This window comes from Streptosporangium sp. NPDC006013 (assembly GCF_040614275.1).
Lineage (GTDB): Bacteria > Actinomycetota > Actinomycetes > Streptosporangiales > Streptosporangiaceae > Streptosporangium.
The window spans coordinates 1-42,278 of record NZ_JBEXUE010000025.1 but is presented as its reverse complement, the minus strand read 5'-3'; the positions used below and the strand labels follow the sequence as shown (position 1 = coordinate 42,278).

General features: G+C 67.3%; 35 protein-coding genes and 3 pseudogenes. 20 read left to right on the top strand and 18 right to left on the bottom strand.

Going from position 1 to position 42,278, the window contains the following annotated elements; translation table 11 throughout:
• Positions 1–145 precede the first annotated feature (145 nt).
• Together ABZ260_RS06620 and ABZ260_RS06615 are read right to left on the bottom strand one after the other, a co-directional pair.
• A complete protein-coding gene (locus tag ABZ260_RS06620) occupies positions 146–802 on the bottom strand; it encodes an HNH endonuclease family protein (RefSeq protein ID WP_355613680.1) in 657 nt (218 codons plus the stop codon).
• Positions 803–911: 109 nt separating this feature from the next.
• Entirely contained in the window at positions 912–2,429 is a 1,518-nt protein-coding gene (locus ABZ260_RS06615; protein ID WP_355613678.1) for a serine/threonine-protein kinase, read from the bottom strand.
• Positions 2,430–2,905: 476 nt separating this feature from the next.
• On the opposite strand from ABZ260_RS06615, the gene ABZ260_RS06610 reads away from it, so the two are divergent.
• Both ABZ260_RS06610 and ABZ260_RS06605 read left to right on the top strand, forming a co-directional pair.
• Positions 2,906–3,280 carry a hypothetical protein gene (locus tag ABZ260_RS06610; protein WP_355613676.1) on the top strand — a complete coding sequence of 125 codons (375 nt, stop codon included), beginning with the start codon at positions 2,906–2,908 and terminating at the stop codon, positions 3,278–3,280.
• Positions 3,281–3,465: 185 nt separating this feature from the next.
• Positions 3,466–4,701 (top strand): IS1380 family transposase, encoded by a 1,236-nt coding sequence (locus ABZ260_RS06605; RefSeq protein WP_355613674.1) that lies wholly within the window; start codon positions 3,466–3,468, stop codon positions 4,699–4,701.
• Here ABZ260_RS06605 and ABZ260_RS06600 read toward each other — a convergent pair.
• Positions 4,655–6,145 carry an IS4 family transposase gene (locus ABZ260_RS06600; RefSeq protein WP_355613672.1) on the bottom strand — a complete coding sequence of 497 codons (1,491 nt, stop codon included), beginning with the start codon at positions 6,143–6,145 and terminating at the stop codon, positions 4,655–4,657. The two genes, ABZ260_RS06605 and ABZ260_RS06600, sit on opposite strands and share 47 nt — an antisense overlap.
• A 202-nt stretch (positions 6,146–6,347) precedes the next feature.
• Positions 6,348–7,067, bottom strand: a pseudogene (locus tag ABZ260_RS06595) (transposase family protein); the annotation flags it as partial.
• A 147-nt stretch (positions 7,068–7,214) separates the two neighbouring features.
• Between ABZ260_RS06595 and ABZ260_RS06590 the strand changes: the two are divergent.
• The 9 genes and pseudogenes from ABZ260_RS06590 to ABZ260_RS06550 form a co-directional block, all read left to right on the top strand.
• Positions 7,215–8,497: pseudogene (locus ABZ260_RS06590) on the top strand (transposase domain-containing protein); the annotation flags it as partial.
• Between the two features lie 233 nt (positions 8,498–8,730).
• Positions 8,731–9,000, top strand: coding sequence for an arginine deiminase-related protein (locus tag ABZ260_RS06585; RefSeq protein ID WP_355613670.1), 270 nt, complete (start codon positions 8,731–8,733; stop codon positions 8,998–9,000).
• A 103-nt stretch (positions 9,001–9,103) separates the two neighbouring features.
• Complete coding sequence (locus ABZ260_RS06580) at positions 9,104–10,708, top strand: class I adenylate-forming enzyme family protein (protein WP_355613668.1); 1,605 nt, start codon at positions 9,104–9,106, stop codon at positions 10,706–10,708.
• On the top strand, positions 10,705–11,136 hold the full coding sequence (locus tag ABZ260_RS06575; RefSeq protein WP_355613666.1) for a PaaI family thioesterase: 432 nt from the start codon (positions 10,705–10,707) through the stop codon (positions 11,134–11,136). Before ABZ260_RS06580 ends, ABZ260_RS06575 begins: the two co-directional genes overlap by 4 nt.
• A 49-nt stretch (positions 11,137–11,185) precedes the next feature.
• Positions 11,186–12,196, top strand: coding sequence for a zinc-binding dehydrogenase (locus ABZ260_RS06570; RefSeq protein ID WP_355613664.1), 1,011 nt, complete (start codon positions 11,186–11,188; stop codon positions 12,194–12,196).
• A 32-nt stretch (positions 12,197–12,228) separates the two neighbouring features.
• Positions 12,229–12,930, top strand: coding sequence for a VOC family protein (locus tag ABZ260_RS06565; protein WP_355613689.1), 702 nt, complete (start codon positions 12,229–12,231; stop codon positions 12,928–12,930).
• A complete protein-coding gene (locus tag ABZ260_RS06560) occupies positions 12,899–13,987 on the top strand; it encodes a PLP-dependent cysteine synthase family protein (protein ID WP_355613687.1) in 1,089 nt (362 codons plus the stop codon). The genes ABZ260_RS06565 and ABZ260_RS06560 overlap by 32 nt, the downstream gene beginning before the upstream one ends.
• A gap of 76 nt (positions 13,988–14,063) precedes the next feature.
• Entirely contained in the window at positions 14,064–14,360 is a 297-nt protein-coding gene (locus ABZ260_RS06555; RefSeq protein ID WP_355613662.1) for a hypothetical protein, read from the top strand.
• 1,102 nt (positions 14,361–15,462) lie between these two features.
• The gene (locus ABZ260_RS06550; protein ID WP_355613660.1) at positions 15,463–15,726 is read left to right on the top strand and encodes a hypothetical protein; all 264 of its coding nucleotides are present in this window, start codon (positions 15,463–15,465) and stop codon (positions 15,724–15,726) included.
• A 195-nt stretch (positions 15,727–15,921) separates the two neighbouring features.
• Here ABZ260_RS06550 and ABZ260_RS06545 read toward each other — a convergent pair whose 3' ends face one another.
• The 4 genes from ABZ260_RS06545 to ABZ260_RS06530 all read right to left on the bottom strand — a co-directional run bounded on the left by ABZ260_RS06545 (position 15,922) and on the right by ABZ260_RS06530 (position 21,203).
• On the bottom strand, positions 15,922–17,358 hold the full coding sequence (locus tag ABZ260_RS06545) for an ABC transporter substrate-binding protein (protein ID WP_355613659.1): 1,437 nt from the start codon (positions 17,356–17,358) through the stop codon (positions 15,922–15,924).
• Positions 17,359–17,504: 146 nt separating this feature from the next.
• Positions 17,505–19,367: an ABC transporter ATP-binding protein gene (locus ABZ260_RS06540; RefSeq protein ID WP_355613657.1), complete on the bottom strand. Its 1,863-nt coding sequence runs from the start codon at positions 19,365–19,367 to the stop codon at positions 17,505–17,507.
• Complete coding sequence (locus tag ABZ260_RS06535; protein ID WP_355613655.1) at positions 19,360–20,241, bottom strand: ABC transporter permease; 882 nt, start codon at positions 20,239–20,241, stop codon at positions 19,360–19,362. Before ABZ260_RS06535 ends, ABZ260_RS06540 begins: the two co-directional genes overlap by 8 nt.
• Positions 20,238–21,203 (bottom strand): ABC transporter permease, encoded by a 966-nt coding sequence (locus ABZ260_RS06530; protein WP_355613653.1) that lies wholly within the window; start codon positions 21,201–21,203, stop codon positions 20,238–20,240. The genes ABZ260_RS06535 and ABZ260_RS06530 overlap by 4 nt, the downstream gene beginning before the upstream one ends.
• A gap of 535 nt (positions 21,204–21,738) precedes the next feature.
• On the opposite strand from ABZ260_RS06530, the gene ABZ260_RS06525 reads away from it, so the two are divergent.
• Complete coding sequence (locus ABZ260_RS06525) at positions 21,739–22,959, top strand: ISAs1 family transposase (protein WP_355613686.1); 1,221 nt, start codon at positions 21,739–21,741, stop codon at positions 22,957–22,959.
• Here ABZ260_RS06525 and ABZ260_RS06520 read toward each other — a convergent pair.
• The 4 genes from ABZ260_RS06520 to ABZ260_RS06505 form a co-directional block, all read right to left on the bottom strand.
• Complete coding sequence (locus tag ABZ260_RS06520) at positions 22,864–23,691, bottom strand: GntR family transcriptional regulator (RefSeq protein ID WP_355613651.1); 828 nt, start codon at positions 23,689–23,691, stop codon at positions 22,864–22,866. The genes ABZ260_RS06525 and ABZ260_RS06520 overlap by 96 nt on opposite strands.
• Before the next feature lie 85 nt (positions 23,692–23,776).
• Entirely contained in the window at positions 23,777–25,027 is a 1,251-nt protein-coding gene (locus ABZ260_RS06515) for an acyl-CoA thioester hydrolase/BAAT C-terminal domain-containing protein (protein ID WP_355613649.1), read from the bottom strand.
• A complete protein-coding gene (locus ABZ260_RS06510) occupies positions 25,024–26,970 on the bottom strand; it encodes a S9 family peptidase (RefSeq protein WP_355613647.1) in 1,947 nt (648 codons plus the stop codon). Before ABZ260_RS06510 ends, ABZ260_RS06515 begins: the two co-directional genes overlap by 4 nt.
• A 161-nt stretch (positions 26,971–27,131) precedes the next feature.
• Complete coding sequence (locus ABZ260_RS06505; RefSeq protein WP_355613684.1) at positions 27,132–28,304, bottom strand: aminotransferase class I/II-fold pyridoxal phosphate-dependent enzyme; 1,173 nt, start codon at positions 28,302–28,304, stop codon at positions 27,132–27,134.
• Positions 28,305–28,419: 115 nt separating this feature from the next.
• On the opposite strand from ABZ260_RS06505, the gene ABZ260_RS06500 reads away from it, so the two are divergent.
• On the top strand, positions 28,420–28,902 hold the full coding sequence (locus ABZ260_RS06500) for an Lrp/AsnC family transcriptional regulator (protein ID WP_355613645.1): 483 nt from the start codon (positions 28,420–28,422) through the stop codon (positions 28,900–28,902).
• A gap of 9 nt (positions 28,903–28,911) precedes the next feature.
• On the opposite strand, the gene ABZ260_RS06495 is transcribed toward ABZ260_RS06500, so the two are convergent.
• Genes ABZ260_RS06495 through ABZ260_RS06485 form a run of 3 tightly spaced genes read right to left on the bottom strand, consistent with a single transcriptional unit; the run spans position 28,912 to position 32,920 of the window.
• Complete coding sequence (locus ABZ260_RS06495; protein ID WP_355613642.1) at positions 28,912–30,321, bottom strand: carboxyl transferase domain-containing protein; 1,410 nt, start codon at positions 30,319–30,321, stop codon at positions 28,912–28,914.
• The gene (locus ABZ260_RS06490; RefSeq protein ID WP_355613640.1) at positions 30,318–31,526 is read right to left on the bottom strand and encodes a CoA transferase; all 1,209 of its coding nucleotides are present in this window, start codon (positions 31,524–31,526) and stop codon (positions 30,318–30,320) included. The genes ABZ260_RS06495 and ABZ260_RS06490 overlap by 4 nt, the downstream gene beginning before the upstream one ends.
• Positions 31,523–32,920 carry a M20 family metallopeptidase gene (locus ABZ260_RS06485; RefSeq protein WP_355613638.1) on the bottom strand — a complete coding sequence of 466 codons (1,398 nt, stop codon included), beginning with the start codon at positions 32,918–32,920 and terminating at the stop codon, positions 31,523–31,525. The genes ABZ260_RS06490 and ABZ260_RS06485 overlap by 4 nt, the downstream gene beginning before the upstream one ends.
• A 173-nt stretch (positions 32,921–33,093) precedes the next feature.
• Between ABZ260_RS06485 and ABZ260_RS06480 the strand changes: the two genes are divergently transcribed.
• From ABZ260_RS06480 to ABZ260_RS06470, 3 genes and pseudogenes are all read left to right on the top strand, one after another.
• Complete coding sequence (locus tag ABZ260_RS06480) at positions 33,094–33,999, top strand: LysR family transcriptional regulator (protein WP_355613636.1); 906 nt, start codon at positions 33,094–33,096, stop codon at positions 33,997–33,999.
• 208 nt (positions 34,000–34,207) lie between these two features.
• A pseudogene (locus ABZ260_RS06475) lies at positions 34,208–34,273 on the top strand (hypothetical protein); the annotation flags it as partial.
• 345 nt (positions 34,274–34,618) lie between these two features.
• The gene (locus ABZ260_RS06470; RefSeq protein WP_355613634.1) at positions 34,619–35,998 is read left to right on the top strand and encodes an IS1380 family transposase; all 1,380 of its coding nucleotides are present in this window, start codon (positions 34,619–34,621) and stop codon (positions 35,996–35,998) included.
• Between the two features lie 316 nt (positions 35,999–36,314).
• On the opposite strand, the gene ABZ260_RS06465 is transcribed toward ABZ260_RS06470, so the two are convergent.
• Both ABZ260_RS06465 and ABZ260_RS06460 read right to left on the bottom strand, forming a co-directional pair.
• Positions 36,315–37,403, bottom strand: coding sequence for a hypothetical protein (locus ABZ260_RS06465; protein WP_355613632.1), 1,089 nt, complete (start codon positions 37,401–37,403; stop codon positions 36,315–36,317).
• 132 nt (positions 37,404–37,535) lie between these two features.
• Positions 37,536–37,772: a winged helix-turn-helix domain-containing protein gene (locus tag ABZ260_RS06460; RefSeq protein WP_355613630.1), complete on the bottom strand. Its 237-nt coding sequence runs from the start codon at positions 37,770–37,772 to the stop codon at positions 37,536–37,538.
• 259 nt (positions 37,773–38,031) lie between these two features.
• Between ABZ260_RS06460 and ABZ260_RS06455 the strand changes: the two genes are divergently transcribed.
• The 3 genes from ABZ260_RS06455 (at position 38,032) to ABZ260_RS06445 (ending at position 39,221) form a co-directional block, all read left to right on the top strand.
• Entirely contained in the window at positions 38,032–38,358 is a 327-nt protein-coding gene (locus ABZ260_RS06455) for a hypothetical protein (protein ID WP_355613628.1), read from the top strand.
• Complete coding sequence (locus ABZ260_RS06450) at positions 38,355–38,546, top strand: hypothetical protein (protein WP_355613626.1); 192 nt, start codon at positions 38,355–38,357, stop codon at positions 38,544–38,546. Before ABZ260_RS06455 ends, ABZ260_RS06450 begins: the two co-directional genes overlap by 4 nt.
• A 264-nt stretch (positions 38,547–38,810) precedes the next feature.
• Positions 38,811–39,221, top strand: a complete 411-nt coding sequence (locus ABZ260_RS06445) for a hypothetical protein (protein ID WP_355613624.1) — start codon at positions 38,811–38,813, stop codon at positions 39,219–39,221.
• A gap of 322 nt (positions 39,222–39,543) precedes the next feature.
• On the opposite strand, the gene ABZ260_RS06440 is transcribed toward ABZ260_RS06445, so the two are convergent.
• Entirely contained in the window at positions 39,544–40,707 is a 1,164-nt protein-coding gene (locus ABZ260_RS06440; RefSeq protein ID WP_350911906.1) for an acyl-CoA dehydrogenase family protein, read from the bottom strand.
• Between the two features lie 163 nt (positions 40,708–40,870).
• Here ABZ260_RS06440 and ABZ260_RS06435 point away from each other — a divergent pair, with 163 nt between their 5' ends.
• Entirely contained in the window at positions 40,871–42,172 is a 1,302-nt protein-coding gene (locus tag ABZ260_RS06435) for a UDP-glucose/GDP-mannose dehydrogenase family protein (protein ID WP_355613682.1), read from the top strand.
• The last annotated feature ends 106 nt before the right edge of the window (positions 42,173–42,278 follow it).

Genomic DNA, 42,278 nt, shown 5'->3' with positions numbered 1-42,278 from the left:
GTTCACTGTAGGGAGGAAACCTTGGTCGTACGCCTACGGCACCCGCGACGGCGGCCGCATGGTCGCGATCAACGTCAACGGCGACCGGGCAGGTGCCGGCTGGCAGGACCCCATCGGCATCTTCACCGAAGTGCTCCAGGGAGGATCACCGGCAGGTGCGGAGCATGTTGAGCAAGGCCACCTTCTCCTTGCGGGTCACGAAGAGCCGGTAGTGGTGCTTCACGGTGATCCATGAGGTCGCGTACCGGCACCAGTGGGCGCGGCGCTGCGGGCGCCAGCCCTGCGGGCCTCTGCCGCCTTTGGCGATGTTGGCGGAGTGGCTGACGGTGAGCAGTTCGGGGCGGATCAGGTCGTTGGCGAAGGCGCGCCGCTTGGCCTGGCTCCATCGTTTGGCACCCGAGCGCCAGGCATAGGCGAGCGGCACCAGGTGGTCGACGTCCACGTACTTCTCGCTCTTCAGCCACTTGCCGTCGTACGGGCTGTACCAGAGCCCCTTGACCGGGTGGCAGGCCGCGTTGCGGCGTACGCTCCGCCCGTCGCGGGCCAGGACCATCTCCCGCGTGCTGCACCTGCCCTTGCGGTGCGCCGATCGGGGCTGGAACCGCTCGCGGTTGTAGCCCCGGATGGACAGGGGCCTGGCGACCTTGAGCTGAGCCAGCATGCGCCGGGCGAGGGCCGTGGCCTCTGCCTGTGATCTCTTGCGCGGTTCGGCCGCCGCCTGCGGGGTGGTGAGGGCAGAGGTGATCGGGATGAGCACGAGGGTGAGTACGGCGACGTGGGTTGCCCGCCTCAGGAAGATCATGACTTTACCTATACCCAACGACAGCCCCGACCCTGGCAGCCGTCAGGAACGGCCGGAGCCGGTGATCGCGCCACTACCCGCGCAAGCCGTACGGGCCAGAAAGCGGTCTTCAGCCGCGCCCGCGACCTGATGTTCTTCTGCTCTGTACGGCCCGCAGCGTGAGCATGCCGCCCAGCAGCACGAGCCAGGCACCGAGCGTGAACCTGGTGAGCAGGAGGACCACGATCATCAGGGCCTCGAAGGTACGCCCCGGCGACCCCGGCATCAGGTCCACGAAGTGACCGACGGTCTCCACCGACATCAGCAGGCCGCCGATCCCGCCGAGCACCGCGATGAAGGCGTTCAGCCGCCACAGCAGGAGTGCGGCCGCCGTGATCACCACGCCCAGCAGGACGGCGGGGACGATCGCGAGCAGCACCTCGGGCAGGTCGTCCTCGGTGCCCAGGACGAGCCCCCAGAACAGGAAGACCAGGGCCAGCGGGATCACGAGCGCCATGCTGATCGCCGAGGCCACACTGTGGCGCCACACCGCCACGCAGAAGGCGGGAACCACCGGGATCAGGCAGCCCATGCTGATCATGATCCAGACGGGCAGGCTCAGGAGGTACCTATGCCCCTCGAAGACCCACCCCGCGAGGAAGTCCAACCCCTGGGCGAACAGGGTCAGCGCGAGCAGGACCATCAAGACCAGCGCCACCACGGAGGCGACCGACTGCGGGGCATGAGCGTGAGCCCGGCTCCCCGGCGCCTGCGATCCCGGGTCGGGCAGCAGCAACGTCCCGGACGGCGGGGGCGCCGGGCGGTCCGGCACAGGCCGCGATCCGGCCGCAGCCCCCGGCTCCTGCCTTGTCAGCAGACCCAGCAGTTCCTCGGTGCCGGGCCGTGCCTCCGGGTCCTTGGCCAGGCAGCGCGCGAGCAGTGGCCGCAACCCCTCCGGCACCCCGGACAGATCCGGTTCGGTGGTCAGGATGGCGTGCATCAGGGCGGGCATCGTGTCCCCTTTGAACGCCTGCTGCCCGGTAGCCGCGAACACCATCGTGCTGGCCCAGCTGAACAGGTCCGCCGCCGGCCCGACCATCCCGCCCGCGAACTGCTCGGGCGCCATGAACGCGGGCGTTCCCATCACACTGCTGGTGGCGGTCTGATCCAGCGCCCTGGCGATCCCGAAGTCGATCACGACCGGCCCCTCGGCCCCCATGATCACATTGCTCGGCTTGAAGTCCCGGTGCACGATCCCGGCCCGGTGGATGGCGGCCAGCGCGGTCAAGGTGGTCACCGCCAGCCGTTCCAGCCCGCTACCGAACCGCACCCCCTCGCCTCTCACCAGCCGATCCAACGAGGGCCCGGTGATGAACTCGCTCACGATGTACGGCCGACCGTCGGCGACCCCGAAGTCCAGCACCCGGGCCGTGCAGAACGGCGCCACCCGCCGCGCCGCCTCCACCTCCCGCATGAACCACCGGTGCGTCTCCGCATCCTCCATCTGCGCGTGCAGCACCTTCACCGCGACCTTCGCCCCCGCGGCGTCCTGCCCCAGATACACCGACCCCTGCCCGCCTCGGCCGAGTACACCGCTCAGCCGGAAGGCGTTGATCTGACCCGGATCTGCAGACGCGAGAGGCAGCACGAAATGACCTTAGTGTGCCTTACACTCCCCCACCAGCGCCGCCGGCAAGGCGCCGTCATGGGCGGGATCATGCCTAAAATCAGCCGCAGGAGCGCTGTGCCGGCCGGGCACTCCCGGCGCGCCGGCGCTCTTCATCGACGAGCGCACGTTCCGGCCGCGCGCCGTCTCTCCCGGAACAGTGATCGTTCAGCGTCGAAGCCGGGAGACAGCGAACCCCGCCCCCCCCCCGAAGAGATGGGGGCGGGGTTCGTGCACTTCAGGGGTTACTTGAGGAGCTGCCTGGCCATCACCAGGCGCTGGATCTGGTTGGTGCCCTCGTAGCTCTGGGTGATCTCCGATCCCGGATCCGGCCATCTGCGAAAACGACTCGATCGCGCGCCTGAGCAGGGGTTACGCTTGCGGGCGTCTCGCGTCACTTGTCACTGGTTTCGGCTCTCCCACGGAACAGCGACGGAACAGAGCAGGAGGCCGTCTCCATGTCGATCCCCAAAAAGGGCTCACGGCTCATCACAGTCGACGACATCGCCTACCGCTGGCGGATCCGCCGCAAGCCCACGTACTGCCAAGCGAACAGCTGGGGACCGCTGATCTTCGCGGTGGAGCCGGCCAACGGGCCAGGACGCATCCTCCTGGTGTCGCTCCCCTGCTCCCGACCAGACGCCTGGTACGGGGAACGAGCGATGGCCGTACGACCTGCACTCGTGTCGGCGACCATCCGCAGGGCCCTTGACCACGGCTGGGATCCGCACCGAACAGGCAACGCCCTCACTCTCCGCCTGACCGAGGATGACCTGACGGACGCGATGAACGGCCAACCCCCCTCCTACGTGGTCCCCTTCATGCGGAGATAACCGATTCGAAAGACACCCGCTTCAGGAGAGCGTGGATTCCTCTGTCCCAAGTACGGCCTTGAGCTGGCCTCGGCTATTCAGCGAAGGTGGCCGGGTCTGGTCGTTGAATGAGAAAAGGTGCATCTGGCCTGCAAGGATGTGATTGCTGATGTCATATCCACCGCAGGATCGGATGCACCTTTCTGGTGAACAACACTATCGGCTGGAACCACGGACTGTCGGTGTCCGCGACCGGAAAGAACCTCATCGGACACGCGGGAGCAGTACTGCTGCGCGGCTGCGCCGACCACACCGGGCTGACCACCGCCCTGAGCAAGGTGTTCACCAGCCCGGCGAAGCTCTGGGATCGCGGGATAGTGCTGATCTCGGTCGCGATGACGATCGCGTTGGGCGCCCGATGCATGTCCGACATCGAGCTGCTGACCCACCAGCAGGGCGTGTGGGGGCAACCGCCCTCGGACTCCACGGTGCGCCGGGCTCTGGCAACCACTGGCGACCGGGCCACGCTGAGAAAGATCGCACGCGCCCGGGCGCGGGTCCGCAAGCACGTGTGGGAGTTGATCGCCGCGACCGGCAACGGCTTTCCCTGGTTGTGCGTCGCGGGCAAGGTACTGACCGGCTGGGTCGTCATCGACATCGACGCCACCATCATCGGCGCGCATTCGGCCAAGCAGGGCGCCGCCGCCACGTTCAAGAAAACCTTCGGGTTCCATCCGCTCGGCGCCTGGTGTGCCAACACCGCCGAGTCCCTGACCATGCTGCTGCGCAGCGGGAACGCCGGCTCCAATACCGTGGCCGACCACGTTCAGGTGCTGACCGAGGCGATCAGGCAGATCCCGGCCGACTTCCGCGCCAAGATCCTGATCCGGATCGACGGCGCGGGCGCCACCCACGAACTGCTGGACGCGATCGGGGCGCTGAACACCACCCGGCGCACCGTGCGCTTCCTCGTCGGCTGGAAGATCACCGACGCCGACGAGGTGGCCATCGCGGCCCTGCCCGCCACCGCCTGGGAAGATGCCCTGCACCAAGACGGCACCGTCAACAGCGCCTGTCAGGTCGCCGAGCTCACCGGCCTGAACACCCGCACCGGCTGGCCGAGGCGGATGCGCCTGCTGGTGCGCCGCACCCGGCCCTCCCGCCGCCAGCTGGCCAAACTCACAGCCTTGGAGAAGAAAACCGGCTGGCGCTATGTCATCATCGCCACCGACATCGGCCGCATGCGCGGTGTTGTCGGCTCCCACCACCCGCAGTGGCTCGACACTCTGGCCCGCCACCACGCCGGCGTCGAAGACCAGGTCCGCATCGGCAAGGCCATGGGCCTTTCCAACCTGCCCTCAGCGGACTGGACGGTCAACAACCAATGCCGCGTAGTTAACGTGATCGCCTCGTCGTCAAGAGTTCGTAGCTTCCGTGACTGATCCGGCGCAGAATGCCGGAGCGCGTCAGGCGATAGAGACACTTGTGGATTTGGTTCTCAGTCGTCCCGACCAGCCGTTTCAGCAGGTCGGGCGCGTGCCAGGCAAGGATGCACGGTTCGGCGCGCATGACGTTGAGGACTCGTTCCGAAATGCCCGGTGGTCGGATGACGAGGGGTTCGACCTCACCCGTGGGGGCGTCCACGAGTGTGCGGATGAGCCGCACCCGGGTGCTGCGGGTAGGGCGACCGTCATCTTTGCGCTCGTGGTAGCGGCTGATCGGGCTCTTGACTTTGCGCGTACTCAATCGAGGACGCCGAGGCGGCATGATCGCGGCTCGGAGGGCATAAGCGAACGCAGTGTCGGTCCATGGGGTCTGGTCGAGGACTCCCTCCGCGCCTCCCACACTCTCCTGGGCGCAGCGCAGCGCCACGGTGAAGCTGAGCCGGTCGGGATCGAGCCGTTGCCCGGCGGGGACGGAATCGACCATGGCACGTCGCAGTACCTGGCAGGCGCACAAGATGGCCCACAGCTCTTGCTCCAGGCCGTTGGGCGTGGTCGAGCGCAGGACCCGGCCCTGCATGAGCGTATGGCGCAGCGCGAGGAACGCCGATTCGATCTCCCAGCGTTCGTGGTAGAGGCGCACCAGCCGTGCGGCCGGGTCGCGGCGGTGATCGAGCAGGGTGGTCGCCAGACGGTAGGTGCCGCCGACAACGCGGCCATCCGCCAGAAGGGCATGCGTGCGTGCCTCGATCACGCGCACCCGCAGGCCGTCGAATTCCGTGAGGTAGCTGCCATCCGGCAGTTTGGCGCGAATGGGCGGGCGACGCTTGGACTGCAGGCGTACCAGCAGATGGGCGCCGGTGGCGGCTGTTCGCGTCAGGAAGTCGTTGGCGTCGAAGGCGCGGTCGAGCAGCACCAGCATGCCGGGGCCGAGGTGCCGCAGGAGGCGGCAGGCCCATGCGGTCTCCCCGGTTATGCGCGTACCGAAGACCGCCCCGAGCAGCCCACGGGTCCCGGTCTCCACCAGTGCCACGATCATCACCGTGGGGTAGCCGGCCCAGCCGACCTTGTGGAGGATCTTTCCCAGCCAGGACGTGTTGTCCTCGTTGTCCGGCACCTTGGTGGAGGCGCAGCCGTCGAAAGCGACGGTGCGCAGCCCGCGGTAGCCCACGCCGATCGTGTGCGGCGGAGCCAGGGGTCCGGCGAGGGCGTCGAACAGCTCTCGCATCGGGCCGGTCCCGATGCGAGCGCGGAGATCACGCAGTGCCTTCTCGGAGGGGCGCCGCTGGCTGAAGGACACGCCGCGGGTTAGCTTCTGCCAGATCCCCAGGGCACCGACTCCCGCGAACAGGGCCTGAGCCAGGAGGAAATACACGCCGACTCGGGCGGGTAACAGGCGCGGGGCGCGATGTTGCACGCGATGCCGCGCAAGGATGTCATCCACCAGCTCGAACGGGATAAACGAGGTGAGCGCTCCCAGATGGCCTGGGACCAGAAGGCCGGCAGTTACACGGCCGCATCGCTCAATGGCAGACTCGTGACTCATCGGGACTCCGGAGGAACAGGTGGTCGTGGCAGACCATCGTTTACCGGAGTCCCGACCTGTGTGCGCCCGGTTGAGTCCAATGAGGTGATCTCAGCGACTTTCATTTCAAGTAGCCGTGTTCGAAATGGGTGAGAACGAGCGCGGCTTTGACGATGTCGCCGATTCGGCTGGGGCTGGCGGTGATGCGCTGGAGGGTGCGCCAGCGCTGTGTGAGCAGGGCGAAGCCTCGTTCTCCCAGGCAGCGCAGGGCGCGCAGGAGCGCGTTGCGGGTGCGGGTGTCGAGGTCGAGGGGCCGGCCGCCGGAGGGCTGTTTGACCGGAGTGAGAATGCCGATGCCGGCGCCGTCGTAGCCGGAGTCGGCCAGGGTGGGAAGCCCGTCGGCGGCGGCCTTGTACAGCGCTCCCAGGACGTGTGCGCGGGCGGCGGTCAGGTCGTGCACCGATCCGGGTTCGACCTCGGAGACCCACAGCGGCAGGCCGCAGGGCGCGGACAGCGCCTGGATGTTACCGCCGTGGTGGTGGGCCTTTCCGGAGTACCACAGGTCGATGGGTTCGCCTTTGACGCTGATGGTCTTTTCGGCGCAGCGGTCGGTGGCGATGACCGTGCCGTCCAAGATCAGGTGGGTGAGGCCCTCGTCGCTGGCGCGCCGCAAGACTTGGTGCAGGTCGGGCGCCTGGTCGGCCAGGACGTCGATGACCTCGTCGATGTAGCGGTAGGCGGTGGCGCGGGAGACGCCGTGGTCGCGGCCGAGAGCGCCCCGGTCGGTGCGGTCGCGAAACCAGCGCAGTCCCATCACCGCCTGCTCAAAACACAAAGCCGCGTAGTTAAGGATCTCGGGCGCTTGGCAAGCTGTTCGTGAGTACGGCAGGGACCCTGGTGTGAAGAGGAACGGGACCTCTGGTACACCAGGCGATCGACCAAGATCCACCCGAGCCCCGAGGTCCCGTTGCGTACCGATTCTGCCACCATGACCCTCACCCGCACCATCACGCTCGCCAGCGGCGTCTTCGCCCCCGGCCATCTGGGAGAGCTGACCCAGCACCTGCCGTTCGAGCTGGTTGACGCGGTCCTGGAGGACACCGGCAAGACCCAGCAGCGGCTGCGGAACCTGCCCTCACGGGTCGGGGTCTACTTCGTGCTGGCCTTGGGCCTGTTCCCGGAGCTGGGCTACCTGGGCGTGTGGGGCAAGCTGGTGGCCGCATTCAGGCAGCTCGCGGTGCCGCGTCCCTGCGAGAAGGCGTTGCGAGATCTCCGGCGCCGGGTGGGGGCGGCCCCGCTGCGGGAACTGTTCGAGATCCTGGCCGGTCCGTTGGCGCAGCCGCACACACCAGGAACGCGCTATCGGCGCTGGCGCACCGTCGCCTTGACGGCTGCAGCTCGATCAAGGTGCCCGACTGCGAGCGGAACCGTTCCTGGCTGACGAAGATCAAACATCGGCTGGCCTGGGCGGGCTATCCAACCGTGATGCTCATGACCCTGGTGGAGACCGGCACCCGCGGCCTGCTCGGCGCGGTGTTCGGGTCGATCACCACCGGCGAGACACGCTACGCGCGGCGGCTTTGCGGGCTGCTCGGCCCGGACATGCTGGTCCTGGCCGATCGCGCCTTCGACGGCAACCAGGTGCTGGGCGCGGTGGCCGGGAGCGGCGCGCAGTTCCTGGTCCGGCTCAAAAGCACCCGCCGCCCGCCGATGGCCGCCCGGTTGTGCGACGGCTCGTTCCTGTCCCGGATCGGCGAGATGGTCGTGCGGATCATCGACGCCGACATCACCGTGATCTGCGCCGATGGCACCAAGGTCGCCGGCCGCTATCGGTTGGCCACGACCTTGCTCGACCCGCGCCGTGACAGCGCCGCAGCGCTGATCCGGCTCTACCACGAGCGGCGGGAGATCGAATCGGCCTACCTGGCGTTACGGCACACGCTGCTGGGCGGGCGGGTACTGCGCTCGGGCGACCCGATCGGGCTGGAGCAGGAGCTGTGGGCGCTGCTGACCGTCTATCAGGCGTTGCGGATGGCCATGGTCGCCGCCGCCGAGTCGGTGCCCGGCACCGATCCGGACCGGGCCTGCTTCAAGACCGCCGCACAGGCCGCTCGTGACCAGGTCATCATCGCCTCGGGCGTCCTTCCCGCTGACCCGGCTGCCCCTCTCGACCTGGTCGGCGTTATCGGCCGCGCGGTCTTGGACGGCCTGCTGCCACCACGCCGCCCGCGCATCAGCGTCCGCAAGGTGAAATCTCCCATCTCTCGCTACCACGCCCGCCCTCACAGTGATGAACGCCCACTGACCAGCCAGAACGTCACCGACGTTCTGGTCGTCGTCCACGAGGGGCAGACCGTCCCGCCCCCACCACCGCCATCCGAGCAGGAGCAGGAGCAGGAGCAGGAGCAGGAGCAGGAGCAGGAGCAGGAGCAGGAGCAGGAGCAGGAGCAGGAGCAGCCAGAGGATATGCAGCCGGCCTCGCCGAGCTCCGCCACGAGTGCTCGGTGACGGCTTCCGGGCACGCGGTCGTCCCCTTGACGTTGGCGCAGATCGACGAGTTCGCCGGCAATGCGATCGAGGTCGAGGGAACCGACGGGCGTTACCTGGTGATGTCGACCCGTGCTCGCAACAGCTTGACGGAGTCGCAACGTAGCGCCGTCGCCGAGCACCTGACGATTCTGGACGTCGAGGTGCCGACGATCGAGCTGGCCGGAGGGTCGATCCGGTGCATGATCGCTGGCATCCACCTGCCTCGCCCCGAGGCTCGGGCGTAGGCGGGTGCGGTCGCCACGCAGTGGACTGGCACAGCAGTTTCGCGGTAACATTTTATTAAACATGTTTATTGCGTCCATGGGGACGTCGTACGGAGGAGGGCTTATGGAGCCGACGCTCGACGCCCAGCTTCGAAAGGGAACGAGGCGCAGCAGCCCCCGGGCGGGGCTGGCCCTCGCGAACGTCGCCAACCTCGGCGATCTCGCCGGGGTGCACGGAGCATCGACGGACCGGCTCGCGGTCCTGGATTTGCGCGTCCCCGGTGTTCCAGTCGGGTACACGTACCCCGAGCTCAGCAGGCTGGTCACGGCGCTCGCTGCCGAGCTGGTCGCCAGCTCGTACGCCAGCGGAGACCGCATCGGGATCATGTCGGCCAACCGGGTCGAGTACGTGGTGGCGTACCTCGGCATCATGAAGGCCGGCCTGGTGGCGGTCCCGATCAACGTGCGGTCCGGCGGTGACGTTCTCGACCATGTCATCGAGGACGCCGGGGTGGTGCTGACCTTCGTCGACGCCGCAGGGCGGGAAGCGCTGGCCGAGCGAACTCCCAGTATCGACTTCGACGATCCTCAGACCCCGTTCCTCCAGGATCTGGCCACCACCTGCCAGGACTCGGCCGGTGAGGCCCTCGCCGGGATCGAGCCGCCGTCGGACGGGCTTGCCGAGATCCTCTACACCTCCGGATCCAGCGGCCTGCCGAAAGGCGTCCCGCTCACGCATGCGGGTCAGCTGTGGGCGCTTCGCACGTTGTCCTCGGAGCCTCCTCGGCGGATCGAGACCCAGATCATCGCCCAGCCGCTGTTCCACATGAACGGCTTGGTGACCCTGTGCCGGGGCCTCGCGCTCGGATTCACGACGGTGATCTGCCCGCGATTCGACGCCTCCGCCTATGTCGACGCGATCGAGCGCTACGGAGTGACCAGTGTCGCCGCGGTGCCCACGATGTGGATCCGCGTCCTGGGCGAGGTTGCCGACGACACATCACGTCTCAGGTCCGTCAGGTCGCTGTCGCTCGGCTCCGCTCCGATCACCCAGGAGCAGGTCGCCAGGATCGCCGACGCGATCCCTGACGCCGACGTGGTCGTGTCCTACGGCACGACGGAGACCGGTCCGGCGATCTTCGGAGCGCATCCGGACGGGATCGCCAGGCCGCCGCTCGCGCTCGGCTACCCGCTGCCCGGGTCGGAGGTCAGGCTCGTCGACGGTCCCGACGACACCCACGGCGTGCTCACGATGCGCAACCCCGCTGTGACCGATGGCTACCGCGGTCTGCCGCACCTCAATGCGACGTCGTTCGGAGACGGGTGGTACTACAGCGGCGACGTGATGCGTCGCGATGACAACGGGTTCTTCTACTTCGTGGGCCGAGCCGACGACATGTTCGTCTGCGGAGGGGAGAACATCTATCCGGGCGAGCTCGAGACGATCCTCGAGCGGCACCCCGCCATCGGACAGGCGGCGGTGGTCTCCCTCCCTGACGACGAACGCGGACGCATCCCGGTCGCCTTCATCGTGATGAGCGCGGGAGCGCACCTGACCGCTGGAGCGGTGAAGTCCTTCGTGATCGAGCAGGCGCCTGCCTACCTGCATCCACGGCGCATCGCGACCGTCGACGAGCTGCCCCTTGCAGGAACCAACAAGATCGACAAACGGAAGCTTCACGAGATCGCGATGCAGCTGGAGACGAGCAACGAAGGATGGTTGGCATGACGGACAACGAGGATCTGGACACGAGCCCGGCCGGGCTGAACGCGCTGCTCAGCACCTCGCCGTACAACGAGTTCCTGGGACTCCGGTGCACGGCCACGGACGCGGAGGCGGGCAGTCTCGTGCTGGAGATGCCCTTACGTCCGGAGCTGGAGCGCATCGGCGGCGAACCGCAGTTCCACGGCGGCCCTGTCGCGTCGTTGATCGACACCGCGGCGGTGTTCGCGACGATCCTGTCGACCGGTGTCGTGCCGCCCACGGTGAACCTGCGGGTCGACTACCTGAGGCCCTCCAGCGGCACCAGGCTGACCGCGACGGCGACGATGCGGCGGGCGGGCAGGAGCGTGGGCGTCGCGGACGTCAACGTCACCGACGATCAGGGCAGGTTGACCGCGATCGGTCGAGCCACGTTGAGCACCGCCTTCGGATAGCTCGAGCGCACCACCACGGCATCTGCCACATCCACGGAAAGGAAGCAGCGTGAGGGCTGCAGTCATCAGTGAGCACGGCCATTCGGAGCTCATCACGGTCCACGACGATTGGCCCGACCCCGTCGCCGGGGCCGGTGAGGTCGTCGTCGACGTCAGGGCTTGCGCGCTGAACTACCACGACCTGTTCACCCTGCGTGGGATGCCCGGCATCACCATCCCGTTCCCGATCATCATGGGCATCGACATCGCTGGCGAGATCGCCGAGGTCGGCGCCGAGGTCGAGGGCTGGCACGTCGGTGATCGGGTCCTGATCGATCCCTGGGACGCGGTCGAGAACAAGCTGGTGGGCGAGACGATGGATGGTGGACTGGCCGAGCGCGTCGCCGTCAACGCCAGGACATTGATCCGGTTGCCGCACGACGTCTCGTTCACCGACGCCGCAGCGCTGCCGGTGGCCTACGGGACGGCGTACCGCATGATGGTCACCCGCGGCGAGGTCGGCCCCGGCGATAAGGTGCTGGTCCTCGGCGCGTCCGGAGGGGTCGGAACGGGTTGTGTCCAGCTCGCCAGCCTGGCCGGAGCGCACGTCATCGCTGCCGCGTCGACCGACGCCAAGCTCGAACAGCTTGCCGCGCTCGGCGCCGACGAAGGCATCAACTATCGAGACGACGACTTCATGAAGGCCGTGCACGAGCGTCATGGCAAGCCCCGGGTCTCGGGGGCGGGCGGTCTCGACGTGGTGGTCAACTTCACCGGCGGCGACACCTGGGCCCCCTCGTTGCGCTCCCTGCGGAAGGGAGGGCGCCTGCTCAACTGCGGAGCAACCGCCGGCTACGCGGTCGAGACCGACCTCCGCTACGTCTGGTCGTACGAGCTGGACATCCGGGGCTCGGACGGGTGGCTCCGATCGGACCTGGAGTCCTTGATCGAGCTCGTCCGCGTCGGCAAGCTGCGTCCCCCCATCGATCGGGTGCTGCCCCTGTCCGACGTCCGCACCGCCTTCGACCTTCTTGAGCAGCGTCAGGTCCTCGGCAAGATCGTCGTGGCCCCGGACCGTTGAGAGACACAGAGCCCACTGGTGGGCAGAGCAAGGTGGACCATGTCGTCGTGTCGGTGCGCGGACTCGACGAGGCAATCGCTCGATGGAGCCGGGCAGGGCTCACGGCGGTTCCTGGCGGCAGCCATCCGACCGGTACGACGAACGCGCTCGTTCGCGGCCCGAGGGACGCGTATCTGGAGCTGATCGACGCAGTCGAGGAGTCGTCCCACGCCACGGCCCGAGCGGTTCGTTCGCGGGTGGGACCGCTGACCTGGGCCATCAGCGTCCCCGAGCTCGACGCCTGCCGCCGGCGGCTCCTGGACTACGGTGTGGAAACGGGCGACCCGGTCGAGAGCAGCCGGGTCGCTCCTGACGGCGAGACCTACGTCTGGGAGACCTGCGAGATAGCCGGGCACGTCCTGCACCCGTTCGTCCCGTTCCTGATCCGATGGAAGTCGGGGATGCCGAGGGGGCCAGTACGCGGTCCGGCGATCAGCTCGTTGGACTTGGAGGTACCGGATCCGGCCTGGTTGCAGGGCCTCCTCGTCTGCTGCGGCCTGTCGCCCGACGACGCCGAACCGGGGACACCGGCGGTGACCGACGGTGACCTCACGGTCCGGCTGCGTGAAGGGAGTGCTGGAGTCGTCGCCGTCGACTGGGCGATCGCTCCTCCTGAACCTCACGTGCTCCTCGACGGCCTCGTGTGCAACGTTCGCTGGCACGCTGATCCGGTGGGCTCGGTACCCCGTGCCTAGGACGACCAGTGAGCAGCGTGCCTGGATTGCCGAGGCGATCCGGCGGCTCGATGCCGACGCGAACCGGAGTGCCGACACTCATCTGCATGTCGTACCGCTGTCGGTCGAGGGCATCGACCTGTACCTCAAGGACGAGTCGGTCCATCCGACCGGCAGTCTGAAGCACCGGCTGGCGCGATCGCTGTTCCTGTACGCGCTGTGCAACGGGTGGATCGGTCGCGGCAGCACCATCATCGAGGCGTCCAGCGGCTCGACGGCCGTGAGCGAGGCTTACTTCGCGCGGTTGATCGGCCTGCCCTTCGTCGCGGTCATGCCGAAGTCGACCAGCCCCGAGAAGATCTCCTTGATCGAGTTCTACGGCGGTCAGTGCCACCTGGTCGACGACGCCGTTGCCGTGTACGACGAGGCGCGCCGGCTCGAGGCCGAGACCGGCGGCCACTACCTGGACCAGTTCACCTACGCCGAACGTGCGACCGACTGGCGCGGCAACAACAATATCGCTGAGTCGATCTTCGAGCAGCTGCGCTCCGAGCGGCATCCGTGTCCGTCGTGGATCGTGGTGGGGGCGGGCACGGGCGGCACGTCAGCGACCATCGGACGGTTCGTCCGGTACCGCCGGTTCGACACCCAGGTCCTGGTGGCCGATCCGGAGAACTCGGCGTTCCTGGACGGTTGGGAGCAGGACACGTCGGGCGCCACGACCTCGGCTCCCTCACGGATCGAGGGTATCGGTCGGATGCGTGTCGAGCCGTCGTTCGTCGGTGGCGTGGTCGACGACATGATCCGGGTGCCCGACGCCGCATCCATCGCCGCGGCCCGCTGGGTCTCCGGGGTTCTGGGTCGTACCGTCGGCGGGTCCACCGGCACCAACATCTGGGCGAGCCTGAAAGTGGTCGAGCGCATGCGCGACGCGGGACAGACCGGAAGCATCGTCACGCTGCTCTGCGACGGCGGCGAACGCTACGCCCACACCTACTACAACGACGCCTGGCTCCTCGACCAGGGCCTCGACCTCGAGCCCTACCGCGGGTTCCTGGAGAGGTTTGACGTGCGTTGAGTGCAGCGCCGACGACCTAGGTGTCGCGCCAGGTCAAGAAGTCGTCGCATGGGATCAAGACGACTCCGATGGCGCCTTGGCACGCTTCGAGGATTCTGCCCTCACCCCGGGCCGGTTCCGGCCCGACGAAAGGATCCCGATGCGCCGCACGAAGCCTCGCCGGCTCGCGCCCCTGGGCGCCACCGTTCTGCTGGCAGCACTGCTCGGTGGAGCGTTCACCGATCCGGCCGTCGCCGACGACGCGTCGTACCGGCGCGGCTACCAGCTGGGCCTGGAGGCCTACCGCTACGGCCTGCCGCTGGTGACGACCGAGAAGACCTTGCAACCAGACCAGCATCGAGGTGTGTGGCAGTTCTCCTTTCGAGCGCAGTGAGGCGACTTCTTCGCGGTCGCTGTCCAGTGGCGGGTCTGTGAGGTGCTTGTCGGCACTGATAAATCGCGGATCGGAGGAACTGATGTGTAGCGAAACGACGAAGGCGCTGAGAGCTCGACAACGCGAAGCGTCGACGCGAGTCGATCAGCTGATCGCGGAAGCCGACGAGCGCACCCCGTTCGGTTCCGCGCGGCGGGCTCGGATCAACGCGGCGGTGCGTGAGGACCGCCGGGCGCTCACTGCGCTCGGTTCCACCGAGGGTGCAGTTGCGGTCGCTGAGGCAAGGGCTGGGGCTGCGCTCTCGCGGCTCATCGAGGACGGATTATCGCGCAATGAGGTCTACGAATCGCTCGGCGTCAGCCGGGCAGCTGGGCGACGACTCATCAGTCTGTGCGTCTCTACGCGGCGCGCTCCCGATGGTCTGTCCACAGGCACCGCCCGGGGTGGTCCTCAGCCGGGCTGCGACACCGGTGCTCTCACCGAGGTAGTAGTCATCCGCACGGGATCGATCGGCCTCGACATAGGCCCGTACTGCTGCCGCTGCGCCGCGGTAGAACTTCACACCGCCATGCACCCAGACCACCTCGGATCACCCGTCCAACGCGTCCGTCGATAACAAACGGACCCTCAGAAATGCGTCGTGGGCCGCCCGATCACGGGCGACCCATCTACGGTCCTTTGGAGTTGACCCGGTTTGGTGGACACCTGATTTCTGGGGAACCCTGGTTCTCGAAAGAAGGAGTTCACTGTGCCGAACAACTATCCGCCGGAGTTCCGCCGGCAGATGGTGGAATTGGTGCGCGCGGGACGGTCACTGTCCGACGGTGGATTCCAAAGCGCGCGCCGAGCTCCGTCGTGGTCGCGCCGGCCTCGTAGGCGATCACCAACTCGGCGACCTGGGTGGGCGTGAGAAAGGTTTGAACCTTCCCAACTGCCCCCACGATCGGCCCTCGAGAGTCCCGAACAGGGGGTTGAACCACCCTCACCTGGGTCCGGTAGTACCCTTTTGACCAGCGGGAATGCACTGTTTTGTGGGCTTGGTAGGGGTTCTCAAAGTCTCTACGGAGGTCCACCATTTGGTCGAAGTTCTAAGCCTGCCCCCGTGATCGGTGGGCAGGGTTTCTTCGTGCCGGCCCAGGTGGATGTCGGGGTGGAGCTGGCCGGTGCGCTGCCAGAGCTCGGCGTGGAGCCGGTTGGTGGGGTTGAGGATGGTCTCGTAGACGCCGGTGAACTCAGAGCGCACGTCGAGGTCTTCGGTGAGGGTGATCTTGGTGAAAAACACCTGGTTGCACAGCCGCTTGTGTGCCTCGTCGCAGGCGAGGTAGAAGATGTGGGCGTTGTGCCCCCGGGTCCATCCAGGGATTGATGGAGTAGAGCACGTCGAAGTACTGCGGAGGACACATCAGGACGTGCTTGGCGCGAGCGCGGCGCTCGGTGGACGGCAGTACGGATGCGGACAGAATCGATGACACAGCAGATCTCTATCTGATGAGGAATGGGGCCACGAGCACCGACGTCGACACCCGCCGACAGGTCGTGGTCCGGCGCGGCTGCGGGCTCTCTACTTCAGGTAGAGCGGGTACGGCGATCCCATCGCGTACTGCGAGAAGTTCTCGAACGAGATCTTGGGATCGTGCGCGAAGACGGCCTGCTGCGTGTAGACCGGGATGTACCCGACCTCCGCCGCGTTGGCCTTCAACGCACCGACGACGGCGTCGAGCTGCTCCTTGCTCTGCGCTCCCGCAGAGCTTGCGGTTCGAATGAAGCCGTCAAGACCGGGGACGTCGAGGTTGGCGTAGTTCGATCCGCCTGCCGGCAACCCGTCGGCACGCATCAGGGTGTTCGGGTAGAAGTTCGGGTCCGGTGACAGACTCGAGTACGTCGACATGGTCAGCTCGATCTTGTGATCGCTCGAGTTGGTCAACCACTCAGCCCCAGGCTCTCCCTTGATCGTGATCGTGAGACCGATCTTGGCAGCCTCCTCCTTGAGGATCTCGGTCGCCCGCACGAAGGACGGGTAGGTCGAGATGACCTCGGCCACGATCGTCGCGCCGTCGGCGTACGCCGATTGCTCCAGCTCCCGCTTCGCGGCGTCGAGATCGTAGTCGTACGACGCGATCTGGTCGTACGCCGTCGCGACGTCCTCCTTCGGAAGCTCCGTCCACACCCGCTGCGACGTCATGTAGGGCGCCGGGTCTCCGAATCCCCTCAACGCCGACTTGATGATCGCCTCGCGGTCCACGAGGTGGGCGATGGCCCGTCGAACGTGCACATCGGCCAAGGGGCCCTTGTCGGTCAGGAGGGTGATGTAGCCGAGCGTCTCGGTGGGCGCCTTCGTGAGCTCCGAGCTCGATCCGGCGAACGCCGTTCCGTCACCACCGACGACACCGTCCACGTCGCCTGCTCGAAGTGCGGCTGCTCCCGGGACGGGCGCGGCGAAGACCAGCTTGACCGTCTTCCACGACTCCTTGAAGTCGTCCCCGGTCTCGGCAGCGCCCCACCACCCGTCGTTCTTGACAAAGGTCATGCCGGCGCTGGAGTTGAAGTCCTTCGGCTTCCACGGCCCGGTGCCCATCGTCAGCACACCAGGTCCACCGAGATCCTTCTCGTGAGCCTCGGCGAACTTCTTCTCGACGATCTGCCCGGCGTACGCCGGGGTGTACTGCCACGCCGAGTCGGGCTGCTTGAGCTTGACGGTGACTTCCATCGGGCCCGTGGCCGTGATCGTGTCAACGGACTTGTACTTGCTCGCGGTCTGCGCGGTCTGGTCCTGGTACCGGCGCAAGGAGTACACGACGTCATCGGGAGTGACTTCGGCGTCGTTCCAGAACTTGACGCCTTCGCGCAGGGTGTAGACGTAGGTAAGAGGATCTGGGTTGTCTACCTTGGTGGCGAGCGCAGGCTGCACCTTGCCGGTGTTGTCGAGCTTGATCAGGCCTTCGAGCGCGAGCCCGTTGACCCAGAGCGCCGGCTGATCGTACTGACGAGCAGGGTCCATGCTGCGAATACCGCTGGTGGCGATAGTCAGGGTCCCGGTCGACCGGTCTTCGCCGGCGCCGTCGTCCGAGGACGAACTACACGCACCTGCGACCAACAGAACTCCCAGGGCAGCGATGCCCATGCGAAGCCTGCGGACGGATCTGTTCATACCTGACCCATCTGTGAGTGCTTCCCCAGCCAGTCGGATGACGTTCTGGGCACTGCTTCAAGCAGCTGTTTCGTGTACCCCGAGTTCGGAGAATCCATAATTTCTGCGGTGCCCGCCTCCACGACCCGGCCCTTCTCGAGCACGTAGACGGTGTCCGCGACCTGGCGCACCACGGCCAGGTCGTGCGTGATGAAGAGGAGGGCGATGCCCGTCTCCCGACGGATGTCGTTGAGAAGGTTCAGGACCTGTGCTTGGACCGAGACGTCCAGAGCGGACACGGGCTCGTCACAGATCAGCAGCTCCGGATTGAGCGCCAGGGCCCGCCCGATCGCGATCCGCTGCCGCTCGCCACCGGAGAGCGCCGCAGGCCGACGTGCGGCGTAGTGCGGTCGGAGCCCGACGCGCTCGAGCACCTCGGCCACCGTCAAGACCCGGGGATCGCCGGACAGTGCCGCCTGGCGGCCGGCTTCCGCCAGGGTTTGACCGACGGTCATCCGCGGATTGAGCGAGGAGTACGGGTCCTGGAAGACGTACTGCACCTTCGAGCGCCAGGTTCGGAGGTCCGAGCGCGACATCCGGGACCCCTGGGTGATGTCGATCCCGAAGACCTCGGCGGCGCCACTGGTGATGGACTCCAGCCCGACCAGGCAACGACCCAGGGTCGTCTTGCCAGAACCCGATTCGCCGACGAGCGCGACGGCTTGCCCTTGGCGGACCGTCAGCGAGACCTCCTTGAGGGCGGCCACCGCCTTGTTGCCGTGGCCGTACTCCTTGGAGACACCCTCGAGCGAGACGACGACCGGCGCCGACACGTCCTGCGGCGCAGCCAGCTGCTCGCCCTCCTCGACGATCTCGAACCTGGCATCCAGGTCACGCCGGATCTCGTCGACGCGGATGCAGGCCGACGCACGGTCGTCGTCGATCTGCACCAGCTGAACTCGCTGCCGCGAGCAGTCCGGAGTGGCCCACTCGCACCGTTCGGCGAATCGACACCCGATCCGCCGTTCACGGACGTGCGGCAGCTCTCCCTTGATGACAGGAAGCCGGGCGAGCCGACGGCCCAGCGGTGGCTCCGAGGCAAGCAGGCCCAGCGTGTACGGATGTCTCGGCGACCTGGACAGCTCGTCCGACGGGCCGGCTTCCATCATGGCGCCGGCGTACATAACGTAGACGCGGTCGCAGGCCGCGAACGCGACGCGCAGGTCGTGGGTGATCATGATCATCGACATCCGTCGCTGCCGCTGGATCGAGATCAGGAGCTTGAGGATCTCCTGCTGCGTCACGGTGTCCAGCGCCGTCGTCGGCTCGTCGGCGATGATCATGTCGGGGTCCGTCGCCAGCGTGGCGGCGATGCCCACCCGTTGACGCATGCCACCCGAGAGCTGGAACGGGTACCGGCGCGAGACGGCGGGGTCCGTGATCCCGACCTCTTCCAACCGCCGCTGCACCTCGGCGCGACGTTCAGCCTTCGACATCGCGCGGTACTGCGGCTTCTCGCGCAGCACCTCTTCGAGGTGGTGCCCGACCCGCATCAGCGGGTTCAGCATCGTGAACGGGTCCTGAAGGATCATGCTGGCCTGCCGACCGCGCACTCGGCGCATGTCGCGCTCCGATGCGGTCAGCACGTTGATGCCACCGAGCTGCGCAGAGCCCGTGGTGTTGAACCCTGCCGGGAGCAGCTGGAGAAGGGACCGGACCGACAGCGACTTGCCGCTCCCGGACTCGCCGACGATACCGATCGTCTCGCCGAGATCGACGTGAAGGTCGACGCCGTCGACGAGTATCCGTTCTTCTCCGCCGACGCTGTGGCCGATCGTCAGGTCATCTACGTCGAGGAGCCTAGAAGCGTGCTCAGGCATTGCGGCCTTCCTTCGTGGACAGCCGGTCGAAGACGAAGTCGCCCAGGGCGTTCACGCTCACGGCGGCGAAGATGATCGCGAGCGCAGGGCCGACCGCGGTGAGAGGGTTGTCGAGCAGGATCGCCTGGCTCTCGGCCAGCATGGTGCCCCAGTCGGCGCTGCCCGGTGTCGATCCGAGACCGAGGAACGAGAGAGCCGACAGGTTGATGAGTGCGAATGCGAAGCTCAGGAACGCTTGCGAGACGGCCAGCGGCAGGACGTTCGGCCACAGGTGCCGGAACATGACGCGTGTTCGCGACATGCCGAGCGTTCGAGCAGCTTCGACGTACGGTCGCGACTTCTGCTCGATGGTGGCCGCACGAACCAGTCGGGTGTCATAGGGCGCGGACAGGAACATGATCACCGCGACGGCGACCCAGTAGCCACCTCCAAGCACGCCGATGGCGACGATGGCGACCAGGACGCCAGGGAGCGCGTACATCAGGTCGACCCACCGCATGATGATCCCGCCCGGAATCCCGCCGACGTAGCCGGCGATCAACCCCAGCACGGAGCCGATGACGAAGGCTCCGAGCGCGATGAGAAGCGGGCCGTACAGCGCCGTCCGCGCACCGAGCACGACCCGCCCGAAGATGTCGCGCCCCAAGTCGTCGGTACCCAGCCAGTGGTCACCGGAGATCCCTTGCAACCCGTTGCTCAAGGACTGCACGTTCGCGTTCGGCACCAGCATGGAGCCGAACAGGCCGGCGACGACGATGCACGACAGGTAGCCGATGCACAGCATCACGCTGATCGACGGAATCCGGCGGCGAGCGCGTCGGTCGGTTGCTGCGTCCGCCGGCGCCTCGACGCCGGTGGTCGGTTCGATGCTCATCGGCTGTCCCCACTCAGGGCGATTCGCGGATCCACCGCGAGGTAGGCAAGGTCGGTCACCAGGTTGATGAGGAACACGGTCGCTGCCATCACCAACGTCACCCCTTGGACGACCGGGAGGTCCTTCTGCTGGACCGCGCTGATCAGGAGACTGCCCAGGCCCGGAAGGGCGAAGGTCGCCTCGACCACGACGGCTCCGACCATCACGAAGCTCAGGACGACGCCGGCAGCGGTGATGACCGGGACCAGGGAGTTCCGCAGGACGTAGTTGAACAGCAGGCGGGACGGCTTCACCCCTCGAGCCCTCGCGGCGATGATGTAGTCCTGGCCCGCGACCTCGATGACGGCTGTCCTCGTGTAACGGACGACCAGAGCAATGGTCGCTGTGCTAAGAGCCACCGCCGGCAGGATCAGGTGCCGCAGCCGATCGACTCCGCCCTCACCTGCACCGATCGCAGGCAACCAGTTGAGCTGACCGGCGAGCACGATGATCAGCAGGATTCCGATCGCGAACGACGGCGCGCTCACCGAGATCATCGAGATCTGGGAGACGAACCGGTCCACGAACCTGCCTCGCTTCAGGCCGGCCAGCATCCCGAGCGGAATACCCAGGGCCATCGTGATCAAGAAGGTCAGGGTTCCCAGCTGCACGGTGACGCCGCCGCGCTCCAGGATCGCGGACGAGACTCCCTGGCCGGTGAGGACCGACTGGCCCAGGTCGAAGTGCAGGGCGTCGGTCAGCCAGTTCCAGTACTGGACCAGGAACGGGTCGTCCAGGTTGTAGCGCGCGCGAATCGCTTCCATCGTGTCCGGGGTCGCGGGCAGGGTGCCCAGCAGCAACCGCACCGGATCGCCGGGCGCCAGTGCCAGCAACGAGTAGATCCCGAACGAGTAGACGACCAGCAGGATGGCCGCTCCAGCGAGACGTCCGAGGACGTATCGAAGTGTGGAGCGCAATGTCATGGGTCGATCGCTCATTTCGGTAGACGGAGTAGCGAGTATCGCCGGTAACAGCCTTGTCGGACCGTACTCGCGTGTTAATAAACATGTCAACAGATTCGACGATGGTTTTCCCATCGAATTGGGGACGGACGAGGGCACGACGACACCCACGACCGATGCCGCCGCTCGTCGCGGTGCCCGGGACTCAGACGTCTCGCAACCGGCAGGGCGCATCGGGGTAGCGCACCTGCGACCACGTGCGGTGGGAAAGTCGATCGCAGTCGACCCGGGTCGTGTTGCCGGTGCCCGCGTTCGCCGTCAGGCGGGTGCCGGGCCGAACGCACAGGTCATGCCTGCGCGCCCTAATCGCTCTTGGCCGTGGACGAGAGCCACCGCGGGTCGTCCAGGGCCGACGGAGTTCTCGAATGCTGAGACGGCTGGGTGAGGCGGCAGGTCACAGGTCGATCGCGTACGGCGTGGCGAAGTCCTGATATGCAACAAGGCCCCGTAGAACGGCGGTTTCCACACCAAGCCGACCAACGGAGCCTCGTTGTCCGTGCAGTTTGCCATGCCGCCCGTGCTGTCCGCCATCACCACCGCTGTCGACGACGCTGGACAGTGTGAACATCCGGATTCCAGCGGCGAGGCCGTGGACATGGCCGATCTTCGCCATGTGTGGGCGCAGATCCCCGATCCGCGTGATCCTCACGGGCGACGACACCGGCTGGTCGTCATCCTCGCGCTGGTCCAGGCGGCGATCACCTCCGGCGCGACCTCCTACGCGGCGATCCGGCACTGGATCGCCAGATGCCCTCAGCATGTCCTGGAGCAGATCGGAGCCCGGCGCGATCGGCGGACCGGCCGCTACCAGGCTCCGCATCCCGACACGGTGTGCCGCACGATCGCGCGGGTCAACGCGGCGCATGTGGACGCCGCCTACGCCGCGCACCGGGCCGGACAACTGCGGGAGCTGTACGACGACCCCGGCGAGTTGATCCCTATGACCGTCGACGGCAAGACCCAACGCGGCACCGCCACCCCCGGCACACCCGCCCGACATCGACTCGGCGCACAGTTGGCCGACGACGCCCTCATGGTCGCGACGATCGACGTCAGCTCCAAATCCAACAAGATCACTGCCTTCGCCCCGCTGCTGGACCAGATCGGCTGCCTGAAGAACGTCGTGATCAGCGCCGACAGGCTCCATACGCAGCAGGAGCACGCCCGCTACCTGCACCGGCGCGAAGCGTTCTACGTCTTCCCGGTCGGCGGCAACCAGCCGGGCTTGTTCGATCAGCTCGACGCCCTGGCCTGGAAGGACGTGCCGATCGGATGGACCACCTACGACCGCGGCCACGGCCGCACCGAGGTCCCCATCCAGGTGATGCCCGCCCCGCCCGGAACCCGCTTCCCGCACGTCAAACAGGTCTTCCTCCTCGAACGGTACGTCTATGACCTGCGCTGGAAGCCGTTGTCGAGCGTCGCGGTGCTGGGCGTCACCCACCTGCCCGCGACGCTGGCCACTCCACGTCGCCTGGCCGAGCTGGTGCGCGGCGAATGGTCGATCGAAAACAAAGATCATTACGTGAGAGACGTCACGCTCGGGGAGGACCGGTGCAGGGTCCGTACCGCCTTGGCACCGTCGATCCTGGCCACCATGCGCAGCTACGCGATCGGCGCGCTACGCCTGCTCGGCTTCACCAACATCGCCGACGGCACCCGATGGGCGCGCGACGACTTCCGTAACCCGCTGATCGCCCTGGGTCTCACGATGTGAGAACTCCTTCAGCCCTGGCAGGTCGATCGGCTCTCCGGACGGCGGCTCGTCCGGGAACAGCGCGTCGAACAAGGTGCGCAAGTTGTCACGGAGGTGCCGCACGACCGAGGCGCGTGCCCGGTCGGCGTCCTTGGCAGCGATCGCGTCGAACGTCTCCTGGTGCTCGGGGTCGTTGAAGAAGACGTAGGACTGGCTAAGGTACCCCGGCACCAGGGCCCAGAATCGTTGCATCTCGTCCTGGAGCGTGCCGATCATCGCTGTCAGGCGCCCGTTCCCCGAGATGCCCGCGATCATCTGGTGAAACTGACGGTGCAGCCCGCTCATCGTCTCGACGACCTCCGGGTCGTTCGGTGAGCGTCCTTCCAGGCGCTGCACCTCCGACATCGCGTTGGCGTGAGCGAGCTCGAACGCCGACGCGTGCGCCGGCGTGAAAGCGGCGGCTGCCAGTTCCGCAGCCAGGCACTCGAGCCGAATTCGAATCTGGAACAGGTCACGAATCTCGTCGAGGTTGATGGGCGTGACCGTGTAGCCGACTCGCGGCTGAGCGACGAGGTAGCCCTCGGCGACAAGACGCTTCAGCGCCTCGTGGGCAGGCGTCCGGCTGACCTCCATCTCCTGCGCGATCTGATGGGCCGCCAGCACGTGCCCCGGCCGAGCCTGGCCGGTCAGGATCCGAGCCTTGATGTTGGTGTAGACCATGGCGGCCAGGCCACCGTGCGCGGCGTCCTTCATCGTGCCTTCTCCTACGATTTCTGACGTTCGTGTTCCGACCGAACCAACCTGCAACTGGACGGAGGATGGCGTCGCAGCCCGCCCATCATGACAGCGACTCCTCCAGGAAGTCGATCAATGCCGCCCAGGCGGCGACGCGCGCCTGAGCCGTCCCCCGGCGTGTCCCGCCGTACGCGTACGCCACACCGTTGACCGGATGGACCGTGGTCGTCACGACCGGCGTGAACGGCAGACCCAGGTTGTGGCCGGCGCCGGGGAACACCAGTCGACGGGTCGCAGCCGGCGCACCCGCGGCTCGCCTGCGACTCAGCAGAACGTCGCTGAGCTCCACCGAGTCCCACATCAGGTCGTCGCCCCCGCAGAGGAGGAGCACTGGCCCGTCGAACTGCTCGATCGGGATCGCCGCCTTCTCGAGGTCGTTCTCACCCGTCGACTCGATCGCTGCACGGAATCCCGGCGCCGCGGCGATGCCGCCCGCCGTCTCGACGGAGCGACCAGGCACGAGACCCTCCCCCAGGACCGCTGGCAATGGCCTACCGGCCAGCGTCCAGGCGGCGCCGTCCCGGCCGTCCGAGGTGAAGGAACCCCAGACGTAGCCGGTGGGGACGACCGCGGCCACGGCCTTGACGCCCGGAACGTGCGCCCCGACCAGCAGACTAAGCTCGGCTCCCCGCGACTGACCCTTGACGGCGATCGCTCCCGGCCGGACCTCGTCGAGAGCGGCCAGCCACTCAACGGCCGTCGCGACGTACTCGATCGGCAGCTCGAACAGGTCGTCGGGTCGGCCGGGGTAGTTGAAGCAGGCCAGGGCCAGGCACACGAACCCCCGACTGGCGAGCAGCTCTGCTTCCTCCTCGTTGATCCCACCCCCCGATCCGGACAGGGTGATGACCGCGGGTCTCGGTCCGGGATCCGCCGGGACGAACAGTCGCCCGGCCAGCGGCGCCTCCAGCTCGCGCGAGGTCACCCCTTGACGCCGGAACTCGCGGACGTAGCGAGCCTCGGCCGAGCGATCGCCCTGCTCCACCTGGAGGGTCCAGGCGAACTCGTCGTTCGCCGGCGCTGGCCCGGTGGCGGTGCCCGGACGTGCCTCCAGCGACCACAGGAGCGCGGTGGGATCCGGCTCCTCGAATCCGTCGAGAGCGGTCGTTCCGAGGTCCACGACTCCGTGTTCGTCGGCCACCGCCGTGAACCTGCCGACCCAATCAGCGCCCTGGAATCCGGGCAGGTTGACGAGGAAGGTGACCGGGTCGTGAGGAACGGCACCGGTGACGCGCACCTCGAACGGCGTGTCCGCGAGCGACCTGGTCGCCGGACCCTCGATCCTGAAGCTCATCCGGGGTTGCTCATGTCTTGGCCTCGCGACTTCATGGTGCCGTCGAACCAATCGATGATGGCATCGAGACGCAGCTCCCGGTGACGGGGCGACCCGCTGTCGTGGAACATGTGGCTCGCTCCCGGGAACGACAACAGCTCGGTGTGCTGGCCAGCACGTTTCAGCGCCGAGAAGAACCGGCGGCCCTGGCTCGGGGGGCAGCGCAGGTCCTGCTCGGCCACCATCACCAGGACGGGGATCGAGACGTCCTCGGCAAAGGTCAGCGGAGACTTGATCCGCTGCGTCTCAGGATCGGCTCCGATGTAGAGGTGCGTGTAGTCCACGTCGTCATCGATGTCGGAGTCGCACCAGTCCACGGTGGCTCGGTCGACGATCGCCGAAGCGAACCGGTCGGACGTCGCCGCCAGCCACGCTGCCATGAATCCGCCGTACGACGCCCCGATGACGCCCACCCGATCGGGATCGCCGCCGAAGTCGTCGACAGCGATGTCGACGAGCGCCATCAGGTCCTGGACGTCGACGTCACCGAACGCATGACGCACCGCTCGGCCGTGCTCGGCCCCGTAACCTGCCGAGCCACGCGGATTGCCCATGACGACCACGTAGCCGGCGTCAACACACGCCTGAGCCTGGTCGAGCAGCCGCCACCCGAAGTACCGGTGAGGTCCGCCGTGCACCGCGAGGATCACCGGGAAGGGGCCGGCGCCCAAGGGGCGGAGGATCCACCCGTGCACCGGGTGGCCGTCGGCAGCGGTTCCGGCCACCTCGCGCATCGGCGCCACCGGTGCCGCGGCCGACAACGTCGCACCGAACGCCGTGAGGCGCCGCACTCCGGTCGGCGTGACGCAGCTGAGCTCGCCAGCCTCCGTGTCGCTCGCCACCGCGGCCACGACCAGCCCGCCGACCGCGTCGTACCCCAGCACTTGAGTCGGCCCGGAGATCACGTCAACGACGTCGCCGCCTGCCTCCACACGCACGAGGTCGACGGCGCCTCGCCGAGCGACCATGGCCAGGACGCCCTGATCGGTCACCGCAAGTGCGGGTCCTGCGGCCGTCGGGACCAGGTCCATCGTCTCCGCGTCGGTCAGGCGTTCCGCCGGCAGTGCACCGGTGTCAGTCAGCTCGGCGACCCACAGGGACGTCGGGTTCAGGTAGGTCTCGTTGAACCGGTCGCCGATCTCGGTCCCCAAGAAGTACACCTGGTCACCGCGCGCGCTGAAGACGGGGTGGCTCGCCCTCAGGCTCGTCTGCGTCACCGGCGTCACGTGGCCGTCACTCGTCGACATCACGAACACGTCCCGCGCAGGCACCGTGTCCCGATCAGCATGGCGAGCTGCCACGAACGCAAGCCTCGTGCCGTCCGGACTCCACGCAGCGAACTCGTGGTCGGCGTCCCCGGCGGTGTACTGGGAGACCGCACCGTCGGCTAGGTCCACACCGAAGATCTGCTTCCTTCGGCCGATCGTGTAGCCGACGCCATCCTCGCGATAGCGCAGCTCAGTGATACGACGCGGCGGCTCGGAGGCCGCTGTCTGCGCGATCGGTGCGACGTAGCGCCCCGCCTCCGGAACGCGCGCGACGTAGGCAAGGGTGGCCGAGTCCGGCGCCCACCGCGGCGAGGAGACACCCAGGGGATGACTGGTGAGCCGGCGGGGGTCGCCTCCCGCCGCAGGAAGCAGGTAGAGCTGAGGTCCGGAACCCGCGACCGAGCGGGTGAACGCCAGCCAACGGCCGTCGGGCGACCAGCACGGTTCGCGATCAAGCTCGCCGGAGGTGAGCCGGGACGGGGCGGGGCCGCCGTCAAGCGGAACCAGCCACAGGTCTGCGTAGTAGCGGTCCGCCGCCAGGTCCACGCGTTCGACGGAGACCACCGCGTGACCACCGTCCGGGGACAAGGACGGCGAGCCGATCGACTGGATGAGCCCGAGGTCGGACGCCTTCATCGCCGGGCCCCAAAAAATGCACCAGAAAGTGCCCCAGATACTGCCCCAGATACGGCCACTGCCATTTCGGCTTCCTCACAGATCGAGCTGCGCGTACGACGATCAGAGCAGGGGCGAGAACCCGGGCGCCCAGTCGATCGTTTGTCATGTTAATCAACATGTTAGCGCAGTCCTCGATCAAGATCCTCGATCAGGTCACGGGTTGACTCGAGTCCGATCGACAGGCGCACCAGGTTCTCCGGTGGGCGCGCCTCAGCGCTGACGGGACGATGGGTCAGGGCCGCGGGATGCTGGATCAGCGAGTCGATCCCGCCGAGCGAGACAGCATGCGTGAACAGCCTGACGCTCGAGGTGAGCCGCACAGCAGCCTGGTATCCGCCAGCCAAGGAGACAGCGAGCATGGCTCCGGTCCCGCGCAGCTGGGAGGAGAGCAGACCGCGCGGATCGCCGTCCAGTCCGGGGTAGTAGACGCGCTCAACGGCTGCCTGCTCCACCAGCCACGTCGCGATCGTCGCCGCGCTGGACTGCTGAGCCCTGATCCTGACCGGCAAGGTGCCCAGCCCCCGGTGCGCGAGGTACGCGGCAAGCGGATGCAGCACACCGCCGGTGATGGCTCGCACCTGCCGCAGCCGTTGGGCATCCGCCGCTCCGCACGCGATCACTCCCGCGACGACGTCGCCGTGTCCGCCGATGTACTTCGTGGCGCTGTGCAGCGACATCGCAGCCCCGTGGCTCAAGGGGTTCTGAAGCACCGGCGTGGCGAAGGTGTTGTCCACCAGTACCGGGACGCCGCCCGCACTGTCGACGACGCCAGCGATATCCACCAGCTCGAGCGTGGGATTGGCCGGGGTCTCGACAACGACCAGAACCGTATCGGTCCTCATCGAGGCACGGACCTCGGACTCAGCGCAGAACGTCACCTCGACCCCGGCCACCGCCCCCGAGGCCAGGAGGTGGTCGGTTCCGCCGTAGAGCGGCCGGACGGCCACCACGTGTCGCGCGTCCCTCGAGGAGGCGAACGCTGAGATCGCTGCGGTCATCGCCGCCATCCCTGAGCTGAATGCCACCGCCTCATCTGCGCGCTCCAGCTGCGCGAGGGCCGACTCGAAGCGCGCGACCGTGGGGTTCCAGAGCCGGGCGTAGACCGACCCGCCGTCAGGCAGCGGCCGGCCCCCGGTCGCCAGGGACTCGTACGAGTCGCCGCCACGGGCGATGTCCGGAAGGGGATTGGTGGTGGACAGATCTATCGGCAGGGCGTGAATGCCCAGCTCGGCCAGGTCCTCCCGACCAGCGTGGACAGCCAGCGAATCAAGGTCTCCCCAGACATCAGTCATCACGCGACCAGAGTAGTGATTCCACGAAACATAGCCACAAGATTCAGCGGATCAGCAACTCATCACGGAGAATCTGAGATTCTGGCTCATATCCAAGGCGGAGGGAGCAGGTCTGTTGCAGAGAACGCAACCACCACGGCTCGACGACATCGACCGGCGCATCCTCGATCTGCTCCACCACGACGCGGAGCTGACGAACAAGGCCCTGTCCGTCCGGCTGGGGATCGCCGAATCGACGTGCGCCTACCGGATCCGGGCACTGCGTGAGGCCGGGACGATCATCGGGCGTCGGCTCACCGTCGACTTCAGGCATCTCGGTCGTCCGCTGCAAGCGGTGATCAAGGTCCGGCTGGGAGCCCACGACGAGAGGAGCGTGCGCGAGCTGTACGACGACCTCACGCACGCACCCGGGGTGATCCAGGCATTTCACGTCGCCGGCGAGGACGACTTCCACCTCCATGTGGCCGTCGCGGACGCGGAGGCACTGCGTGACTTCGTCCTGCACCACGTCACGGTCCATCGCGTCGTTCGTCAGACGGAGACGCAGCTTATCTTCGAGCACCGCAGTGGCTCGGGCCCGCACGTCGCGGAACCGTGAGCCCGGCGTTCACCGCGGCGAGGCGCCCAGGCCCGCCCCAGCACCTGCTGACGGACGACCGCTGGTCACTCCTACCGGGTCCAGCCAGGCGACGATCGCGTCTGCGGTGCCACCGGCACCGTCGGCCGCACCCGGACCGAGCAGCTCCTGCACAACTCCGTCCTCGAGCAGTTGTCGGGCACCGATCCGCTGCACCTCTGCCGCATCTCGGACTCGGGTGGGATCGCCGAACAGCAGTGTCGCCGTGCCGGCTGGAGGGAGAGGTGACAACCACGCCCCTTCCACGGCGGCACTCCGATCGGCACCCATCAACGCCAGTGCACCGCCGCCAGCCCCTCGATCGAGCAGCACGGTGGCGGTCGGCACGGTCAGGCTGGTCATCAGGCCGATGGTCGCGGAGATCTCCCGCGCCATGCCGTGCCGCTCGCCGTCGACGGACAGCTCCGCCCCCGCGGTGTCCACGAGCGTGACAAAGGGCAGACGCAGCGACTGGGCGATCTCCATCCCGCGTCGAGCCAGATGAAGATCGGCGATCGACGTACCGGACGTGTCAGCCGCTCCTCGCGACTGGCTGAAGATGACCCATCCTCGGCGCCCGAGCCTGCCGAGGTGCAGCTGCGCTCCCCCTTCGCGGTGCCCGAAGCGAGAACCGCTGACCCTCACGACGTTGCTGAACCGGGCGCGGACCTGGCTCGCGAGATCCAGGTCGTCGGCCCGTTCCGGTCCCGCGCCACCCGCGGTCGGGCCGCGACCGCCGATCGCTCGCGCCGATTCTGCGACCACCGCCGCCAGGTCTGGCAGTGAGAAGGCACCGTCGATCACGCCAACGGAAGCCAACGCGCCCCCCTGCTGCACGCCGTCCGGCAGTGCCGCAGCTCCCAGCGCGTCAACCACCTTCGGACCGAGGAAGGCGACGAGGGCCAGCGGATCCGCCCAGGTCAGGTGTCCTTGCGTCGCCCAGGAGGCATACACACCGCCGGTCGTGGGATTCCTCAAGTAGCTGACGTAGAGCAGTCCGCTCGCGGCGTGCTCGCGAGCGGCGCCTGCGAGCTCGATCATCCGGTGGAAGGCCGAGGCGCCCTCCTGCATCCGGGTGCCCCCGGACGCCGGCAGCGCGAGCACCGGCAGCCCTTCGACCCTCGCACGGTGGAAGGCGCGAGCGATGCGATCGGCGGCGACATGTCCGATGGTCCCGCCCAGGAAACGGAACTCGCTCACGATCAGCGCGAACCGCTCGCCCTCGATCTGTGCCGATCCGGTGATCACGGCCTCGTCGGTCCCGGCCTTCGCCGCTGCCTGCCGGAGGAGGTCCTGGTAGGCGACGGGGAGGCCCTGGAGATCAGGAGGCGCGTCCCACGACTCGAACGAGCCGCGGTCGGCAACCGTGGAGACCACGTGAGCCGCACTCGGCACCGTCATCCCTGTCCCTCGATCGCCGCACGAATCGCCGCTCCGTGCTGGTCCAGGACCGGCGGAGGGGTGTGGGACCGGGGCGTGACTTCTGCCCCCTCCACATCGAAGAAGCGCAGCGGCGGACCGGGCAGCTCCAGCCGGCCCAGGGTCGCGTGCTCGACGTCGACGAGCAGGCCCTGGCTCCTGGTCTGCTCCCAGTCGTACACCTCATCGATGCTGCGCACACGGCCCGCTGGTATGCCGATGGCCGTCAGGCGATCAAGGAGCTCCGCAGCCGACCACCGGGAGAAGACCTCCTCGATGTACGGCACCAGGGTGTCGAGGTTCGCCGCACGGTCGCCGTTCGTGCCGAACGGCGGCCGGGCCGGGTCCAGCCCGAAGCCCGCGCAGAACTCCCGCCACAGCTTCTCGCTGCCGACCGCGATCTGCACGGCGCCGTCCCGGCACTGGAACAACCCGTACGGCGCGATCGCGGAATGGTGGTTCCCCTGGGCGCGGCCGACCTCACCGGCAACCGTCCACCGGGTCCCTTGGAAACCGTGAACGCCGACTACAGCCGAGAGCAGCGAAGTCCGTACGACGCTGCCCGCACCCGTGCGATCTCGCTCCCGCAACGCTGCCACGACACCAAATGCTCCGTACATTCCGGCCAGCAGGTCGGCGATCGGTGTGCCAACCTTCTGCGGCTCGTCCGGAGACGGGCCGGTCAGCGACATCAGCCCGGCTTCGCCCTGCACGACCTGGTCGTATCCCGAGCGGCCCCCTTCGGGACCGTCATGACCGAAGCCGGTGATGGAGAGGATCACGAGACGAGGATTCACCTGGTGGAGGCGCTCGACCCCGAGCCCCAGTCGGTCCAGCACGCCGGTGCGAAAGTTCTCGACCAGAACATCGGCCTGGCGGATCAGCCCCAGGAGCACGCCTCGTTCCGACTCCTGCTTGAGGTCGATGACGATCGATTCCTTGTTCCGGTTCGCGGACAGGAAGTAGGTGGACTCCCGGCCGCCGACGTCGCCACCCTCGGGGTCGCCGGCCGACTCGGGCCAGCGGAACGGTGGCCCCCAGCCGCGGGTGTCGTCACCGCGTTCCGGGATCTCGACCTTCACGACGCGCGCACCGAGATCGCCCATCATCATCGTCGCGTGCGGTCCCGCGAGAGCTCGGGAGAGATCGACCACGAGGAGGCCGCTCAGAGGTCCGTTGCCGGTCATGCGCGCGCCTCCGCGGACGGGGTCAGGTCGCCGAGGTCCCACAGCAGCCCGGCCATGATTCCGAGGGACTCCTTCGCCAGACTCGCCAGGAGGTGCTCATCAGGAGCATGTTGTGAGCACCCGGGGTACGAGTGCGGGATCCAGATGGTCGGGATGCCCAGTACGTCGGCGAAGCAGTCGTTGGGGAACGTGCCCCCGAGATTCGGAAGGATCGTCGGCACCTTTCCCGTCGTACGCTCGACCGACGTCGCAGCCCACGAGACCCACTCGTTGTCCTGGTCCAGCCGGGTAGCCGCTGTGCCTTCGTCCACCTCGACGTCGACCAGCTCGAACCCGTGCGCGTCCAGGTGCGTGCGCACCGTCTGCTCGAGGGCGGACCAGTCGGTTCCGACGACGAACCTCAGCTGGCACCTCGCCGCGGCCATGCCGGGGATCGCGTTCTCCGGCCCGGTTGATGAGCCTGCATCCAGGCTCAGGACCTCGAGGGTGTTCCAGCCGTAGAGCCGTTCGGGAGCACTCAGCCCCGGTTCACCCCAGTCCTCGATCGCCGGCGCCGTCGGTCCGCCGTCGATCTCGATCCTGCTCAAGATCGTTCGGATTGACTCCGGGATCTCGGCGGGCCGCAACCCCGCCACCAGGATCCGGCCTCGCGCGTCGACCATGGTGGCGAGCGCGTTCGCGAGCAGGACGGCTGGATTGCTGAGCAGACCACCCCAGTTGCCCGAGTGGTAGTCACGCGGTCGCAACGCCGCCCGAAGCGTGAAGGACACCTCACCACGGGTGCCGAGCACGAGAGTGGGGCTCTGCTCCGAGACCCGGGTCCCGTCCGAGGCCAGCAGGACGTCGGCGGCGAGCTCGCCCTCGGCCAGCGCCGTACAGACGTCTCGCAACCCGGGCGAGCCGATCTCCTCCCCCATGTCCATGAGGACCGTGACGTTGAACCCGAGCCGCCCCTCCCGCGCGACCAGCACCTGTTCGAGCGCCGCGAGATTGATGGCGTGCTGGCCCTTGTTGTCACAGGATCCGCGGCCGTACCACCGGTTGCCGTCCACCACGAGCCTCCACGGCGACCACGGTTCGCTCCAACGCGCGGCGTCTCCCAGGACGACGTCACCGTGGCCGTAGACGAGAACCGTCTGCAACGACGGGTCCTCGATGCGGCGCGCCAGCAAGAAGGGCGGCATCCCGGCGACCGGGTTCTCGACGAGCCGCCACTCGAACCCGCACCGCTGGAGGACCGGAACAATCTCGTCCCTCAAGTAGCTCAGGTGCACCTCGGCGCGCTCACCGGACTCGCTCTCGGTCGGGTAGGCGACCTTGCGTTCCAGCTCCCGGAGCAGACCACCTGACTCCAGGTAGCCCTCCGCGAGCTCGATCGCGCGCGAACGCGTCATGACACCCTCCTCCGGCTGGATCTCGATCGGGTCGGACGCCCCGTCGTCGCCGACAAGCCAAGCGCACCCACGGGCGCGCGACCATCACCGATTCTGGAAGCCTCTGTTGCCGATTCGGGAACGCTCGATCGGCGGCTGCGGTCGGCGCGAAGGGCGAGAACTACTGTGTCCGTGTGTACCTCATCAGCGATTCCCTTCGATACTTCCTCGAAGTGGCGCGCACGGGAACGATCGCGGAAGCCTCCGAGAGACTCCACATCGCGGCCTCGGCGATCAGCCGGCACATCGCTCGACTGGAGCAGTCAATGGGTGTGCAGCTGTTCGACCGGCATCCGCGCGGCATGATCCCGACCGAGGCCGGTCAGCTGCTGGCCGACCATGCACGCCGCAACCTCCTGGAGGAGGGCGACCTCCTCGACAGGCTCCGGGACCTCCACCGCTCGGGCCGTTCACTCATCACGGTGTCGTGCACCGAAGGCTTCGCCGAGGACTTCCTCCCGGTCGAGATCGCACGCTTCCGTGAGCGTCATCCCGCCGCGCGTGTGCACCTGACGGTCACCGAGCCGGAGGCGGCCACCCAGTCGGTTGCCGACGGATCATCCGATGTCGCCATGACCTTCAGCCTGGCACCGGCGTCCGGGGTCCGTATCGAGTACTCGTGCCAGGAACCGATCGTGGCGCTGGTGCCGGACAGCCATCCCCTGCGCGAGCTCGACAGCGTCTCGCTGGCGGACCTCCAGGACTATCCGCTCGCGCTGATGGCTGGGGGAAGCACCCTCCGCGAGCTCTTCGACGTCTGCTGCTCCGCGGGAGGCCTGTACTTCGAGCCCGCGCTGACCAGCAACTCGTCGAGTGCGCTGAACGCCCTGGCCAGGCGAACCGGTGCGGTGACCCTGACCGGACTTCTGAGTTCTCGGCATCTGGTCCAGGACGGCTTCAGCACCGTCCCGCTGACGAATCCCGAGCTGCTCCGCCGCAACCTCCAGGTCCAAACCATGGCCCAGCGCACGTTGCCCGCACCGGTCAGTGCCTTCGTGCAGCAGCTCGTGACAGCCGTCGAGGCCAGCGGTCTCGGCTGAGCCCCGTCGTCAGGGATCGGACACGGCCAGCTGGCACGGTGCTCACTGTCGTCACCGCCAATGCAGTCTACTGAGGTCGAATCGGAAGTTCTCGTGATGGTTCATCGCGATTCATGTCAGGATTTCCGGCGAGGAGGAATCCACCGCGCTCGACATCCGCCGCCTGCGCCTCCTCAGCGAGCTGCGCTCGCGTCAGACCATCGCCGCGGTGGCGATCGCACTGCACCAGAGCCCGTCGTCGATCTCCCAGCAGCTGTCGATCCTGGAGCGCGAGGCCGGGACGCCACTGCTGAGAAAGGCCGGGCGACGCGTTCAGCTGACCTCGCAGGCAGAGCTGTCGCCGAGGAGGCCGTTGATCTCGTCGAGCAGACGGTGGTTGCCACGAACATGGTCATCGACGAGCATTCCCACGGTGTGCTCGCCTGCGGGCCCCACATCGCCGGAGGAACGCGACGGAAGCCGTACGAGTCGCGACGGCCTCTGCCTGTAGGGCCCTAGCCTCGGGCTTTCGTGGTGAATATCGCCAGGCTTGATCATTTACATGAGAAAAGTGCCTTGAGCTGGGAGGATTGGACTTGCTGAGGGTCCTGTCCACACCAGTTCGAAAGGCACTTTTCGAGTGCAGCTTACCGGTCGTCGCCCCAAGATCGTTGTGTCTTCGGACGGCAAGGGAATGGTCTGTCAGGCCGGCGGCCTGCTCCTGGTGGAAACACTGAGAGCAACCGGCCTGGACAAAAGCCTGTCGCAGACGCTTGCACCGTGGCGTGCACCACGAGCGGTACACGATCCCGGGAAGATCGTGACGGATCTGGCCGTGACACTCGCGCTGGGCGGAGACTGCCTGGCCGATATCGCGCTGCTGCGCTCCTCTCCGGAGGTGTTCGGGCCGGTAGCCTCCGACCCGACGGTGTCACGGCTGGTCAAGACCCTCGCCGACACAGGACCGAAAGCGTTGCGGGCGATCCGCGCCGCTCGCGCGGCGGCACGGGCCAGGGCATGGACGCTCGTGGGTGAACGCGCTCCCGGCGCAGGCGGCACGCTGATCCCGGTGGACCTGGACGCGACGATCGTGATCGCGCATTCCGAGAAAGAGCACGCGGCCCCGACCTGGAAGCACACCTATGGCTTTCACCCGATGACCGCGTTCATCGACCACGGTGAGGACGGAACGGGTGAGGCCGCGGCGCTGCTACTGCGCCGAGGCAACGCCGGATCCAACACCGCTGACGATCACATCACCGCCGGACGACTCGCCCTCAACCAGATAGCAGCCCACCTGCACAAACAAGTCCTGATCCGGACCGACTCCGGAGGCGGGACCCACGCCTTCCTGGCCTGGGTGAGTGCCCGCCGCCTGAAGTACTCCATCGGCTTCACCCTCACCGACGACATCTGCGCCGCGATCCTCGCCCTGCCCGAGGAGGTGTGGGAGGTCGCCTATAACGCCGATCGGCAACCCCGCGACGGCGCATGGGTAACCGAACTCACCGGCATGCTCGACCTGTCGTCCTGGCCCAAGGGCATGCGGGTCATCGTCCGCAGGGAACGCCCCCACCCCGGAGCTCAGCTGCGCTTCACCGACCTCGACGGCAACCGCTTCACCTGTTTCGTCACCGGCACCCGTCCCGGTGGCGGCCGCGGCCAACTCGCCGACCTGGAACTACGACACCGCCGCCGGGCCCGCTGCGAGGACCGCATCCGCACTGCCAAAGACAGCGGGTTGCGGAATCTACCCTTGCACGGCTTCAACCAGAACCAGATCTGGCTGGAACTGGTCGCACTGGCCGGCGAGCTGACCGCCTGGACCCAGATGCTTGCCCTGGCAGATCACCCCGCCCGGCGCTGGGAGCCCAAACGCCTGCGCTTGCGCCTCTTCTCGGCCGCTGGATGCCTGGTCAAAGGCGGTCGACGCCTGCGCCTGCGCCTGGCCCGGCGATGGCGGTGGGCGGACCTGATCGCCACCGCGATCACTCACCTGCAAACCCTTCCAGGCCCCTGATCTACATCCCACTGTCTCGGCAACCAGAAAGGACAAACCCACCCGGGCTCGTGGAACCCCGCTCACCTGGCGCGACAGCCGGGCACCCACGCTGACCAGAGCGGGAAATCAACCCTCACCCGACACCAATCCGTCAATCATCAACTGAAGCTTTACATTCCAAGTGCTACCCGTTGACCTGGGAAAACGCCTACTGCTGTCGTACGCGGCCAGTCGCTTCAGCGGTAGTCGTCAGCGTGTGGGTTCATATGCGCAGCGGGGTGCAGATGAAGCAGCAGGGTTTGGGTGGCGGTCGGCGGCGACCATGGTGTTGTGATCAGTCCAGGCTGAACCGGTCGTACATCGCCTCAAGCTGGTCTTGGCGTTGTGGGTCTCCGAGCATGATCCGGATTCGCGCGAGGTGTCCGTCGGCATCGTGGTCGGCGGCAACAGGGAAGAACCCATCGCCCCAACTGGTCATGAAGCACATGGTCCGGGTGCCATCGACCTCGATCGTTCCAGCCTCGTGCTCTGCAGCTCTGACCTTGGCCATAACCTGCCAGTGGTGGGAGTGCGGTCGAAAGTCGACCGCGATCATCCGTTCTGGAACGGCCTGCTTCCACCTCTGCAAGGCGATGGCACGGTCAGTGGCCTCGTCGACAGATAGGTCCGCCCACCCGTACACCCCATCCTCGCCCGGACTGGCCAGGGAGAAGGCGCCGAAGTGAGCAACCGCCTCCTGTACCGATCGTCCCCAGAACGCAACGTCGGCCATGCCATCGATCGGCTCCTCGTGCCGCCACGCTCCCAGCGCGTCGGCATCGACGAGGCTGAGCCGGCTCGCGTCCACCCCGACATGGCCAAGGAGCCTGGTCGATGTGGGTTGCGTGGAGCGCACACTCAGTGAGATCGATTCCCACCGCACACCGATTCGCCCGTAATCCCGGGGAGTCGCTGTCACCGTGACCTCCTGATCAGTGGGTAGGCCACCGATCGCCACGACCGAAACGCCGTTCATGATGAACTCCGAACCACCGGCCCGTACCGCGTGTTCGACGCGCTCACGATGCGCCACCCGCGGTTCTTGGTGTTCTAGCCAGGCCTCGAAACCATGCGCCTGGCAGTGCGCGGCGAAGATGCTGGTCAATTGCTCGACACCGTGTCCGGGGATGTCGTAGAGCCACGTGCCCGACTGGCGGTTGAAGGATCGAGCGGCCGACTCGGCGTGGGGGCCGGCCACGGCCAGGTCGGCCGACGCGCGAATGCTCTCATGCAACGCTGGGTCGTCCACAGCGGAGAACATGGAATCGTCCGCTACCGGTGGTGTGTCTCCTGACCATGAACCCAGATAGCCAGTGTCGGCGATCACCAATCGCCCGGACGGGCAGGTGATCGCCCCCAGCAGTGTCGGGGCATCAGTCGTCATCCAGGCAGTATGCCGCAAACCCTTCTAGAGCCTGATCAACAGCACTGCACGTCCGCCTGCGTATGCCCACGTATTCACATGTACGTCGGCTGATGGATCGTTCGGGCTGGGGAGTCGTATCGTGATGTGCACTCAAGCTTGGTCGGGAGGGGCAACGATTGATCCCTTGCCTGGCTTGGTCGTGATCAGATTTTGTTCTCGCAGGGCCTCCATCGCCTTGCGGACGGTGACCCTGGCGACGTCGAACTCCTCCTGAAGCTTCACCTCGGAGATCAGCGTCAGGGGCGGGTAGGTGCCGTCCTTGATGCGCTCGGTGACGACGTTCGCTATCTGCTCCCACTTGTACAGCCTGGGGTCCCATTCGATCACAAGACGACTCTAGGTATGTGCCTACCGGCGAACATAGAACAGGAATTCCCAGGAATGGTATAGACAGGATAGGACAGGTTGACCTACTGTCATGCTATGGCATCGGTGAGCAGCGGCCTACGTGCCAGCTCGGGACCGCTTCCCCACACCGGTCCCGTCCCTGGTGCTGGAGGGCGCCAAGGGACACGGTTCTGGGTCCGCTCACCGATGTCCACCCACCAAGAGCTGTCGCCGAATGACGTGGAGAAGGGAGTGAGCCATGACCGCGACCTTCCCCGACGACACAGCGGTAAGGGCTGCCGAAGAGCTTCGTGAGGCCCTGACTCGGTACGGGATCACTGCCGATGTGCATGACGGGTACGGGCTGGCGCTCGTGTCGGTCCGGGTGGATCTGATCGTGTGGTGTCGCGGGGATCAGTTCTGGTGGCGTACCGGCTGGAACCCTCGCCAATACCGTCCCATCTACGCCCGCCACCCGGTGACAGAGCCCAGCCGGGCCGCGCATCGCGTCGCCCTGCGGTACGCGGAGCTGCGGCAAATCCATCCACTGCCGGAACCGGACCAGAAAGCGGCGTACCCGGTATGACCGCGCTTGACGGGAAGCCGCTGGTTCGTCCGCGCTGGGTGGCTGTCGGGGCCGTGGTGCGGCCTGCGGAAGATCTCCACCCGGGATACTTCCTGGCCTTTGAGCGCGACCGTGACCAGCCGTTTCGGATCGCCCCGGTGCAGGGTGAGGAGTACGAGCGCAGACAGCGGTCCGCTGATCTCGTGTGAGGACACGTCACCGGGCTCGACCGGCTGGGGAGCAGCGGTTGCCGGTGGAAGCCGTCGACGTTCCTGCTGTCGGTGTTCTGCTCGTTCCCCTCCGATGCCTCCCTGATCACCACCTTGTTCAACCATTCCCCCGTGCTGCTGTGGCCTCGGCCGTCTTTCTCGTGCGGCGGGATGGTGACCCCCTGAACGGGCGTGACCGCGCCGGCCTCGGGAGAGGAGCGCCGTCACGCCTCACCCCACCGGCCACGACGAAAGAAGGTAGGCATGTCTGAACGGTTCGCTCAACAGTTTCCGACCGGGTGGCCTTTGCCTGCGGTGGGTGCTGGGCCGGTGATCGAGGGGTGGCGGACCGAACAGAGCGGCTGGGGCGTCTTCTCCGCGCGCCGCGACCCCGAACCCGTACTGACCGAACACGAGATGCTCGCTGGGCTCACCGGGCACCTGGTCGCCGAAACGGCCGAGGAACTCATCCGGCTGACCGACGAACAGCGACGCATCGAGGACCGACTGAACAAGGCACCGCCGGTGTGTCCACACCGCGGGTGCGTCCAAGGGGACGCGTCGTTGATCATGACGGTGAATGAATCATCGGTCACAGCACAGCGGTGCGCGCAGCTACGCGCCCCTACTGGCTTCCAATTCCGTGGGCGGCCTTGTCAGGAGAAGCCCAGATAGTGGGCCATCCGGGGAAGCCTGCGGGCTATCTCCGCCTCGTCCTCGAAGTCCCACTCCTCGCCGTCGAACCTCTCGCCAATGAGAGGGAACTTCCCACCTGTCTGGTGTCGGCCTCTCGGCTGGACCGCTCGATCAGCTCCCAGAAGGCATCCGCGTCCATGAGACGTGATCGTGGCATCCACGATCATCCGTGTACAGATCGCCACCGTCCCCGTCCGCGACTTGCGGAGCTCTCACGGAACAGGGCCTCCCAGGATCCACACGGCACCTGCGAGGCCCGGTCCGGGAGCCTCTCCCGGACCGGGTTTCCACTGGTCAGGCCCTACTTCAGCAGCTGCCTGGCCATCACCAGGCGCTGGATCTGGTTGGTGCCCTCGTAGATCTGGGTGATCTTGGCGTCGCGCATCATGCGCTCGACCGGGTAGTCGCTGGTGTAGCCGTACCCGCCGAGGAGCTGGACCGCGTCGGTGGTGATCTCCATGGCCGCGTCCGAGGCTGCGCACTTGGCCGCGCTGGAGATGAAGGTGAGGTCGGCCTGGGGCTCGCCGTGCATGGCACGCTCGGACTTGGCCGCGGCGACGTAGGTGAGCTGGCGGGCGGCCTCCAGCTTCATGGCCATGTCGGCGACCATGAACTGGACGCCCTGGAAGTCGGCGACGGCCTTGCCGAACTGCTTGCGCTCCTTGATGTAGCCGATCGCGTAGTCCAGCGCGCCCTGGGCGATGCCGAGCGCCTGGGCGGCGATGGTGATGCGGGTGTGGTCCAGGGTGGCCAGGGCGGTCTTGAAACCGGTGCCGGGGGCGCCGATCATCCGGGAGGCGGGAATCCGCACGTTCTCCAGGATGACCTGGCGGGTCGGGGAGCCCTTGATACCGAGCTTGCGCTCCTTGGCCCCGAAACTGACGCCCTCGTCGGCCTTCTCCACGACGAACGCGGAGATGCCCCTGGCTCCGACGCCCGGCTCGGTGACGGCCATCACCGTGTAGTACTCCGACACCCCGGCGTTGGTGATCCACATCTTGGCGCCGTTGAGCACGTAGTGGTCGCCGTCCGCGACCGCGCGGGTCTTCATGGCGGCGGCGTCGCTGCCCGCCTCCGCCTCCGACAGGGCGTACGAGAACATCCCGTCGCCCCGCGCGACCGCCGGAAGATACTGCTGCTTGAGCTCCTCGGAGGCCGACAGCAGCAGCGGGACGGTCCCGAGCTTGTTGACGGCGGGGATCAACGAGGACGAGGCGCAGGCCCGCGCCACCTCCTCGATGACGATGACCGTCGCGAGCGCGTCGGCACCGGCGCCGCCGTACTCCTCGGGAACATGCACGGCGTGCAGGTCCGCCGCGACGAGCGCCTTGTAGACGTCCGAGGGGAACTCCCCGGTCTCGTCGACCTCCGCGGCACGAGGGGCGATCTTCTCGTCGGCGAGGGCGCGGACCGTCTCGCGGAGCATCTGGTGCTCCTCGGGCAGTGCGTAGAGAGGGTAGCTCATAGGGAAATAGTAGGACGTCCAACAAACACTGGAGCGCTCCACCCCATGTGGTATGTCCTCCCGCGTTTACGCAGGTGGCAAAGTGGAAGTGTCAGATGCCGATACTCTGACGGCAAATAATTGGGCAGAACCGAAAGGAACACCAGTGGCCTACCGCCTGACGATGGTGGGAACCGGATACCTCGGTGCGACGACGTCCGCCTGCATGGCCGAGCTGGGCTTCGAAGTCCTCAGCCTCGACGTGGACGCGGAGAAGATCGGCCGTCTACAGGCCGGTGACCTGCCCATCTACGAACCGGGCCTGCAAGAGGTGCTGCGGCGCAACCTGGCCAACGGGCGGCTGCGCTTCACCACCTCGTACGAGGAGGCCGCGGCCTTCGGAGACGTGCACTTCCTGTGCCTGGGCACCCCCCAGAAGCCGGGAGAGTACGCGGCGGACGTGTCCTACCTGGACGCCGCGATCGAGTCGCTGGCCCCTCACCTGACACGCGAGTGCCTGGTCGTCGGCAAGTCCACGGTCCCGGTCGGCACCGCCCAGCGCCTGGCCGACAAGCTGGCGCGGCTGGCCCCCATCGGCGCGGGCGCCGAGCTGGCGTGGAACCCCGAGTTCCTCCGCGAGGGCTTCGCGGTGAAGGACACCCTGCACCCCGACCGGATCGTGCTCGGCGTCGCCTCCGACAGGGCGGAGAAGGTCATGCGGGAGGTGTACGCCTCCATGCTGGAGATGGGCACCCCGATGGTGATCACCGACTACCCCACGGCCGAGCTGGTCAAGGTGGCCGCCAACGCCTTCCTCGCCACGAAGATCTCCTTCATCAACGCGATGGCCGAGGTCTGCGAGGCCGCGCACGCCGACGTCAAGCAACTCTCCCTGGCGCTCTCCTTCGACGACCGCATCGGCGGCAAGTTCCTCAACCCCGGGCTCGGCTTCGGCGGCGGCTGCCTGCCCAAGGACATCCGCGCCTTCATGGCCCGCGCCGGAGAGCTCGGTGCCGACCAGGCGCTGACCTTCCTGCGCGAGGTGGACGCGATCAACATGCGCCGCCGGGCCCGCATGGTCGACCTGGCCCGCGAGCTGGCCGGAGGCTCCTTCCACAACTGCACCGTCGCCGTGCTCGGCGCCGCGTTCAAACCCAACTCCGACGACATCCGCGACTCCCCCGCCCTGGACGTCGCCGTCAAGATCAGCGAGCAGGGTGGCCGGGTCACCGTCTACGACCCCGTCGCCCAGGAGAACGCCCGCCGGGCCCACCCCCGGCTCTCCTACGGCACCTCCGCCCTGGAGGCGGCCAGGGACGCCCATGTGGTGCTGCTGCTGACCGAGTGGCAGGAGTTCATCACCATGGACCCCGAGGAGCTGGGTTCCGTGGTGGCCTCCCGCAAGATCGTCGACGGCCGCAACGCCCTCGACGCCGAGACCTGGCGCGCCTCAGGCTGGCACTACCGCGCCCTCGGCCGCCCCTGACCGCACCGTTCCTCTTTCGGCCCCTCGCTCGGCCCTCCCACGGCCAAGCAGGGGCTGGGCCAGGAGGCGTTCGCCATCGACTGGCAGGCACGCACGGCGACCTGCC

Excerpts from the sequence above, each read along its gene's own strand:
- ABZ260_RS06620 (WP_355613680.1), bottom strand. The coding sequence starts at position 802 with ATGATCTTCCTGAGGCGGGCAACCCACGTCGCCGTACTCACCCTCGTG.
- ABZ260_RS06610 (WP_355613676.1), top strand. The coding sequence starts at position 2,906 with ATGTCGATCCCCAAAAAGGGCTCACGGCTCATCACAGTCGACGACATC.
- ABZ260_RS06580 (WP_355613668.1), top strand. The coding sequence starts at position 9,104 with ATGGAGCCGACGCTCGACGCCCAGCTTCGAAAGGGAACGAGGCGCAGC.
- ABZ260_RS06575 (WP_355613666.1), top strand. The coding sequence starts at position 10,705 with ATGACGGACAACGAGGATCTGGACACGAGCCCGGCCGGGCTGAACGCG.
- ABZ260_RS06545 (WP_355613659.1), bottom strand. The coding sequence starts at position 17,358 with ATGGACCCTGCTCGTCAGTACGATCAGCCGGCGCTCTGGGTCAACGGG.
- ABZ260_RS06540 (WP_355613657.1), bottom strand. The coding sequence starts at position 19,367 with ATGCCTGAGCACGCTTCTAGGCTCCTCGACGTAGATGACCTGACGATC.
- ABZ260_RS06535 (WP_355613655.1), bottom strand. The coding sequence starts at position 20,241 with ATGAGCATCGAACCGACCACCGGCGTCGAGGCGCCGGCGGACGCAGCA.
- ABZ260_RS06530 (WP_355613653.1), bottom strand. The coding sequence starts at position 21,203 with ATGACATTGCGCTCCACACTTCGATACGTCCTCGGACGTCTCGCTGGA.
- ABZ260_RS06520 (WP_355613651.1), bottom strand. The coding sequence starts at position 23,691 with ATGAAGGACGCCGCGCACGGTGGCCTGGCCGCCATGGTCTACACCAAC.
- ABZ260_RS06515 (WP_355613649.1), bottom strand. The coding sequence starts at position 25,027 with ATGAGCTTCAGGATCGAGGGTCCGGCGACCAGGTCGCTCGCGGACACG.
- ABZ260_RS06510 (WP_355613647.1), bottom strand. The coding sequence starts at position 26,970 with ATGAAGGCGTCCGACCTCGGGCTCATCCAGTCGATCGGCTCGCCGTCC.
- ABZ260_RS06505 (WP_355613684.1), bottom strand. The coding sequence starts at position 28,304 with ATGACTGATGTCTGGGGAGACCTTGATTCGCTGGCTGTCCACGCTGGT.
- ABZ260_RS06495 (WP_355613642.1), bottom strand. The coding sequence starts at position 30,321 with ATGACGGTGCCGAGTGCGGCTCACGTGGTCTCCACGGTTGCCGACCGC.
- ABZ260_RS06490 (WP_355613640.1), bottom strand. The coding sequence starts at position 31,526 with ATGACCGGCAACGGACCTCTGAGCGGCCTCCTCGTGGTCGATCTCTCC.
- ABZ260_RS06485 (WP_355613638.1), bottom strand. The coding sequence starts at position 32,920 with ATGACGCGTTCGCGCGCGATCGAGCTCGCGGAGGGCTACCTGGAGTCA.
- ABZ260_RS06465 (WP_355613632.1), bottom strand. The coding sequence starts at position 37,403 with ATGACGACTGATGCCCCGACACTGCTGGGGGCGATCACCTGCCCGTCC.
- ABZ260_RS06455 (WP_355613628.1), top strand. The coding sequence starts at position 38,032 with ATGACCGCGACCTTCCCCGACGACACAGCGGTAAGGGCTGCCGAAGAG.
- ABZ260_RS06450 (WP_355613626.1), top strand. The coding sequence starts at position 38,355 with ATGACCGCGCTTGACGGGAAGCCGCTGGTTCGTCCGCGCTGGGTGGCT.
- ABZ260_RS06445 (WP_355613624.1), top strand. The coding sequence starts at position 38,811 with ATGTCTGAACGGTTCGCTCAACAGTTTCCGACCGGGTGGCCTTTGCCT.
- ABZ260_RS06440 (WP_350911906.1), bottom strand. The coding sequence starts at position 40,707 with ATGAGCTACCCTCTCTACGCACTGCCCGAGGAGCACCAGATGCTCCGC.
- ABZ260_RS06435 (WP_355613682.1), top strand. The coding sequence starts at position 40,871 with ATGGTGGGAACCGGATACCTCGGTGCGACGACGTCCGCCTGCATGGCC.